Annotated in this window: 44 protein-coding genes and 1 pseudogene; 29 read left to right on the forward strand and 16 right to left on the reverse strand. The window is 71.1% G+C overall.

Translation table 11 applies throughout. The features are described from left to right. From ND747_RS07825 to ND747_RS07880, 12 genes are all read left to right on the forward strand, one after another. On the forward strand, window positions 1-709 hold a 709-nt coding region (locus ND747_RS07825; RefSeq protein ID WP_285900169.1), incomplete at its 5' end, for a nitrogenase component 1. Continuing rightward, on the forward strand, window positions 703-1137 hold the full coding sequence (gene nifX / locus ND747_RS07830; RefSeq protein WP_251732811.1) for a nitrogen fixation protein NifX: 435 nt from the start codon (window positions 703-705) through the stop codon (window positions 1135-1137). The genes ND747_RS07825 and nifX, both read left to right, overlap by 7 nt. After that, entirely contained in the window at window positions 1134-1577 is a 444-nt protein-coding gene (locus tag ND747_RS07835) for a NifX-associated nitrogen fixation protein (RefSeq protein ID WP_251732812.1), read from the forward strand. Before nifX ends, ND747_RS07835 begins: the two co-directional genes overlap by 4 nt. Then, window positions 1567-1785 carry a CCE_0567 family metalloprotein gene (locus ND747_RS07840; RefSeq protein ID WP_251732813.1) on the forward strand — a complete coding sequence of 73 codons (219 nt, stop codon included), beginning with the start codon at window positions 1567-1569 and terminating at the stop codon, window positions 1783-1785. Before ND747_RS07835 ends, ND747_RS07840 begins: the two co-directional genes overlap by 11 nt. Next, on the forward strand, window positions 1782-2192 hold the full coding sequence (nifW, locus tag ND747_RS07845; RefSeq protein ID WP_251732814.1) for a nitrogenase-stabilizing/protective protein NifW: 411 nt from the start codon (window positions 1782-1784) through the stop codon (window positions 2190-2192). The genes ND747_RS07840 and nifW overlap by 4 nt, the downstream gene beginning before the upstream one ends. After that, a complete protein-coding gene (locus ND747_RS07850) occupies window positions 2189-2734 on the forward strand; it encodes a nitrogen fixation protein NifZ (RefSeq protein WP_251732815.1) in 546 nt (181 codons plus the stop codon). Before nifW ends, ND747_RS07850 begins: the two co-directional genes overlap by 4 nt. Next, the gene (gene nifB / locus ND747_RS07855) at window positions 2731-4260 is read left to right on the forward strand and encodes a nitrogenase cofactor biosynthesis protein NifB (protein ID WP_251732816.1); all 1530 of its coding nucleotides are present in this window, start codon (window positions 2731-2733) and stop codon (window positions 4258-4260) included. The genes ND747_RS07850 and nifB overlap by 4 nt, the downstream gene beginning before the upstream one ends. Further along, window positions 4257-4877 (forward strand): iron-sulfur cluster assembly accessory protein, encoded by a 621-nt coding sequence (locus ND747_RS07860; RefSeq protein WP_251732817.1) that lies wholly within the window; start codon window positions 4257-4259, stop codon window positions 4875-4877. Before nifB ends, ND747_RS07860 begins: the two co-directional genes overlap by 4 nt. A gap of 172 nt (window positions 4878-5049) precedes the next feature. Next, window positions 5050-5880 carry a HesA/MoeB/ThiF family protein gene (locus tag ND747_RS07865; protein WP_251732818.1) on the forward strand — a complete coding sequence of 277 codons (831 nt, stop codon included), beginning with the start codon at window positions 5050-5052 and terminating at the stop codon, window positions 5878-5880. Beyond that, window positions 5877-7412, forward strand: a complete 1536-nt coding sequence (locus tag ND747_RS07870) for an aminotransferase class V-fold PLP-dependent enzyme (RefSeq protein ID WP_308204583.1) — start codon at window positions 5877-5879, stop codon at window positions 7410-7412. The genes ND747_RS07865 and ND747_RS07870 overlap by 4 nt, the downstream gene beginning before the upstream one ends. Window positions 7413-7521: 109 nt before the next feature. Next, complete coding sequence (locus ND747_RS07875) at window positions 7522-9537, forward strand: 2-oxoacid:acceptor oxidoreductase subunit alpha (RefSeq protein ID WP_251732819.1); 2016 nt, start codon at window positions 7522-7524, stop codon at window positions 9535-9537. Continuing rightward, window positions 9534-10628 (forward strand): 2-oxoacid:ferredoxin oxidoreductase subunit beta, encoded by a 1095-nt coding sequence (locus ND747_RS07880; RefSeq protein ID WP_251732820.1) that lies wholly within the window; start codon window positions 9534-9536, stop codon window positions 10626-10628. Before ND747_RS07875 ends, ND747_RS07880 begins: the two co-directional genes overlap by 4 nt. 859 nt (window positions 10629-11487) lie before the next feature. Here ND747_RS07880 and fdxA read toward each other — a convergent pair. Together fdxA and ND747_RS07890 are read right to left on the reverse strand one after the other, a co-directional pair. After that, window positions 11488-11823 (reverse strand): ferredoxin, encoded by a 336-nt coding sequence (gene fdxA, locus ND747_RS07885; RefSeq protein ID WP_251732821.1) that lies wholly within the window; start codon window positions 11821-11823, stop codon window positions 11488-11490. Between the two features lie 233 nt (window positions 11824-12056). After that, window positions 12057-12194: a hypothetical protein gene (locus ND747_RS07890; protein ID WP_251732822.1), complete on the reverse strand. Its 138-nt coding sequence runs from the start codon at window positions 12192-12194 to the stop codon at window positions 12057-12059. A gap of 542 nt (window positions 12195-12736) precedes the next feature. Here ND747_RS07890 and ND747_RS07895 point away from each other — a divergent pair. Continuing rightward, the gene (locus ND747_RS07895; RefSeq protein WP_251732823.1) at window positions 12737-13183 is read left to right on the forward strand and encodes a response regulator; all 447 of its coding nucleotides are present in this window, start codon (window positions 12737-12739) and stop codon (window positions 13181-13183) included. Between the two features lie 534 nt (window positions 13184-13717). On the opposite strand, the gene ND747_RS07900 is transcribed toward ND747_RS07895, so the two are convergent. The 5 genes from ND747_RS07900 to ND747_RS07920 all read right to left on the reverse strand — a co-directional run bounded on the left by ND747_RS07900 (window position 13718) and on the right by ND747_RS07920 (window position 16673). Beyond that, the gene (locus ND747_RS07900) at window positions 13718-14161 is read right to left on the reverse strand and encodes an SRPBCC domain-containing protein (RefSeq protein WP_251732824.1); all 444 of its coding nucleotides are present in this window, start codon (window positions 14159-14161) and stop codon (window positions 13718-13720) included. A 70-nt stretch (window positions 14162-14231) separates the two neighbouring features. Further along, window positions 14232-14609 (reverse strand): ArsR/SmtB family transcription factor, encoded by a 378-nt coding sequence (locus ND747_RS07905; protein WP_374216179.1) that lies wholly within the window; start codon window positions 14607-14609, stop codon window positions 14232-14234. Continuing rightward, window positions 14603-15064 carry an SRPBCC family protein gene (locus ND747_RS07910; protein WP_374216180.1) on the reverse strand — a complete coding sequence of 154 codons (462 nt, stop codon included), beginning with the start codon at window positions 15062-15064 and terminating at the stop codon, window positions 14603-14605. The genes ND747_RS07905 and ND747_RS07910 overlap by 7 nt, the downstream gene beginning before the upstream one ends. A gap of 245 nt (window positions 15065-15309) precedes the next feature. After that, window positions 15310-15513, reverse strand: coding sequence for a cold-shock protein (locus ND747_RS07915; protein WP_163547935.1), 204 nt, complete (start codon window positions 15511-15513; stop codon window positions 15310-15312). Between the two features lie 209 nt (window positions 15514-15722). Then, a complete protein-coding gene (locus ND747_RS07920) occupies window positions 15723-16673 on the reverse strand; it encodes a LysR family transcriptional regulator (RefSeq protein WP_251732827.1) in 951 nt (316 codons plus the stop codon). A gap of 47 nt (window positions 16674-16720) precedes the next feature. On the opposite strand from ND747_RS07920, the gene ND747_RS07925 reads away from it, so the two are divergent. From ND747_RS07925 to ND747_RS07940, 4 genes are all read left to right on the forward strand, one after another. Further along, entirely contained in the window at window positions 16721-17698 is a 978-nt protein-coding gene (locus ND747_RS07925) for a hypothetical protein (RefSeq protein ID WP_251732828.1), read from the forward strand. A gap of 156 nt (window positions 17699-17854) precedes the next feature. Beyond that, on the forward strand, window positions 17855-18625 hold the full coding sequence (locus tag ND747_RS07930) for an SRPBCC family protein (protein WP_251732829.1): 771 nt from the start codon (window positions 17855-17857) through the stop codon (window positions 18623-18625). Window positions 18626-18899: 274 nt separating this feature from the next. Further along, on the forward strand, window positions 18900-19952 hold the full coding sequence (add, locus tag ND747_RS07935; RefSeq protein WP_251732830.1) for an adenosine deaminase: 1053 nt from the start codon (window positions 18900-18902) through the stop codon (window positions 19950-19952). A gap of 60 nt (window positions 19953-20012) precedes the next feature. Then, window positions 20013-21125 (forward strand): glycerate kinase, encoded by a 1113-nt coding sequence (locus ND747_RS07940; protein WP_374216178.1) that lies wholly within the window; start codon window positions 20013-20015, stop codon window positions 21123-21125. A 67-nt stretch (window positions 21126-21192) separates the two neighbouring features. Here the strand turns inward: ND747_RS07940 and ND747_RS07945 are convergent, their stop codons facing one another. Further along, the gene (locus tag ND747_RS07945) at window positions 21193-21990 is read right to left on the reverse strand and encodes an N-acetylmuramoyl-L-alanine amidase (RefSeq protein WP_251732832.1); all 798 of its coding nucleotides are present in this window, start codon (window positions 21988-21990) and stop codon (window positions 21193-21195) included. A 403-nt stretch (window positions 21991-22393) separates the two neighbouring features. Here ND747_RS07945 and ND747_RS07950 point away from each other — a divergent pair, with 403 nt between their 5' ends. Together ND747_RS07950 and ND747_RS07955 are read left to right on the forward strand one after the other, a co-directional pair. After that, the gene (locus tag ND747_RS07950; RefSeq protein ID WP_251732833.1) at window positions 22394-23611 is read left to right on the forward strand and encodes a GNAT family N-acetyltransferase; all 1218 of its coding nucleotides are present in this window, start codon (window positions 22394-22396) and stop codon (window positions 23609-23611) included. A 332-nt stretch (window positions 23612-23943) separates the two neighbouring features. Then, window positions 23944-24681: a hypothetical protein gene (locus ND747_RS07955; protein WP_251732834.1), complete on the forward strand. Its 738-nt coding sequence runs from the start codon at window positions 23944-23946 to the stop codon at window positions 24679-24681. 236 nt (window positions 24682-24917) lie between these two features. Here the strand turns inward: ND747_RS07955 and ahcY are convergent, their stop codons facing one another. Together ahcY and ND747_RS07965 are read right to left on the reverse strand one after the other, a co-directional pair. Then, window positions 24918-26354 (reverse strand): adenosylhomocysteinase, encoded by a 1437-nt coding sequence (ahcY, locus tag ND747_RS07960; RefSeq protein WP_251732835.1) that lies wholly within the window; start codon window positions 26352-26354, stop codon window positions 24918-24920. A 166-nt stretch (window positions 26355-26520) separates the two neighbouring features. Then, a complete protein-coding gene (locus ND747_RS07965) occupies window positions 26521-28950 on the reverse strand; it encodes an MMPL family transporter (protein ID WP_251732836.1) in 2430 nt (809 codons plus the stop codon). Here ND747_RS07965 and ND747_RS29735 point away from each other — a divergent pair. Continuing rightward, the gene (locus ND747_RS29735) at window positions 28943-29101 is read left to right on the forward strand and encodes a hypothetical protein (protein ID WP_251732837.1); all 159 of its coding nucleotides are present in this window, start codon (window positions 28943-28945) and stop codon (window positions 29099-29101) included. The genes ND747_RS07965 and ND747_RS29735 overlap by 8 nt on opposite strands. Before the next feature lie 846 nt (window positions 29102-29947). Beyond that, the gene (locus ND747_RS07975) at window positions 29948-30991 is read left to right on the forward strand and encodes a phosphatase PAP2 family protein (RefSeq protein WP_251732838.1); all 1044 of its coding nucleotides are present in this window, start codon (window positions 29948-29950) and stop codon (window positions 30989-30991) included. 34 nt (window positions 30992-31025) lie between these two features. On the opposite strand, the gene ND747_RS07980 is transcribed toward ND747_RS07975, so the two are convergent. Next, window positions 31026-32246, reverse strand: a complete 1221-nt coding sequence (locus ND747_RS07980; protein ID WP_251732839.1) for an acetyl-CoA C-acetyltransferase — start codon at window positions 32244-32246, stop codon at window positions 31026-31028. 288 nt (window positions 32247-32534) lie between these two features. Here ND747_RS07980 and ND747_RS07985 point away from each other — a divergent pair, with 288 nt between their 5' ends. Beyond that, the gene (locus tag ND747_RS07985; RefSeq protein WP_251732840.1) at window positions 32535-34502 is read left to right on the forward strand and encodes a C2 family cysteine protease; all 1968 of its coding nucleotides are present in this window, start codon (window positions 32535-32537) and stop codon (window positions 34500-34502) included. Window positions 34503-34553: 51 nt separating this feature from the next. Here the strand turns inward: ND747_RS07985 and ND747_RS07990 are convergent, their stop codons facing one another. Further along, entirely contained in the window at window positions 34554-35417 is an 864-nt protein-coding gene (locus tag ND747_RS07990) for a universal stress protein (RefSeq protein ID WP_251732841.1), read from the reverse strand. A gap of 1596 nt (window positions 35418-37013) precedes the next feature. Here ND747_RS07990 and ND747_RS07995 point away from each other — a divergent pair. Next, window positions 37014-38894 carry a hypothetical protein gene (locus ND747_RS07995; protein WP_251732842.1) on the forward strand — a complete coding sequence of 627 codons (1881 nt, stop codon included), beginning with the start codon at window positions 37014-37016 and terminating at the stop codon, window positions 38892-38894. A 171-nt stretch (window positions 38895-39065) separates the two neighbouring features. Continuing rightward, a complete protein-coding gene (locus tag ND747_RS08000) occupies window positions 39066-40925 on the forward strand; it encodes a GMC family oxidoreductase N-terminal domain-containing protein (RefSeq protein WP_251732843.1) in 1860 nt (619 codons plus the stop codon). Between the two features lie 72 nt (window positions 40926-40997). On the opposite strand, the gene ND747_RS08005 is transcribed toward ND747_RS08000, so the two are convergent. Next, on the reverse strand, window positions 40998-41804 hold the full coding sequence (locus ND747_RS08005) for a hypothetical protein (RefSeq protein WP_251732844.1): 807 nt from the start codon (window positions 41802-41804) through the stop codon (window positions 40998-41000). Between the two features lie 474 nt (window positions 41805-42278). Between ND747_RS08005 and ND747_RS08010 the strand changes: the two genes are divergently transcribed. Both ND747_RS08010 and ND747_RS08015 read left to right on the forward strand, forming a co-directional pair. Then, window positions 42279-42806: a peptidylprolyl isomerase gene (locus ND747_RS08010; RefSeq protein WP_251732845.1), complete on the forward strand. Its 528-nt coding sequence runs from the start codon at window positions 42279-42281 to the stop codon at window positions 42804-42806. A gap of 38 nt (window positions 42807-42844) precedes the next feature. Further along, window positions 42845-43882 carry a rhomboid family intramembrane serine protease gene (locus tag ND747_RS08015; protein ID WP_251732846.1) on the forward strand — a complete coding sequence of 346 codons (1038 nt, stop codon included), beginning with the start codon at window positions 42845-42847 and terminating at the stop codon, window positions 43880-43882. Window positions 43883-43909: 27 nt separating this feature from the next. Here ND747_RS08015 and ND747_RS08020 read toward each other — a convergent pair whose 3' ends face one another. Next, a complete protein-coding gene (locus tag ND747_RS08020) occupies window positions 43910-44440 on the reverse strand; it encodes a PH domain-containing protein (protein ID WP_251732847.1) in 531 nt (176 codons plus the stop codon). A 195-nt stretch (window positions 44441-44635) separates the two neighbouring features. Between ND747_RS08020 and ND747_RS08025 the strand changes: the two genes are divergently transcribed. Next, window positions 44636-46540, forward strand: a complete 1905-nt coding sequence (locus ND747_RS08025) for a glycoside hydrolase family 15 protein (RefSeq protein ID WP_251732848.1) — start codon at window positions 44636-44638, stop codon at window positions 46538-46540. 66 nt (window positions 46541-46606) lie between these two features. Beyond that, complete coding sequence (locus ND747_RS08030) at window positions 46607-46966, forward strand: hypothetical protein (protein ID WP_251732849.1); 360 nt, start codon at window positions 46607-46609, stop codon at window positions 46964-46966. An 84-nt stretch (window positions 46967-47050) separates the two neighbouring features. On the opposite strand, the gene ND747_RS08035 is transcribed toward ND747_RS08030, so the two are convergent. Next, complete coding sequence (locus tag ND747_RS08035; protein WP_251732850.1) at window positions 47051-47449, reverse strand: RidA family protein; 399 nt, start codon at window positions 47447-47449, stop codon at window positions 47051-47053. A gap of 183 nt (window positions 47450-47632) precedes the next feature. Continuing rightward, window positions 47633-47890: a cell division protein CrgA gene (locus ND747_RS08040; protein ID WP_251732851.1), complete on the reverse strand. Its 258-nt coding sequence runs from the start codon at window positions 47888-47890 to the stop codon at window positions 47633-47635. Window positions 47891-48229: 339 nt separating this feature from the next. On the opposite strand from ND747_RS08040, the pseudogene ND747_RS08045 reads away from it, so the two are divergent. Continuing rightward, window positions 48230-48503: pseudogene (locus tag ND747_RS08045) on the forward strand (hypothetical protein); the annotation flags it as partial.

Below are 48503 nucleotides of genomic sequence, written 5' to 3' on the forward strand. Positions count from 1 at the left end.
CGCCGCTCCCGCCGGCAGCCTGCTGGCCGCCCGCACCGGCGCCCGGCTGTTCACTCACCCGCACCTGTCCGGCCTCGCCGAGATGGACGCGCTGGTGTGCGAGCTGATGTCGTTGAGCGGGCGGACCGCGCCGCGCACGGCGCGCCGGGCCCGCGAACGCCTGGCCGACGGTCTGCTCGACGCGCACTTCGTCCTCGGTGGCCTGCGGGTGGCGATCGCCGCCGAGCCGGACACCCTGGTCGCCGCGGGGTCACTGCTGCGCGACGTCGGCGCCGAGATCGTCACCGCGATGGCGCCGACCTACGCGCCGATCCTCGACGACGCCCCCTTCGACGAGGTCGTCCTCGGTGACCTGACCGAGTTCGCCACCCGGGCCCGCGCCGCCGGCGCCCAGCTGGTGGTCGGCTCCAGCCACCTGCGCGAGATCGCCCATCGGCTCGGTGCGGCGTACCTGCCGCTCGGCTTCCCGATCGTCGACCGCCTGGGGACGGCGCTGGCCGGCACCGCCGGCTACACCGGCAGCCTGCGCCTGCTCGTCGACGCGGCCAACCGCGTCCTCGACCACGGCCATGCCGGCGCCACCGGTCACGGTCCGGCCGACCGCGGCCGGGCCGATCACGACCACGGTCACACCGGCAACGCAGCGGTCGGCCACGCAGATGCCGGCGCTGACGAACTCGACGACCTGCTCCAGGAGTCACCGTGTTGAAGATCGCTTTCGCGACCGGCGACGGCACCGCCGTGGACAGCCACTTCGGCTGGTGCCGACGGTTCGACGTGTACGAGGTCGACCCCAAGGGGTCCCGTCTGCTGGAGAGCCGCCTGCTCGACGAGGCCTCCGACGACGAGGAAAACAAGATCGAGACGAGGCTCTCCGCGGTGCTGGACTGCGCGATCCTCAACATCTGCGACATCGGTGGCACGGCCGCCGCGCGGGTGATCAAGGCGAAGATCTACCCGGTGAAGGTGCTCAAGGGCACCCCGGTCGCCGAGCTGCTCGACCGCTACGTCACCACGCTCGCCGGCACCCCGCCGCCCTGGCTGCGCAAGGTGATGAAGGCCCGCGACGAACAGCCACAACCCGCTCAGAACTGGACCCGCAGCGTCGCCGCGGTGCTCAAGGGGGATGCCGCATGACCACGATGACCGGATTCCTGCGCGACCTGGTCGCGCAGACCCGCGCGGGGGACACCTACGGCCAGCTCAGCCGGTTCAGCGACGAGCAGATGCTCGCGCCCTTCGTCCTGACCAAGGAGCAGCGCCGGGCCATCCCGACGGCCTGCGACCTGGACGCCTCCACCGAGGCCCGGCTGCGGTCGTTCTACCAGGCGGTCGCCGCCGCCACCGAGAAGGCGACCGGTGCGTTCACCACCGCCATCCTCGACCTGAACCACGAGGGCTTCGGCCGAGTGATCATCTTCGCCGGGCGTCTCGTCGTGGTGGACGAGGCCCTGCGCGACGTCCAGCGCTTCGGGTTCGACTCGCTGGACAAGCTCGCCGCCCGGGGCGAGTCCCTGGTCATCGGCGCGACGAAGGTCATCGACCAGTACCGCGAGGTGACCCGCGATGACGCCTGAGACCCCCGACGAGGCGCTGAAGCGGCTGCGCAAGCTCAACTCGAAGGCCTCGCAGCTCAAGCTCGACCTGCACGACCTGTCCGAGGAACTGCCGCTGGGCTGGGAGAACATCCTCGACGTCGCGCAGCGCACCTACGACGCCTATGCCGAGATCGCCGTGCTGCAGCGCGAGGTCGACGACCAGGTGAACAAGGGGGCGTCGGCATGACCGCCACCGCGACCCCGGCCGAACGGCTCGCCGACTTCCACCGGTGCACCACGGCCGAGCAGTACCTCGACCTGCTGGAGGTCGACTACGACCCCCGGGTCGTCGCCGTCAACCGGCTGCACATCCTGCGGGTGTTCGGCGGCGAGCGGGTGAAGGCGCTCGAGGCCGCCGGCGGCGACCAGGCCGACCCGGGGACGGTGCTGGCCGCGTACCGCGCCGCGCTCATCCGCTCGTACGAGTCGTTCCTCACCGCGACCGCACTCGATCACCGCGTCTTCAAGGTGCTCAAGGACCGCGCCCCCGAGGGGTCCTTCGTGCCGTCATCCGAGATCACCGTGCAGCGGCCGGGCGATGCCCCGGCAGCGGCACCGTCAGCACCGAACGAGCAGCCGGAGGAGGCCCGATGACCAGCAACGTCTACAACGTCGGAGACGTCGTCTGCACCGTCAAGGATCTGCGCAACGACGGGACCTACCCGGATCCCGAAGTCGCCATCGGCGATGTGCTCGTCGAGGCCGGCACCATCGGCGAGGTCATCAACGTCGGCCTCTACCTGCAGGAGCACATCGTCTACGCGGTGGCGTTCCGCACCGGCAAGATCGTCGGTGCCCTGGAGCGCGAGCTTGCCGTGCCCGTGGACGACGAGGGGGCCCCGCTCGACCTCCCGACCTCGACCCCGTCCACCCCGTCCGGCTCGTCGACCCCGGCCGGCTCGACCAGCCGCCCGGCCGCGGCTGGGCCGGCCGAGCCGGCGGCCCCGGCCGCCGTCGAGCTCGCCACCGTCCAGAGCACCGGCCACGAGGGTGGCCACGGCGGCGGACATGGTGACGGTCACGGCGGACATGGCGGCGGCTGCAAGCACGGCTCGTCCAGCTGCAAGAAGGGCGACGGCGCGGCGGACGCGGTCGGCGCGTCGGCGGTGACCGGCCTGGATGAGGGGTTGGTATGAGCACCCACGACCTCGCGGTCGCCGACCCGGCCACCGGTTGTAAGAGCACGACCAGCTGCGGCACCAGCCGGCCGGCGGCCGACCCGGAGATCGCCGAGAAGATCGCGAACCACCCGTGCTACAGCGCGGAGGCCCACCAGTACTACGCCCGCATGCACGTCGCGGTCGCGCCGGGCTGCAACATCCAGTGCAACTACTGCAACCGCAAGTTCGACTGCGCCAACGAGAGCCGGCCGGGGGTCACCAGCGCGCTGCTGACCCCCGAGGACGCCTTGGCCAAGGTCAAGCTGGTCGCCACCGAGATCAAGCAGATGAGCGTGCTGGGCATCGCCGGTCCCGGCGACCCGCTGGCCAACCCGAAGCCGACGTTTCGCACGATGGAGCTGGTGGCCCGGGACTGCCCGGACATCAAGCTGTGCCTGTCGACGAACGGGCTGCGCCTGCCCGAGTTCGCCGACCGGATCGCCGACCTCGGCGTCGACCACGTCACGATCACGATCAACATGACCGACCCCGAGGTCGGCGAGCGGATCTACCCGTGGGTCGTCTACAAGGGCAGGCGGTACACCGGCCGGGAGGCCTCGAAGATCCTCAGTGAGCAGCAGCTCGAGGGGCTCGCGGCGCTCACCGAGCGCAAGGTGCTCTGCAAGGTCAACTCGGTGTTGATCCCCGGGATCAACGACGAGCACCTGGTCGAGGTCTCCAAGACCGTCAAGGACCTCGGTGCCTTCCTGCACAACGTGATGCCGCTGGTCTCGGCGCCCGAGCACGGCACCCACTTCGGGCTCACCGGCCAGCGCGGGCCGTCCCCGCAGGAGCTCAAGCTGCTGCAGGACCGGTGCGAGGAGCACGACGGCGCCGAGATGAACATGATGCGCCACTGCCGGCAGTGCCGCTCCGATGCGGTCGGCCTGCTCGGTGAGGACCGCGGCGACGAGTTCTCGCCGGAGACCTACCAGGGCCGCGAGATCGTTTACGACCTGGCCGGCCGGCAGGCGGCGCACGAGGAGATCGAGCGCTGGCGCTCCGAGGTGGCCGCGACCCGCGACACCCTCAACATTTCCACCGGCGCGCCGGTGCCGGGCAGTCGCACCCTGCCGACCGGTCCCGGTGCCGGGCTGGTGCAGGTGGAGGTGGCGGCCGCCCGGCCGGCCGAGACGGTGCTCGTCGCCGTCGCCACCAAGGGCAGCGGGGTGGTCAACCAGCACTTCGGCCACGCCGGTGAGTTCTGGATCTACGAGGCGGGCCCGGGCTGGGCGCGCCTGGTGCAGACCCGCGACGTTGATCGCTACTGCACGGGGCCGTCCGAGTGCGACGAGGAGGAGTCGAAGCTCGATCGCACCCTGGAGATGCTCGCCGACTGCGCGGCCGTGCTCTGCAGCAAGATCGGGCCGGCGCCGAAGGAGGCGCTGGCCGAAGCCGGGATCGAACCGGTGGAGATCTACGACCTGATTGACAAGGCGGTGGCCGAGGTCGGCGGCCGCATCATCGCAAACCGTGCACCTGCGGAGGTTGGCACCCCATGACCACGACCGCGACCATCGTCGAGCTGACGGACCGGGCCCGCAGGCAGGTCCAGCACCTGCTCGGCTCCACCGCCGGCACCGAGAACTTCGCCCTGCGCATCGGCGTCGACCCGGGCGGCTGCTCCGGCTACACCTACAAGCTCGCCCTGGTCCCGGGCCCCGAGGCCGACGACCTCGTCTTCGCCCAGGACGGCTTCGACGTCGTCGTGCACACCTCCATGATCGACCTGCTGCGGGGGATGCGGGTCGACTACGCGGAGACCCTCACCTCGTCCGGGTTCACCTTCACCAACCCGAACGCGAAGAGCTCCTGCGGCTGCGGTTCGTCGTTCGGCTCCTCGGAATCCCCCGAGCGGACCGAGGCCGACGCGCTGCTGCGGGCCCAGGTCGAGGACGTGATGTCGGAGATCCGCCCGTTCCTGCAGGGCGACGGCGGGGATGCGGAAATCGTCGCCGTCCTCGCCGGCGGTGGCCAGCCGGGATCGGCCGAGGTGCACCTGCGCCTGACCGGTGCCTGCGGTGGCTGCTCCAGTGCGGGGGCGACGCTGTCCGGGGTGATCGAGGCCCGGCTCAAGGAGGCCCTGCCCGAGATCGGCCGGGTCGCGCTCGTCCCCTGAGCCGGCCGGCGGCCGGCGAGTACCGAGTACCGGCGGGTGGACCAGTCCGCGGATCAGTCCACCCGCCGCCCCGGCCCGCACCATCGCCGGTCCGCGCCCTGCCCGTCAGCTGTTCCCCGTCCCCTGTCACCCGCCACCTGTCACCCGTCCTGCCGAATCCGCGGAGCGCACGATGGTCACAGCCCGGTCCCACCCCCACCCGCTGCTACGCACGATCTGCACCGGTTCGCCGACCGGGATCCTGCCTGTGCAGACGGCCCCGCCCGGGTCGGAGGCCACCCACCGGTACGACCGGCAGCTGAGCATTCCCGGGTTCGGGGTCGCCGCCCAGCGGCGGCTGAGCCAGGCCACGGTGCTGGTGGCCGGGGTGGGCGGGGTCGGCGGGGCGGTCGCCACCTACCTGGCCGCGGCCGGCGTCGGTCGGCTCATCCTGGTCCACCCCGGTGACCTGGAGGAGCCCGATCTCAACCGGCAGACGCTGATGCGCCCGGAGCGGGTGGGGCAGCCGCGGGTGTTCAACGCGGCGGACACGCTGCGGGCGCACCATCCGGCGGTCGAGATCGTCGCGCTCGACCGGCCGCTCGACGACGCCGCCGTGCCCGGGCTCATCGCCCAGGCCGACGTCGTGGTCGACGCCCGGCACAACTTCCCCGAGCGGTACCTGATCAACCGGCTGTGTGTGCGCTCCGCGGTGCCGCTGGTCGTCGCGGCGATGAACGCCACCGAGGCCAGTCTGCTGGTGGTCACGCCGGGACAGCCGTGCCTGCGCTGCGTGTTTCCCCAGGGCGATCCGTCCTGGCAGCCTTTGGGTTTTCCGGTGCTCGGTTCGGTCGCCGGCACGGTGGGGTGCCTGGCGGCGACCGAGGCGCTCAAGATCGCCGGCGGGTTCGCCGAGCCCGCCGTCGGCCGGCTCATCCACCTGGACCTGTGGGACGTCGACCTGCGCGCGCTGCGCACCCGGCGGGACCCGCACTGCCCCGACTGCGGACCGGCCCCGAAATGATCTATCTGGACCACAACGCGACGACCCCGGTCGACCCGGAGGTCCTCACCGCGATGCTGCCGCTGCTGCGCGAGCACTACGCGAACCCGGCGAGCAGACATCCGGCGGGGGAGGCCGTCGCCCGGCTGGTCGAGGCGGCCCGCCGGGACATCGCCACCCTCGCCGGCGCCCGGCCCCGCGACATCGTGTTCACCAGCGGGGCGACGGAGGCGGCGAACCTGGCCATCCACGGGGTGCTCGCCACTGCCCCGCCGGATGCCCGACGGGTGCTGGTCGGGGCGACCGAGCATCCGGCGGTGCTGGGGGCCGCGCATGCCGCCGCGGAACGCTTCGGTGGCAGCGTGCAGACCATCCGGGTGCATCCCGACGGCAGCCTGGACCTCGCCCACCTGCGGGCGCTGCTGCGTCCGATGCCGGTCGGGGGGCCGGCGTCGGCACGCGGTCCGATGCCGGCGGGCGGCCAGGTGGCGCTGGTCGCGGTGATGGCGGCCAACAACGAGACGGGCGCGCTCACCGACCCCCGGCCGGTGGCCGCGTTCGCCCAGGAGGCCGGCGCGCTGTTCCTGTGCGACGTCACGCAGGCGTTCGGGCGGATCCCGGTGGCCGTCGCCGAGGCGGGCATCGACCTCGCCGTGGCCTCCGCGCACAAGGTGTACGGGCCCAAGGGGGTCGGTGTGCTGATCGCGTCGCGGTCGGCGCGGGGACGGCTCACCCCGCTGCTGCACGGCGGCGGCCAGGAACACGGCCTGCGTTCCGGCACCCTGAACACCGCCGGGATCGTCGGGTTCGGTGCGGCGGCCCGGATCGCCGCGACGGTGTTCGCCGACGAGGGGGTCCGGACCCGGGCGCTGACCGACCTGCTCTACGACCAGCTGGTCGGCTGGCTCGGCGCGGATGTCGTCGAGGTCAACGGCCCCTGCGAGGAGGGCACCGGGCGCCCCGGGCCCGTCCGGCTGCCGAACACGCTGAGCCTGCGCTTCGCCGGCGCCGACGCCGACGCCGTGCAGGCCTGCCTGCCTGATGTGGCGGTGTCGGCGGGGTCGGCCTGCCACGGCGGCACCGACGAACCGTCGCCGGTGCTGCTGGCGATGGGCCGCTCGGCCGCGACCGCCCGGGAAAGCCTGCGTTTCAGCGTCGGCCGGTTCACCACGGTCGACCAGATCCACGCCGCCGCCGCGGCGGTGGCCCGCGCGGTGCTGCGCGTGCACTCGCTGCGGGCCACCACCGCCGGGGAGCTGTCCGCGGCCGGCACGGTGGGCACGTCAGAACAGCCGGGCCCACCCGGAACAGCAGGCTCCTCCGGTGCCTCCGGTGCCTCCGAACAACCGGGCGCGTCCGGAACACCAGGCCCGTCCGGAACACCAGGCCCGTCCGGAACACCAGGCCCGTCCGGGAACCCGGGCACGTCCGGGGAGCTGGCCGTGCCCGGCGAGGTTCCGGGACGGGCGCTCCCCCCAGATCCGCGCCGCCTGGCAGCTCCGGGCGGCGGGCTCATCCCGGAGCTGCCCGTCCCACGATCTGCCCTGCCCTGATCCACCGATCCACGCCGCCGGGCTCCCCGTCACGTCCGCGGTCTGACCCGCGGGCCTTCGAGCCCGGACGAACGACGTGCCGATCGCGACGCCAGAGATGAGGTCTCCCATGCCCACCGACCAGTTGCCCGAGCGGCCCGACGGGGTCAGACGACTGGAAAACGTGGTGATCCGCTTCGCCGGCGACTCCGGCGACGGGATGCAGCTCACCGGTGACCGGTTCGGCGCCCAGGCTGCCGCCATCGGTAACGACGTGGCGACCCTGCCGAACTATCCGGCGGAGATCCGGGCCCCATCGGGGACCGTGGCCGGCGTGTCCAGCTACCAGCTGCACATCGCCGACCACGACATCACCACACCCGGCGACCAGCCGGACGTCCTCGTCGCGATGAACCCGGCGGCGCTGCGGGCCAACGTCACCGAACTGCGTCCCGGCGGCGTCATCATCCTGGACACCGACGCGTTCACCGAGCTGGGGCTGGACAAGGCCGGTTACGAGGTCGACCCGCTGACCGACGGTTCGCTGGAGGCCTACCAGCTGTTCGCGATCAACCTGACCGCGCTCGCCTCCGCCGCCGTCGCCGACCACAACCTCAAGCGCAAGGACGCGGCGCGCACCAAGAACATGTACGCCCTCGGCCTGGTGTCCTGGATGTTCTCCCAGCCGATCGAGGACACGGTCGAATACCTGCGCAAGCGCTTCGCGTCCAAGCCGGACGTGCAGGCCGCGAACATCGCGGCGCTGCGGGCCGGGTGGATCTACGGCGAGACCACCGAAGCCTTCGCGAGCGTGTACGAGGTGAAGCCGGCCGCGCTCCCGCCGGGCACCTACCGGCACATGAAGGGCAACAAGGGCATCGCGTACGGCCTGGTCGCCGCGGCCCACCAGGCGGGGATGCCGCTGTTCCTCGGCGCCTACCCGATCACCCCGGCCTCCGAGGTGCTGCACGAGCTGTCCGCGCTCACGTCCTACGACGTCCGGTCGTTCCAGGCCGAGGACGAGATCGCCGCGATCGGTGCGGCGATCGGCGGGTCGTTCGCCGGGATGCTCGGCGTCACCGTCACCTCCGGGCCCGGCATGGCGCTGAAGTCCGAGGCCATCGGCCTTGCCGTGATCATGGAACTGCCGCTGGTCATCGTCAACGTGCAGCGCGGTGGCCCGTCCACCGGCCTGCCGACCAAGACCGAGCAGTCCGACCTGCTGCAGGCGCTCTACGGCCGTCACGGCGAGGCGCCGCTGCCGGTGATCGCGGCCCGGTCGCCCGCGGACGGCTTCGACTCGGCGCTCGAGGCGGCCCGGATCGCGCTGGCCTACCGCACCCCGGTGATCCTGCTGTCGGACTCCTACATCGCCAACGGCAGTGAGCCGTGGCGGGTGCCCGAGCTCGACGAGCTGCCGAACATCGGCATCGAGCTCGCCACCGAGCCGAACGCGGTCGACGAGGTCGGCAACCCGGTGTTCCTGCCCTACGCCCGTGACCCCGCGACCCTCGCCCGGCCGCTGGCGATCCCCGGCACCCCGGGCCTGGCCCACCGGATCGGTGGCCTGGAGAAGCAGGACCTCACCGGCGCGGTGTCCTATGACCCGGACAACCACGACCTGATGATCCGCACCCGCCAGTCCAAGATCGACGGCGTGGACGTCCCGCCGCTCGAGGTGGACGACCCCGCCGGTCCGCCCGGATCCGGCGCGGACGTGCTCGTGATCGGCTGGGGTTCCACCTGGGGCCCCATCGGCGAGGCCTGCCGCCAGGTGCGCGCGGAGGGGCTGAAGGTCGCCCAGGCGCACCTGCGCCACATCGCGCCGCTGCCGGCGAACCTGACGTCGGTGCTCTCCGAGTACCACACCGTGCTCGTCCCCGAGATGAACCTGGGGCAGCTCGCCGGTCACCTGCGCCGGGAGACCCTGATCGACACCGTCGGCTACAACCAGACCCGCGGCATGCCGTTCCGGGTGGCGGAGCTCGCCTCCGTGATCACCCGGGTGATCCAGGGCATCGACGACGCCGACACCCCCGAGAAGGCCGTCGGCGACGTGACCTCGCGCCTGGCCGGCGCGAAGGCCGGCGCCGGCACTGGCTCCACCGTTACCCACAGCGACGCGATCCGGGAGGCAGGACGATGAGCCCCACAGGCGAGACCGACGGCGCGGCGCGCGCCGAGGAGCCGGCGGGCACCGCCGGCCGGCGGGCCCCGACCGTCGCCGACTTCACCACCGCCAACGAGGTTCGCTGGTGCCCCGGCTGCGGTGACCACGCGATCCTCTCGACGATGCGCGGGCTGCTGCCGGCGCTCGGCGTCGCCCCGGAGAACACCGTCGTGGTGTCGGGAATCGGCTGCTCCTCGCGGCTGCCCTACTACCTCGACACCTACGGCATGCACTCCATCCACGGGCGGGCCCCGACGTTCGCGACCGGCGTCTCGATCAACCGGCCGGACCTGTCGGTCTGGGTGGTCACCGGGGACGGTGACGCGCTGTCCATCGGCGGCAACCACCTGATCCACGCGCTGCGCCGTAACGTGAACCTCAAGATCCTGTTGTTCAACAACCACATCTACGGCCTGACCAAGGGGCAGTTCTCGCCCGCCTCCAAGGTCGGCACGGTCAGCCCGTCGAGCCCGCACGGCTCGCTGGACTACCCGTTCAACCCGATCGCGCTCGCCCTCGGCGCCGGCGCCACCTTCGTCGCCCGCACGATCGACACCGACCGTCGGCACCTGACCGCGACCCTGACCGCCGCGGCCGCCCACAAGGGCGCTGCCCTGGTCGAGATCCGCCAGGGCTGCCCGACGTTCAACGCGATCCCCCGCCAGCCGCGCGGCTCCGGCGACGCGGCCGCCTCCGTCGAGGCCGACCCGGCCTCGCCCGAGCTGGGCCCCGTCCGGCTCTCGCCCGGCCTGCCGATCGTCTTCGGCCCGAACGACCAGTGGGGCATCGTCCGCGACCCGAACACCGGGGAGCTCGCCGTCGGTAACGGTGGCGACGCCCGGGTGGTCGTGCACGACCCCGGCACCCAGAACTCGACCTACGCCTACGCGCTGGCCCGACTCGCGGAGACGGCCCTCGGTGAACCGCCGATCGGCATCTACCGTTCGGTGTCCCAACCCAGTTTTGACCAACTCTTCCAGGAGCGGCTGGCCACAGCCCGACCGGGCGGCCGCGGTGAGCTGCGCACTCTGCTCACCGGCTCCGACTCCTGGGTAGTCGCCGGTTAGGGACCTGCGTCCCTGACCGGAGCGTGACGGGCGGCCGGGCGGACCGCCCGTCGGGCACAGCGAGGGGATCAGGCGATGTCCATCAGCCTGGTCCCCTCCGCTGTCCGTTCCCTCCGCTGTCCGTCCCCTCCGCCACCTCGGTGGACCGCCCTAGCCACCCTGATCGCATCCTGCCGAGGCCCTGATCGCATCCTGCCGAGGCTTGGTGAAGACATGGGGCCCTGGATCCTTCACCAGGCCTCGGCAGGATCGGCGATGGCGTCGAACTCCTCGGCGATGTGGTTGTCCGGGGGTCATACGTTCGCGTCCATGCAGGCGACAGACCCCGCTCGATCATCTGGGATCTTCGTGCGGAGGGTTGTTCGAGGGCCGAGGGCCTGATTTCCTGAACAGAACTCCACCTGGCCGGCCGGGACGATGTTCCTCGAGGTCCGTGTCACGGGTGGTCCGATGTCGGGTCGACGCCGGTCCGACGGCGATCGTTATGGTGATGACGGCGACAGCGCCGGTGGAATAGTTCCGCCGTTCGGGATGGGCTCCCGCACGGGCATCGGCCAGCGGCTCTGGGATGCTCTTTTTCGGGACTTTTTTCCGGCGCCCCTGGCCGTTTTCTTTGGACGTTCGAAAAACTGCCCGAAAGGGGGATGCTGCCTACCGGGGCGGCGCTGTCTGGAACAGCGGCTTCCGCTGCCGTGGTGAGACGGCACGACATGGCGGCGTGGCCCCGAGACGGGGATGTTGCCCGAAGGGCGACGATTGAAAGGCCGGTGCCCGGACGGGGGTGGTCCTGGGCACCGGCCGTAGCCGGCGGTCCCGCTGACGCCGTGGCCGCGTCAGCCTTCGCCGGCGGTCTGTGCCGTCAGCGCGTGTATCCGGCGACGAAAGGGGTGTCGACCCTGATCGGGCCGATCTTCCCCGCGCCGCCCGGAGCGCCGACGGGTGTGTTCCGCCCCGGTAGAACGGTGTGAAAGAAGCGGGCCTCGTCCGCGATGAACTCGGCCTCCCCCTCCGGTACCAGCTTTGCGCTCATGATTGCATCGATGGGGCAGGCGGCCGCGCAGGCCCCGCAGTCGATGCACTCGTCCGGATGGATGTACAGCTTCCGGTCACCCTCGTAGATACAGTCCACAGGGCACTCGTCCACACAACCGGTGTCCTTCACGTCGATACAGGCTGACGTGACGACGAACGTCATGAGTGCCTTCTCCACGGTGTGCCGGAACTTGCGGCTTCCAGGAAACAGTAACAGCCCGGCCGCCCAATGGGACGATACGGCTGTAAAGGAAGAGTAAACATGGCGGCGGCGCCCCGACGGATTTGTTCTGGACGCCGACGGGCGGGGAAAAACCCATGGATGGGCGTATGGGCCGGCCTTGTTCCTGGTGGGTGGGCGGGGCTACCCAGTCTCGGTCGCCGTCCGGGTCCTGGTCAGGGAGCTGGCCTCCGGCCGCTGGGGCCGCTGGGGTGTGGGCGCAGGTGCAGGAGGCTGACGGCGAGCACCATGACGGCGAAGCCCGGGGCCCACCCGACGTCCGGCACGATCAGCAGCAGCCCACAGCCGATCATGCACAGGGAGATCCCGAGGGCGTAGCCGTGGGCGGTGCGGGCTCCGTCCCGTCCGTCGACGCCTGGACGACCGCGACCGTGAAACAGAGATCGAACAGCAGCTCCAGCGGCGTTGCCACCCGGTGATCCTCGGTCACAGAATATGGACGCATCGGCTGGTACCAGGATCGATGGTCGTTCTGGCCCGTCCGTGGCGTCATGCCCGCGAAGCGATCGGGTGCTCCGGCGAAGGCAATGGACCAAGGGGGCGACAAGCGGCGCCAGGGGGCGTAGCGTCAGGTCATCTTGGTCCGAGCACGTCGTGAGGCACACCGGCCCCACGCCACACCTGCCCGGTAGCACACCTGCCCGGCAGCACACCCTGCCCGGCAGTACATCCCCGTGGCAGCAGATCCGCTCGGCAGTGCCGCCACCTGCTTCCGACCGCCACTTCCGTTTGCTGCTCCGCAGCTCTGTTCCCCGCAGCTCTGCTCTCCACCACCCTGTTCTCCGCCACGTCGTTTCTCCGCTCCGACGTGGCTCCGAACCCCGAGGTGCACCCGATGACCAGGAGTCTGATGCCCCAATCGTTCGATGTTCTGCTCGTCGAGGACGATCCGGGCGACGTCCTGATGACCCAGGAGGCGTTCGCCGATCAGCGGATCGGCGGCAACCTGCACGTGGTGAACGACGGGGTGGAGGCGATGGCCTTCCTGCGCCACGAGGCCCCGTTCTCCGACGCGCCCGACGCCGACCTGGTCCTGCTCGACCTGAACCTGCCCCGCCGTAACGGCATCGAGGTGCTCGCCGAGATCAAGGCGGACGAGCGGTTGCGTCGGATCCCGGTCGTGATGCTCACCACGTCCGATGCGGCGGAGGACATCGAACGCAGCTACCAGCTGCACGCCAACGCCTACGTCACCAAGGCGGTCGACTTCGACCGGTTCGTCGATGACGTCCGCTCCATCGACGACTTCTTCGTCACCGTCGTCCGCCTTCCGCGGCGTTAGTACGCAGTCCATGAACGTGCCGGGGTGCCGGGGTGACTGCGGGCGCATCCTCCGGGGCTGGAGGCAGCCACCCGGCACCGGCGGCCTGTACCCGGCGACCGGTGTGACGCACCGTGACTAGGTTGACTCGGCAGGTCGAGACAATCCCGAGCGTGTCGATCAACGTGGTCCTTCTGTAGGGGTCAAACCGAAATTTTGTCCGTTTCGTCCCTACAGGAGGACCCATCCGCCCCACCAGGCCCGCCGACGCCGACAACAGCCCGTGACGGCGGCGAGGTCGGCCGTCGAAACCAGCCTCGCGGGGCCATGGGACGTCGGAGGGTGCCCGGTCAACACCGGAGAGTGTCGACGGACGGCAGTGGACGCCAGCCAGCCAGCCACAGCCCCGACCAGCCCGAGCCCGACCAGCCCGAGCCCGACCAGCCCGAGCCACAGCCACAGCCACAGCCACAGCTCAGACAGCTACCAGTGCGCTGCCCGTGAACATTCGCGGACAGCGCACTGGCTGCGACGTGGGGCGCCCGTCCGTCGGGGTCAGTGCCAGTCGCTGATCTGGACGTCTCGGGGTGAGGGCGCGCCCGTCCCCGTCTCCACCAGGTCCTTCAGACTGAGCAGAAAGGTCGCCCACTTGGTGCTGCAGTGGTGCATGAACTCGTTCTGCTCCCGCCAGCCCCGATGGGCGAACAGGACGATCGTGTACTCACCGTCCTGACGCAGACGCCAGTCGATGGTCGTTCCGACCCACTCGTCGGGACCGGCGGTTACCCGCCAGGTCACCCGCTTGGCCGGCTGGACGTCAACGACCTGCATGTCGAAGCCGCCGGGCGGGAACCGGAACTCGAGCACGCCACCGAGCTCACCGTTGCCCCGGGTGTCGTCGGTCCACCAACCGGCGAGCCCCGGCACCGTGGTCAGCGCCTTGTGCACCTCCGCTGGCGTTGCGGTCCGGACTCCGACGCGGTGCAGGATGTCGGCCATCTCGTCATCCTTCTTCCTGGTTGTCTTCCTGGTCGTGGTCAGTTCGTGTTGTGGTCAGTCCGTGTCGTTGTCAGTCCGTGTCGTGTTCGGTCGGTGTGGGCTGGTGCCGCGAGCGCTGGATCGCCTCGGCGAGCCGTCCGATCCGCCGCAGACGGGCGTCCCAGGCCGAACCGACCGAGGCGAGCTGGCTCACTGCTCGGGCCAGTTGGGCCTCGTCCACCTGATAACGCCGTTCCCGACCGGTCGGGACGGCTCGGACCAGGCCGGCCCGGTCGAGGACGCCGAGGTGCTTCGCGACCGCCTGCCGGGTCACCGGTAGCTGTTGGCTGAGCGTGGTCGCGGTGCCGCCGGCCTGGGACAGCAGAAGGTCGAGCATCCGCCGTCGCGTCGGGTCCCCGATCGCCGACCAGAGGGTGTCGTCGATCATGTCCGCGGATGGCATCATGATCGTGTCGTGAGCGAGGCGACGTAGGGCGCGATTCTCGGCAGGTAGAAGTCCCACCCGATGCTGTGCTCCCGGTACTGCTCCTCGAGGACGGCGATCTCCCAGCCCTGCTCGCGGAAGCCGGTCTCGGTCATCCGCAGGAGCGTTCCGTGGCCCGACGGCCTCAGCTCGAAGTTGACCAGCAGCGAGTTTCCCGGCACCGCGGGCGCATCGGCTGGATGTGTCCACCGGAACGAGAACAACCGCGGTGGTTGGACGTCGACGACGGACAGGCTTACGACCCTCCCACCAGCGGCCGGATCGCCGAAGACGACCTCTCCCGCCGATCCGGGCACCGGGTCGTAGCGGGCCTCGTCCGGCCACCACTGCCTGAGATGATCCGGGCTGCTCACGACCTCGAAGACGATCTCAGGTGACGCTTCGATGTAGATCTCGCGTTCGAGGGTGCCGAACTCCATCGCCATGCCAGCCTCCTGCAACCTTTTGTTGCACATGACTGTACTGTCCGCCGGGGCAGTATGCAACCATCGGTTGCGCATGAGGTCCGGAGATGGGCTGGGACTCGGGCCGCAGGCCAGGTCAGGGCGCCGCGGCCCGGTGCCAGACGAGGCCGTCGCCGCAGGTCGCTGTGCCCTTAACGCACTTTCGGCGCGTGACCCGGGGTCGGGTCACGCGCCGAAAGGAAGATCAGATGGTGCGACGGTCAGGCGGGGCTCACGTTGTCCGCCTGCGGTCCCTTCTGGCCCTGCACGATCTCGAACTGGACGCTCTGGCCCTCATCCAGGGACTTGTAGCCGTCGGCCACGATCGAGGAGTAGTGGACGAACACGTCCGGGCCGCCACCGTCGACGGAGATGAATCCGAAGCCCTTCTCCGCGTTGAACCACTTGACGGTACCCTGCGCCACGATGCTTTCTCCTTGCCGCGCTCCCGGTGTGCGTCCTTCGCATACCGGCTTCGCACCAGGCCACGATCCGTTCCGTGCCCTGGTCGTGCCGTTCTCTGCGTAGGTCACGCACCGAGAAACCAGCAACACCTCAAGCCTACCCCGTGGCAGGTGCGCCGCGCCGGACCAGCGCTTGTCCGCTTCTGGTCCACTCGCGCCACTGTGCCCCGCTATATTCCCCCGAGAGCGGTCGCCACGGCCAGCGCCGCCGGGCCGGGCCGGGCCGTGCTCAGCAGTTCCTGGCGGAATGTCACAGCCGCGCCCCCGGCCGCCAGCCCACCGGCGCGTGACCGCATCCGCGCACCGCGGGTCGCCGGCGCCGCGGCGCGGATCGGCACGGCGACCAGCGACGTCCGCTCCGGTGGCAGCATCCGCGGTGGTAGCAGTGTCAGCCCGTGGCCGGCGGCGACCAGCGCCAGCAGGCCTTGGACATCCGGGCCGTTCATGCGCAGCCGGGCCCGTAACCGTTGCTCGCTGGTCAGCATGCGCAGCAGGACCAGCTCGCACCCTGCCTCGGGCGCGTCGATCCAGGCGGCGTCGACCAGATCAGCGAGGCGCACGTCGGGTCGTCCGGCGAGGGGATGGTCGGCGGGCAGGACCACGGCAGGCGGCTCCTCGGCTATCCCCACCGCCCTGATGGGCCCCACCTCGGGTAGTCGCAGTGGATCGCCGCTGGTGGCGAGTCCGACAGCCACGCCGAGGTCGACGTCGCCGCGGGCGACGGCGGTGGCCACCGCGGCGGTGCCCGCGACGACCACACGCACCTCAAGGCGGGGAAGGTCGAGTCGGACCTGCCCGAGCATGGTGGCCAGCCGGTCGACGGCGAGCGGATGGACGGCGATGGTCAGCAGTTCGCGCGGCATGCCTGCGGCCCGGGTGACGTCGGCACGTGCCGCGGACAGACGTAGCAGCAGCGGTGTGGCGTGTTCCAGCAGTCGGGCGCCCGCCTCGGTCACCGCTACCGAGGGCCGGCGATGCAGCAGGACGACACCGAGGTCGGACTCCAGAGCCGCGATCTGCTGTGACACCGCCGACTGGGTGTAGCCGAGGGTGCGGGCGGCAGCGGAGAAGGAGCCTGCCGTCACGACTTCGACGAAGGTGCGCAGCTGCTGAGGATCCACATCATCAGTATTACTGATTGCGAATGCTGGAATTATCGTTGGATCTGATGTCCGATGACCCGGACCATCAGGGCATGCCGCTGTCTTCATCGCCCGCCGCTGAGCCCGTCATCTCCGCCGGGAAGTCCGCCACCCCGCCTCGAACCGCCGCGCCCTACGCACGGGTGGCACTGGTCGGGGACCGCAGCGCCGAGGTCGCCGCACATGCCCGCATCCCGGAGCTGCTCGAGGCGCTGCGCCTGCGGGATGGCCTGCCGCTGGACGCCTACTGGATCCCGACCGACGAGATTTTCCCCGCCGCACCGGGCGGACCTGCGGCAGGCCACGGCCCGGCTGACCCGGCTGTGTCCGCCGTAGCCGTGTCCGACCCGGCCGGGTCCGCCGGATTCCTGGCCGGATTCGACGGCATCTGGCTGGTGCCGGGCAGTCCGTACGCCAGCGAGGCGGGTGCGCTCGCGGCGGTCCGGATCGCCCGTGAGCAGGGCATCCCGCTGCTCGGAACCTGCGGTGGGCTGCAGCATGTGGCCCTGGAGTTCGCCCGGTCGGTGTGCGGTCGCCCGGATGCGGCCCACGCCGAGAACGATCCGGGCGCCCCCGAACCCCTGATCGTCCCGATCGAATGTGCACTGGACGGTCACGAGGGCGTTGTCCTGGTCACCCCGAACTCGCTCGCCGAACGGCTGATCGGCGCGGACCGCACCGTTGGGCGTTACTACTGTTCCTACGGCATCAACCCGTCCGAGGCCGGCCTGCTGCTGGCGCACGGGCTGCGCTTCAGCGGGGTCGACGAGACCGGCGAGGTGCGGGTGCTGGAACTCCCCGATCATCCGTTCTTCCTGGCCACGCTGTTTCAGCCGGAACTCGGTTCGGATGCGGGACGGGTGCATCCGGTCATCCGCGGCTTCGCCGAGGCTGCGGTCGCCCGCGCGGCCGCCCAGCGGGTGACTGCTCGCGGTGTCCTCACCCACCAGGGCCCGGATCGGCCTGGCACGCAGGGCGGCGGGTCCGTGGCGCTCACCGCCTGAGCCCGGCGTGCCTGCCTGTGCCCGCCGTGTTCCGCCGCGGGACGACGCGGCGCCTCGCGTCCGGCATCGATCCGGCCACCTGGCTCGGAGGTGTGTTAGTCGAACGGGGACGGGGATGAGCGCCATGTCTGCAACTCGCGATGAACGGGAGGAAGCATGGCGAGCACGGTCCAGGAAACGATCGAGGTCCACGTCCCGATTCGCACCGCCTACAACCAGTGGACCCAGTTCGAGTCCTTCCCGAACTTCATGGACGGGGTCGAGTCGATCGCGCAGCTCGACGACACCCACACCCATTGGAAGATCAAGGTCGCGGGCCAGGAGCGCGAGTTCGACGCGACCATCACCGAGCAGCTCCCCGACGAGCGGGTGGCCTGGAAGAGCACCGGCGGCACGCAGCATGCCGGCGTCGTGACCTTCCACCGGCTCACCGACGACGACACCCGGGTGACAGTGCAGCTGGACTGGCAGCCCGACGGCTTCGCCGAGAAGGCGGGCGCGGTCCTCGGCGCTGACGACCGCAAGGTCAAGGCAGACCTGCGCCGGTTCAAGTCGTTCATCGAGGAGCGCCAGTCCGAGACCGGTGCCTGGCGCGGCGAGGTCCCGCGGCCGGACGCCGCCGGTACGCATCAGGCTGGTGCAGCTGGCGGGTACGAGGCCGGCAACGCAGACCGTGGTTACTCCGACCGGGCCGGGGATGCGAGCTATGGCGACCCCGTGGGCGGAGCGGGCTACGCCGACCCGACGGGCGGCGCCGGCTCCGACTCCGGCTACAACAACCCGGCCGGCGGCTCGGGTGCCGGCTATGGCGACACCCCGGCGAGTGGTCCGAGGTATGGCACCGGCGGCCCCGCCGGTGGCACGGACTACGGCACGCCTGGCCCGAGCGGGCAGGCCACGCCGGGTAGCCCGGCCGGCGGGTGGTGAACTGACGCCCAGTGGCGGATTGATTCCGAGGGCGCGGCAGGACGGTGACCGTCCTGCCGCGCCCTCGCTCTTTGCTGCCGTCAGCAGCGCCCCCACCGCCAGCGCCCCCCACCGCCAGTGGCCCACCGCCATGGGCGTCGCTCCTGCGACGGCGGACGATGACGTGGTTTCGCCGGGCCTGGTCCGCGTACCCTCCAACTGGGCGAGCCAGCGGCGGGCGGCGACCGCCGTGGGAGGCTGTCGAGGCGTCGAGGCACGAGGAGGAAGGGCATCCATGCGCGAGCTGCGGACGTTGCCCAAAGGCCACCTGCATCTGCACTTCGAACTTGGCATGCGTCCGTCCACGCTGGCGGACCTGGCCACGGCCGCCGGGCTGCCCACGCCGCGGACCTCCGGCTTCGCCGAGTTCGGCGGCTTCAGCGAGGTGATCGGCGGGATTCTGCCGCTGTTTCGCAGCCCGGCGGACTTCGAGCGGCTCGTTGACGAGATGGTCAGCGATGCCGCGGCCGAGGGCATCGTCTACCTTGAGCCGAGTTTCTGGCCCTACGCGCATGCCGAGGCGTTCCGCAGCGCCGACGAGGCCTGGGAGACCGTCCTGGCCCGTTCGGAGCAGGCCGGTGCGCGGCACGGGGTCACCGTCCGCTGGATGGCCGCGGTTGACCGGGTGTTCGACAGTCCCGAGCGGGCGGTGGAGGTGGCCCGTACGGCCGTGCGCTATGCCGATCGCGGTGTCGTCGCCCTCGGTCTGCACAACGACGAGTTCGGCTGGCCGCCCGAGCCGTTCGAGGCGGCGTTCCGGCTGGCCGCCGACGCCGGGTTGCTCTCGACGCCGCATGCCGGCGAGCTCGACGGGCCGGCCTCCGTGCGCGGCGCGATCACGACCCTTGCCGCCCACCGCCTCCAGCACGGCATCCGGGCGATCGAGGACCCGGCGCTCGTCGACGAACTGCGGGAACGCGGCATCTGCCTGGACGTCTGTCCGACCTCCAACCTGCTGCTGTCGGTCGTCCCCTCGCTCGCCGAGCATCCGCTGCCGGCCCTGCTGCGCGCCGGCGTGCGTTGTTCGATCAACGCCGACGACCCGCTGCTGTTCGGCCCCAGCTGCCTTGAGGAATACGAGCTGTGCCGGCGTGAGCTGGGCCTGACAGACGACGAGCTGGCCGAATGCGCTCGTAGCTCGGTGCGTTCCGGCGCCGCTCCCGCCGCGGTGCGTGATGCTGCGCTCGCCGGCATCGATGCCTGGCTCGCCGCGCCCGCAGAGGTCCCCGCGCAGGCCGCCGGCCCGGAGTCCACCTCGACACCGGCGTCCGGCCCGGCCGTCGCCTAGGCGCGGGCCCCGACCGTGGTCCGGCCATCGCGTGGGCAGTCCGCTCGCCGGCCGTGGCGGGTGGTGATCGCGCCGGATTCGTTCAAGGGATCCGCGAGCGCCACGCAGGTGGCGGCCTCGCTGGCGCAGGGATGGCACTCGCGGCGACCGCAGGATGAGATCGTCTCCGTGCCGATCGCCGACGGTGGCGAGGGCACGCTGGATGTCTTCGCGGCGACCGTACCCGGGGCGCGGCGACGACCGGTGCGGGTCACTGGCCCGGACGGGCGACCTCGGGACGGCGAGTGGCTGGCCCTGCCGGGCCAGGTGGCGGTGGTCGAACTCGCCGGGGTGAGTGGCCTGCCGCTGATGCGCACCCCGGATCCGCTCGGCGCGCACACTCTCGGCGTCGGGCAGGCCCTGGCGGCGGCGCTGCGCGACGGGGCCAGACAGGTTCTGGTCACGTTGGGCGGGTCGGCCTCCACCGACGGGGGCACCGCGGCGCTGACCGCACTCGGCGCCCGCTTCGCCGATGTGAACGGCGTGGTGCTGCCTCTCGGCGGGGGGTCTCTGATCACCCTGGGTCAGGTCGACCTCGCCCGGCTGCTCCCCCCGCCGCCCGGGGGAGTGCGCTGCCTGGTCGACGTCGATGCCCCCCTGCTGGGGGACGCCGGCGCCGCGGCGGTCTTCGGTCCGCAGAAGGGCGCGACCCCGGCCGACGTCGGCCACCTGACCGCGGGACTCGCCCGGCTCGCCGGCCTGCTCGGCGGTGATCCGGCGGCGCCGGGTGCGGGAGCCGCCGGTGGGACCGCCTACGGGCTCGCCGCGGCCTGGGGCGCCGACCTGGTCTCGGGCGTGCAGACGATCATCGAGGTGGCTGGGTTGCCCGATGCACTGACCGGCTCGGACTGGCTGGTCACCGGGGAGGGTCGGTTCGACCGGACGTCCCTGGGTGGGAAGGTCGTCGGGGGTGTGCTGGGGCTCGCCCGGCAGCAGGCGGTACCGGTGCTGGTCGCCGCGGGTCAGCTCGACGCCCCCTGGCCGGAGGGCGTCGCCGGTGCGGTCGCGCTGGCCCGTCTCGCGGGTGGGATCCCGGCGGCTCTGGCCGATCCGCACCGATGGCTGCACGCTGCCGGCGCGGAACTGGCCGATCGCGCCGAACAGGTCGGGCGCGCGGAGAGAGCCGACACCTGAGCCCGTCGTTCGGCCCGTCCGGTGCCGGCAGGACCTGCCGAGGGCTGGTACCCCGGCTGGTGACTGGTCAGATGGTGCGGTTGAGGCCGGTGAGGATCCAGCCGAGCTTGCGCCAGGTGGTGGATCCGCAGATGCCGTCATCGGGAATGCGGCCGAACCACGGCGAGGCGTACCGCTGCAGGGAGGCCACTCGGGCGGTGGTACGTGGCCCGTAGGTGCCATCGGGGGTGAGCCGGTTGGGATCGCCGGTCGGGGCCTCGTGGCCGAAGACGATGTTCAGGGCGTTCTGGAGTTCGGTGACGTCCGGACCGGTCGAGCCCTCCCGCACAGTGGGGCGACCGGCATAGCGGTCGCGCGGGTCGGCGGCGAAGGTTCGTTGGCTGGTGGCCAGGGAAAGGATGTCGCCGCGGCGGTTCGCGCGAATGTCGCCGGGGCAGTCGTGGCCGCCCCAGGAGGCTCCGCCCATCCGATGGGTGCCGATACCGTAGCCGTTCGGAGAGTCGGTGATCTCCGCCTTCCAGCCGAACTCCTGCATTCCCCAACGGAAGAGTTCCGCCAACCGGGTGACCTGGATCGGGGTGTAGTCCTCGGCGGGGTATCCCTCGCATTCGCAGGAGATCCAGTACGGATTTCCGGCCGCCTGCGCCCAGGCTCGTTGGTCACATGGCACGTACTGCTCGAGTTCTCCGGTGCGAGACAGCCAGAGATGGGAGCTGACCTGGCTGGCCGAGTTGTCGAACCAGCCGAACAACGAACCGGTCCCGACCTGGACGTGGGGGATGAGGCCACGGGTGGGCTGGACCATCGGACCGGAGGTGTTGCGCACCGGCCGGTATCGGGCCGGGGGATACAGGGTCGCCGCCATCGTCAGCGGCCCTTTCGCGCGCGGACGTCGTCACGCCGGGTTGTCAGCCAGAAACTCACGATGCCGGTTGCTTCCTCTTCGTACGGATGTGGTCGCATCGGCCGATGCCGTCCCGTTTCTATCTGGTTCGCCGTGCCGCCCGGGATACCCGGGGTCCGTAGTTGTCATTCCGTATCCGTCCAGATTCACAGCGAGACGTTCGGCCTGGGCCGACTGGAGGACGGATCCGTTCGGACTGGATCGGTGGATCTGGGGCAGGATGCCCGGATCGTGTGGTGGGGGAAACCTGTCCGTGGTGCGAACGTGGACCGCGGCCCGGCCGGGTCGCCTACACTGCCGCCCTGTGCCCGGTAAGCGACCCACCAGCAGGACCGCCGGAATACCGGACGCCCTCCGGTCGGGGGTGGTCATCGTCGCGGGAACGCCGCCGAGGACGGTGCTGGATCTGCGCGCGGCCGTGTTCGTCGACGAGCAGGGAGTTCCGGCCGAACTCGAGCAGGACGGTCGTGACGCCGGTGCCGACCATGCCGTCCTGTTCGACGTCGCCGGACGGGCCCTGGCCACCGGTCGGTTGCTGGATCCGGGCCCGCGCAGTCCTGGCGCGCAGCCGGTGGGAGTCATCGGACGCGTGGCTGTCGACGCGGGTTGGCGTGGCCGAGGTCTGGGCCTCACCATCACCGAGGCGTTGACGGAGCGCGCCCGTGAGCGCGGTCTGCCCGCGGTGGAACTGCACGCCCAGCTCCAGGTCGCCGACTTCTATGTCCGGCAGGGCTATCGGGTCATCGCCGAACCCGATGTCGAGGCCGGTATCGAACACGTGTGGATGCGCCGCGACCTTGCCCCCGGGCTGCGGGAGGCCCGGGCCACGGATGTCGCCGCACTCCGCGCACTGATCGGAACAGACCTGCCGTCGACGATGGGCACCGCCCATGCGGTGGCACCCGGTGGGTTGCCCCGAACGGATCCCGTCGGGCTGCCCCGGGTGGCGACACCCGGGGGAGCGCCCCACGTGATGTGGGTGGTCCCGGGAGAGGCGGACGATCCCGACCCGGCCCGACGTCTGCTGGCCTGTGTGGCGGTGCGACTGTGCCCCGGCGGGGAGCGGTCCGACGCGGACTGGCCGGGTGCGGGCGTGGAAGCAGACGGGCCTGACGGGGGCGAGTACGGGCGCGGTGCGGGCAGGAAGGCGACGAGTCCAGCGGGGCCGCAGCCGACGCTGGTGGCCGAGGTGACAAGCCTGTGGGTGGCCCGACCGGCACGCCGGTCGGGCCTTGGAACGACTCTGGTCCGACGGTGCGAGCGAGCCGTCCGGCACTGGCGCAGCGTCCAGATCGCCGAGTCCGCTCCGGCTGTTTCCCAGGTCCCGCAGGGTGAGCCGACACAGGCGACACTGCCGACGCAGCCGGCGCCGACAGCGCAGGTGGTGCTGTGGTGCGACCTGCGGTTCGCCGACGCGCACCGGCTCTGGCGACGGTTGGGGTATGTCCCCACCGGCCGGTCCCGACCTCGGCCGGCGGCTGCCACGGCGGCGGAGCACGCCTCGACGTCGGCCGGGACGGACTCCACGGCGACCGAGATCGAGTTTCGCCGGTCGCTGCCGCACCGGATCCCCGGCCGGTAGGTCCGTCGGCATCCTGACGGTGCACCCGGCGGAAAGCCGGATCCCACCGTCGCGGAACCGGGCCGGACACGGACCGCCGCTCGCCGACCGTGGTGCGCCATGGTCGGCCATCGACTCTCCTGGCCGACCAATTGCGTGGCCCCGTCCGGGGGCGCGGCCGGGACGAATCCCCCCGCCGGGACCCAACACATCACCAACTACCGCTATCCTTGCGACCGATTGCTGTTGTATTTACGGGAATCCCGCTCCAAGGAGCGGAAACAGGCGCTTGGTCCATGTGGGCCATCACGCCGACGGGCGTTGGGTGCCCGGGTTCAACAAGGAGGCATTCAATGCCGTATGCCGTATCGTCGCGTCTGCGCCGCAGGCCTGACCAGCCTGCCGCGGGCGGGGCACCGCAGGATCCCGTCGACCTTGACGCCCCCGGCCAGGGGTTCCGGGCGCAGCCGCGGCCCGAAGCCGAAGCGGCAGGCTCGTTCGCGCGTGGACGGGCTCGGTCCGGTCCGCGCCCCGCCGGGTCCCGTCGCCGGGTCCGCTCCGTGCTGGCCGCGACGGGCACCGCGCTCACCCTCACCGGGCTGGTCGCGGTCGGCGGTGCCGCGCCGGCCCAGGCCGGCGGTGCGACCTGGGCCGAGTGTCCGAGTGGCCAGGTGATCAGCATTACCGCACCGCCCGAGCCAGGGCAGCCGTCGTCCGGGATGACGCGGCTGGCCGCCGGCTTCTACGCGCACATCGCGCAGGCCTGGCCGCCCGCCACGTCCCTGCTGTGTCGCACGGAGCGCGGGGGAGGTGCGCAGGTGGGGCAGCCACCGATCAGGATCGAGCGGATGAGCTGCCCGAACGGCCAGGTGACCTTCGGTGTGCCACGGCCGCAGCTCCCCGGCGGCAACGGGGTGGACGGCCCGCCCGTCCGCTGGGGGACCTACCTGCCGGATGGCTGGTACGACCTGTCGGCAACGGCCAACGACCCCGGATGGACGCCGGTGTGCTGGTCGCAGACCAACCGCACGGCGACCGGGCCGGCCGCCGGTAGTGGTGTCGCCGCCGCCGCACCGATCCACACCAGCTGATCCGTCCCTCGACATCGGCCGGGTCGATCAGGTCGGCCGGGCTGATCGGGCCGGCCGGGCTGGCCGGGCTGGCCGGAAGTACCCGCGACGACAGACGGCCGCGGAACCGTGGTGTCGCACCATGGCTCCGCGGCCGTCCGGGTTCGACGATCAACCGTATGGCGACCTGCTGGCGGCCGTCCGGGGCAGGCGATCAGCCACGGACGGCCGGCAGCGGGTGGATCAGCGGCAGATGATCAGTAGCGGTAGTGGTCCGCCTTGTACGGGCCCTCGACCGGCACGCCGATGTAGTCGGCCTGCTGCTTGGTGAGGGTGGTGAGCTTGACGCCCAGCGCCGACAGGTGCAGGCGGGCGACCTTCTCGTCCAGGTGCTTGGGCAGCACGTAGACCCCGACCGGGTAGCTCTCGGTCTTGGTGAACAGCTCGATCTGCGCGATGACCTGGTTGGTGAAGCTGTTCGACATGACGAAGCTCGGGTGCCCGGTGGCGCAGCCGAGGTTCATCAGCCGGCCCTCGGCGAGCACGATGATCGAGTGCCCGTCCGGGAACACCCACTCGTCGACCTGCGGCTTGATGTTGATCTTCTCGATGCCGGCGGTCTTCGCGAGGCCGGCCATGTCGATCTCGTTGTCGAAGTGGCCGATGTTGGACACGATCGCCTGGTGCTTCATCGCGGCCATGTGCTCGGCCCGGATGATGTCGTAGTTGCCGGTGGTGGTGACGAAGATGTCGGCAATGCCGACCACGTCCTCGAGGACGTCCACCTGGAACCCGTCCATGGCCGCCTGCAGGGCGCAGATCGGGTCGATCTCGGTGACGATGACCCGGGCACCCTGGCCGCGCAGCGCGTCCGCACAGCCCTTGCCGACGTCGCCGTAGCCGGCGACCACGGCGACCTTTCCGCCGATCAGGACGTCGGTGGCCCGGTTGAGGCCGTCGATGACCGAGTGGCGGCAGCCGTACTTGTTGTCAAACTTCGACTTCGTCACCGAGTCGTTGACGTTGATCGCCGGGAACGCGAGCGTGCCGGCCTTCGCCATCTCGTAGAGACGGTGGACGCCGGTCGTCGTCTCCTCGGTGACGCCCTTGATGGTCCGCGCCGCCTCGGTCCACCGGCCGGGACGCTCGGCGATCGTGCGCCGCAGCGTCTCGAGGATGATCGCGTACTCCTCGTTGTCCGACGGGTCGGTCGCGGGCACCGCACCGGCCGCCTCGAACTGCGCCCCCTTGTGGACGAGCAGGGTCGCGTCCCCACCATCGTCGAGGATCATGTTCGGGGCGCTGCCGTCCGGCCAGACCAGCGCCTGGTCGGTGCACCACCAGTACTCGTCGAGGGTCTCGCCCTTCCAGGCGAAGACCGGCACGCCCTGCGGGTCGTCCTTGGTGCCGTTCGGCCCGACGACGACCGCGGCGGCGGCGTGGTCCTGGGTGGAGAAGATGTTGCAGGAGACCCAGCGGACGTCCGCGCCGAGCGCCACCAGGGTCTCGATGAGCACCGCGGTCTGGATCGTCATGTGCAGCGATCCCATGATCCGCGCGCCCGCGAGCGGCTGGCTGGCCGCGTACTCGGCGCGCGTGGCCATCAGCCCGGGCATCTCGTGCTCGGCAAGCCGGATCTCCTTGCGGCCGAACTCGGCCAGCGCGAGATCCGCGACCTTGAAGTCGAAACTCATGCCCTCTCCTTCGACGCTCGGATGGCTGCCGAGCCTGGGGAATCGGCGTCTCGTCGCCGAGAACACCTGCCCTGAGCGTGCCACATGCTGGCGGAGGAGCGAAGACCCGGGCGGCGCCACGTGGCGCACCGTGAAACTACCGCCAGGTCACAGCATTTCGGCCGGGTTAGGTCTGAGGGGCTGCGGTGGAGGGCGCGGCGGAGGTGACGTCGCGATGGGTGTTGTCGTGGTCGCTTTCGGTGTGGTGAGGGTGGAGGTGACGTCCGCCAGGGCGGCGGTCGCGGTGGACGAGGTGGTGCTCGTCCGCCCAGACCAGCAGGGGCGGCAGGACGATCAGGGCGGACAGCAGCGCGACGGCGACGTTGAGGGCGACCAGCAGGCCGAAGTCACGCAGCAGCGGCAGGGAACTGAAGGCGAGCACGCCGACGCCGATGACGGCGGCCAGGGCGGAGACGGCGAAGGCCCGTCCGGTGCGCCCGGCGCTGGTCTCCACCGCTTCGCGCGGGCCGCGACCGCGGGCGCGTTCCTCCAGATGGCGGTAGACGAGCAGAGTGGTGAACTCGCTGCACAGGGCGACGATCAACGGCCCGCTGACGGCCGTCAGGGGACTGAGGTCGACGCCGACCGCGAGCGCGATCAGTGAGCTCAGCCCGACCGCGATCAGCACCGGGATCAGGGAGAGCGCAGCCCGGACCAGACTGAGGTGGCACAGCAACAACAGCACGAACACGGCGATGAGTGCGTAGTAGGTGAGTTCGGTGCGGTTGCTCTGGAAGGACTCGACCAGGCCGGTGCCGATCACGGCGAGACCGGACGGGATCGCGGTGATGCCGGCGGGGGGCCGGGTGTTGGCCCGGATGTCGTCGACGACGGCGGCACGGCGTTCCAGCGAGCCGGAGCCGGTCCGCAGGATGATGTTCATGGCGCCCCGGTCGAGGTTGACCGTGCTGCGCTGGATGTCGGGCGGGGCGACGGCGTAGGCGGCGCGGATGTCCTGGCCGGTGGGCATGACGATGGTGGTGTTCGGCACCTCCAGCAGGTAGCTGACGGTGGTCACCAGGCTGCTGGCGTCGACGAGATCGGCCGGGTGGGCGGACAGCTGCCGGTTCGCGAACCGGCCGACGAAGGACGCGGTCGCGTCGTCGAAGACGTTCGAGGAGCGGACGAACACCCCAAGCTCGCTGGCCGAGCCGGCGCGGGCCCGCAGGGTGTCGATGTCCTTGATCACCTGACTGTCCTGGTTGACCCACTTCTCCGGGTCGGTCTGCACGGTCAGTCTGCCGTCCGCGACGATGCCACCGGCGAAGACGGCCACCGAGGCGAGGACCAGCGGAATCGCGGTGATCTGCGGCAGCCCGCCGAGGCGGATGACCGTCCGTCCGAGCGGGCCGTGGGTGTAGTCGCGGGCCGCGGCGGGCCGACGGCGCTGACCCGCGTCCAGCGCGAGGACGAGGAGCAGGGTCGTGGCGATCACGATGACCGGCAGCCCGATAGCGAGCAGCGTGCCGAAGTCCCGGATCATCGGAACCTCGCTGAACTGCAGTGCGCAGAACGACAGCACTGCGGCGAGGGTCGCCACCGCCAGGGCGCGGCGCAGCCCCCGCCAGGCCGCGGCGACCGGATGACCGCTGTGGTCGAGCTGTGACTCCTCCTCGATCCGGCTGTGCAGCTGGACGGCGAAGTCGATGCCGACGCCGAGCAGCACCGGCAGGCCGGCGATGGTCACCACCGACAGGGGCACCCCGATGTACCCGGCCAGGCCGAACGCCCAGATCAGGCCGACCGCGACCACGGCGAGCGGGAGCAGCCGGAAGCGGACGGCGAACGCGGCGAGCAGCAGGCCGGCCATGAGCGCCAGCGAGATCGCGCCGAGGGTGAGGAAACCGCCCCGCAGGTAGTTGTTGATGTTGCGGAGCAGGACCGGCGAGCCGGTGGTCAGCACCGACGCGTGGTCGAAGGTCTCGCCGGCGATGGCCCGTTCGACGACGTGGGCACCGTCACCCTGCTCACGCAGGGAGGCGTTACCGCTCAGCCTAGTGATCATCTGGGCGGTCGAGCCGGACGGGAAGAAGGGGCGCAGCGACTTGCGTATCGCGCCGGTGTTGTCATGCAGCAGAACATCGACCCACGCCGGGTTGTCCAGCGTGCGGGCGGCCTCCGGTACCGCCTGGACGCGTGCCAGGGTGTGTAGCGAGTCGGCCAGCCGCCGGTCGGCCGAGGCCTTGACGGGGTCCCGCTGCTGCGCGCCGAGCAGCATCGCCGCCGCCGGGCTGCTGATCGGGTCGCCGTTCTTGCCGCGAACCAGATTGGCGGTGAACTCCAGCGCCGTCAACGGGGTGATGACCGACGAGATGTGCGGGTCGGCATCAAGGTCACGTTGTAGCGTGCGGAACTGGGCGATGTTACGCGGGGTGAACAGATCTACCGTGCGGCTGCCCGGCGTCACGGTGAACAGAGTGATCATCGCCTCGCCGCCGAACGCCGACTGGTACTGGACGTTGTCCCGGGCGATGCGGGAGTCACTGTTGAGGTAGTTGTCCTGGCTGGTCGTGAACTCCAGTCGGGTCAGGCCGAAACCGAGGATCACTGTGACCACGAGGGTGGCCACCGCCACGATGCCGGTACGCCGCCCGGGGGCGATCCGCCCCGGCCTCGACTGCCCGGCGGGTGCCGGCTGCCCCGTGGGGACGGGCGGGGCCGGCGCGGCCGGTCGGGCCGGCGGCTCGTCAGCCGAGCTGGTGTTCTGAGACATCGGGCACGCTCCGGAGTCAACAGTGGCCCCCGGAACAGCGCGCACTGCGACGGCCTGTCCGACGGTGTACCTCAGGATGTATAGCGTAGGTCACATCGCGGACGGGAGTCCCGGGCCTTGATCTTTTTTGGCTTCTTTGTGTCGTTATCTGATTACAATTTGTAGTGTCGCGAGAAGAGTCTCCATCATCTGTATACGCGGAGCATCAGATTGCGTCCCCATTCGGCCTGAAGGTGCCCCTCCCGGCTGGAGTTCTTGCTTTTCGTCGTCGGCTGAATCAGTTGAGTGATGGTGGGTCGCGACTCGGTCCTTGGCCCGGTGCGGGCCGGCTGCGGGCAAGCCCTCGGGCCGAGACCGTAAGGCCTGAGGGGCGGGAGGCATGCGTTCCGGGGCGCTTTCGGGCCGCCGCGGATCGTGGGTGGGGTTCGGCGGCCGGCCACCAGTGGGGCGGGGCGCCGCCGGCTCGCGGCGTGACGATCGCCCGTCGCGCGGCCGGGACCCCGCCCCCACCTAGGTGGGGGCGGGGTCCGTCTGGAGCCCGCGGATCGGAGTCGGGAATCCGACAGGATGAACAGACCGGTCCGTGTCGTGCCGGAATCGAGGTTCTCTGGTTCCTTGTTGTTAATCTGCGGGTCGGCGGGGAAAAGAGATCCTGGACAGTTCGCCCTGTGTCGGACGCATCAGGTATGCGGCGGTGGGCGGGAAGTCGAGGAAAGATCCCGAACTGAGCCGTATCTCACACGCGGTTCGCTGTCGCACTTACCGATCGGTCGGTAGGAACAAAGGGGCAGGTGAACGGGACATGTCCTGATGGGGAGGCGCGGATGCTGCGGTGCTGCGCATGGTGAGCGCAACGGGCCAGGTGTTTTCGAGCGACCGACACCAGAGTGGGCGGGTCGCCGACCTGTTGCGGTCGAGCGCCTTCGTGATCAGCCAGATCGTCCTGCTCGGGTCGCTGTACGTGCTGTACGACCTCGGGCGGCATCTCGCCACCGGCCGTGAGCTGGAGGCGTTGCGGCACTCCGTCCGCGTCTGGCATCTCGAGCGGCTCTTCGATCTTCCGGACGAGGCTTCGGTGCAGGCCCTGGCGCTGCGGTCCACCCGGTTGCTGGAGCTGGCGAACCGGTTCTACGTGACCGTGCATTTTCCCGCGGCCATCGTGTTTCTGCTCTGGGTACTGCTTTTCCAGCGGCACGCCTGGCGCCGGGTACGGACCGTCATCGCCGTCTCCACCGGCGTGGCCCTGATGATTCACATCGTTTATCCGCTCGCGCCGCCGCGGTATCTGCCTCGGGTCCTACCCCAGGTCAACCTGGTCGACACCGGCGCCGTGATCGGACCTTCGCCGTACGGGCCGCATGACACCGTCGCCAACCAGTACGCGGCGATGCCGAGTCTGCACATCGGCTGGGCGATCCTCGAGGCCTGGGGTGTGATCACCATTCTGCGGGTCCGTGCCCGCTGGCTCGCGATCCTGCATCCGATCATCACGACGATCGTGGTGGTCATCACCGCGAACCACTACTGGCTCGACGGCATCATCGGTGGTGGTCTGGTCGTCGCGGCGGTCCAGCTCACCCGGCCGGAGGTGCAGACCCGGCTCCGACTGTGGGCGATCATGTGCCATCTGCCGGTCGGCGCGCCGGCGGGCGCCGATGCTCCCGGTGGGCCGGTCGAGGTGGCAGCACCCCGACGACCCGTCCGGCAGCCGTCAGGCCCGGCTGCGTTGTCCGCCTCGGCTGCCGCCGCGGTGGCAACCGCAACGGCCGCGGCGTCGTCACCACCACCACCGTCGTCGCCACCGTCGTCATCGTCACCGTTGTTGTCACGGCCGTCGGCGCCCGCCCAGGCCAGACGGGTGGAGTCCGCGGATCCGGCCGGCTGACCGGGCAGGTCCGACACTGCCCGTGCCGTTACCGTCAGGACAGCCGTTCGAGGATGAGGGCCATGCCCTGGCCGCCGCCGATGCAGGTGGTCTCCAGACCGATCGTGGTGTCGGTGGTGCGCAGCCCGTTGACCAGGGTGGTCAGCAGTCGGGCGCCGGTCATGCCGAACGGATGGCCCAGCGCGATCGCGCCGCCGTGCACGTTCAGCCGGTCGAGGCCGATGCCGAGTTGCTGGTAGGACGGGACGACCTGGGCGGCGAACGCCTCGTTGATCTCCACGAGATCCACGTCGTCGATGGTCATGCCGGCTCGGGCGAGGGCCCGGCGGGACGCCTCGACCGGTCCGAGGCCCATGATTTCCGGGGACAGCCCGCTCAGCCCGGTGGATACCAGCCGGGCGATCGGGGTGATGCCGAGCTCCCGGGCCCGGGAGTCGCTCATGACCACGACGGCTGCGGCTCCGTCGTTGAGTGGGCAGGCGTTGCCCGCGGTCACGGTGCCATCCGGACGGAACACCGGGGGCAAGGTGGCGAGCACCTCAAGGGTCGTGCCGGGTCGGGGACCGTCGTCGGCGTCGACGATCGTGCCGTCCGGCAGTTGCACCGGAGTGATCTCCCGCTTGAAGAAGCCGGCGCTGATCGCCTTCTCGGCGAGGTTCTGCGACCGGCAGGCGAACGCGTCCTGCTCGGCCCGGCCGACCCCGGTGAGCTGGGCGACGTTCTCGGCTGTCTGCCCCATCGCGATGTAGACGTCCGGGAGGTCGCCGCGGCTGCGCGGATCGGTCCACGGTGGGGCGCCACCGATGGCCCGCAGGGACGTCCGGGCCTGCGCACCCGCATAGCCGGGATTCTGGGTACCGGGCAGGTTGTCGCTGTTGCCGCGGAGATAGCCGCTGACCACCTCCACCCCGGCGGCGACGAAGACGTCTCCCTCGCCGGCCCGCACCGCGTGCATCGCCATCTGGATGGCCTGCATCGACGAGGCGCAGTAGCGGGCGACGGTCGTGCCCGGCACGTTGTCGAGACCCAGGGTGACCGCGATCACCCGACCGAGGTTGTGGCCCTGGTCGCCGCCGGGCAGACCACACCCGACGATCAGATCGTCGATCTCGTTCGGGTCCAGCATCGGGATCTGGTCGAGGACGGCACGCACGATCGTGGCAGCCAGATCGTCGGCCCGTAGGCCCCGCAGCGAGCCCTTGAAGGCTCGTCCGATCGGCGAACGGGCGGTGGCGACGACGACTGCGTCGGGCATGACCGGCCTCCCATCCTGTGTTGGCCCATCCTCGGTCGTCCGTGCCAGGCGCCCACCCTCGGCGCCGTGGTCGCGCGATTGCGGACGGACGGGGAAAATGATCAAAACTGTAGCGCGATGACCACCGCTGAGTCGCCCGACGCGTGCCCCAGATGGCCTGTCTGTCCCGTTCGCGATCTACCCTCAACCGACCGGATTCGAACGAATCAGCCGCGCGTCGGACCACGAAGAGACCATCGGCAGGACCAGTCCGAGACAGGCCGTTGCGCGGGTGGGAGGGCGGGAGTGATGGTCATCGGGTTCGGACCGGGCGCGGATGCCGGTGCCGAGGCAGGTCGTGGTGCCGCGACGAGGCCGGCGACCCGGTGCGCGGACGAGCTCGCGACCGGCGCGGACCAGTTCCGCCGGCAGGCGGCTGAGGCGTCGGCGGTGTCAGCGGTGTTGGCGAGCGCGATGCCGGGGTGGGTTGACGGGCCGAACCGGCCTGGTCGGCCGGGTGATGGTCCCGCCCTGGAGTCGGACTCCCCACTTGCGGGCCGGCTACGCGGCGCGATGGTGGCGTGGCATCGCCAGCTGGCCGCGGGAGCCGAGGTGTTGCGCGCCGTGGCGGGTTGGCTCGACCGGGTGGCGCTGGTCTTGCCGCCGGCGGGGGCCTCGTCCGAGCTGGCGACCTCGTCCGAGCTGGCGAACCTGCCGGGGCCGCTGGCGATGCCGGCGACGGGGGCGCTGGGGGCGTCCTGGCCGGCGGTGGCAGCGGTGCGGACGGGCCCGGCGGTGGTGATCCGGTTGGCGCCGGACGAGCTTCGGGACTGCGCCGGGCGGTTGCATTCCGTCGGCGGACGTGCCGCGGGGCTCGGGTGGGTGGTGGCCCGCTCGGTGGTCGGGGTCGAACCCGCGCTGCAGCACGCGATGATGCTGTCGTCGGCGTCACTGTCGTCGGCGTCACTGTCGTCGGTGTCACTGTCGGCGTCGGTGGTGGGCGCGCTGCGGGAGGTCGAGCGGGCGTTGCGGGCCGTCTCGGCGGGAGCCCTGGCGGCTGCGGTCGATCTGGAGTGCAGGCTGGCCCGACTGGTCGAGGGTGTGCCCGTGCTCGCGTCCGGGCCGACCCCGGCCCGGCTCGCCTCGTCCGGACCGGGGTCGGCCGGTCAGCCGTCGGCGCTGGCGATCGCGGCGGGGGTGCTCGAGGCGATCCATCTGACCACGTCGGGGAGCCCGCGCGGTGGATTGGCGGTGGACACGCTGCGAGCTGCCCGGTCCGCCCTTGCGCGGTTGCCGGCAGCAGCCCGGGCCGCGGTGGTCGCTCAGGTGCCGGGAGAAGATCTTGCCGCCCTGGGCGCGCGGGCCGCCTGGCTGGCGGCTTCGCCCAGCCGGTTGGCGGACCCGTCCGCCCGAGGCCTGGTGCGGTACGCGGCGGAACTCGCCGGACTGGCCGATGAGCTGCTTGCCGCCGCGCCGGCGGAGATGATCCACGACCTCGTCCGGGAACTGCCCTGGCTCGAGCCCGCGCCGCCGGCCAGGCCGGCCGGACAGCTGCCGCTGTGGGCGGATCGCTCGTCCGAGCCGTTGGTGCGCGACGGGGTCGAACCGGATGACGTCGGCCAGGGAACGGTGCCCGACTGCTACCTGGCCGCGGCCCTGGTCGGCATCGCGGCCCAGGATCCGGATCAGCTGGTTCGCGGCATCCGCCGCAATCCGAACGGCACGGCCACCGTCACACTGCATCCGGGCGTCAACCGGGACCGTGGTGCCGGGCCGCTATCCGTCACGGTCACCGCAACCCTGGCCCAGTGGCTCGTGCGTACGTCGGACGACGGCCCGCCCGTCCGCCAGGAGCTGGCGGCGGATGCGGACAACGCGGGTGGTCGCGGTGAACTGTGGCCGGCGCTGTACGAGAAGGCGTTCGCCCGGCTGCGGGGCGGGTACCCGGCCCTCGGCTACGGCAGCACCACCGACGCGCTCGCCACGCTCACCGGGCATCGCGCGACCGGGCGAGACGCCCGCCATCTCCATCCGGACGACCTTGCCGCCGCGCTGGGACGGGGAGAGGTCGTCCTGATCACCACCCGTCAACGGACCAGACCCGCGGGCCTGGTCGCGGCGCACGCCTATGCCGTCCTGGCGGTGGACACCGGGCGGGGGCAGGTGCTGTTGCGTAACCCATGGGATCCGCCGGCGACCGGGAGCAACGAGCAGTGGTACGACTGGGCGGCGGTCAGCCCGGACGTCCACACCGTCGTCTGTGGCGCCACCAGGTAGCCGGCCGGGCCGCACCACCGGCCAGCAGGCGGATCGGGGTGGGCGGGCGCTTCAGTGCGAGCGAATGATCGCCACCGGCACCGCGGAGTGAATCATGCACTGGTGACTGACCGAGCCCAGCAGCAGTTCTGCGAACCCACCGTGACCGCGGGCGCCGACGACCACCAGGTCGCCCTCACGGCCAGCGGCCAGCAGTGCCTGGCTCGCGGAACACGGGATGGTTCGCCGCTGTGGCTCGACAGCTGCCGGCAGGTCGTCGCGGACGGCGGCGATGGCGTCGTCGAGGACCGTTGCGGCCTGGTCGCCGAGCGCCTGGGTGATATCCACGGGGGTCGCGGCGAAGGGCATCGGGAGAGCCGCGAGCCAGGCATGCACGGCGATCAGCTCCACCCCGCGGCGGTCGGCCTCGGCTGCGGACCACACCAGGGCGGCCAGCGAGTTCGGTGATCCGTCCACGCCGACCACGACGGGACGCGGCTGCCGGTCGAAGCCGTGCCCCGGTTGGTCGTCGCCACCCCGGGCGATCACCACGGGTACCGATGCATGCACGGCCACCGAGGTGCTGACCGACCCGACCCGGAGGCGGTGCAGCAGACCCCGCCCGCGTGCCCCCACCACGATCATGCGCGCGTCGTGGCCCACGGTGAGCAGTGCCTGCGCACCCGGCTGGTCGACGACCTCCTCGACTACCGGGACCGTGCCGCCGGCCTCGACCACCGTGCGATGCAGCAGACGGCCGGCCTGCTCGGCGAGTTCGTCGGCGGAGTGCGGCCAGATCGGCTCCGGGGTGCCCGAACCGATGCCGACAACGGCGCGCACCGGGCAGCCGTACCGCCGGGCCTCGGCCAGGGCCCAGTCCAGAGCCACCCGGGAGCCGGCCGAACCGTCGACCCCGACCACGATGTCGTCGTTCACGCGCGGCCTCCTCGCCAGTCGCCGGTGGTCTCGCCGGTCGCCGGTGGCCGGTGGTCCCGCCTCCCCGCTCGATACCCGGGGGCGGTCGTCGGGAACCCGGCCCCCCGACCTGGGGTATGCACCTGGCCGGGGCCGACAGCGCGGTGCGGTCGGCCGTCTTTCGGCCGGCTGTGGCGGGTCGGCCGGGATGGGCTGTCGTGGCGACCGGGTGGGGGTGGCGGGTCCACGGTGGTGGATGTCCGGCGTCCGGATGTCGACCGATGGGTTGGGCGCGGGTCGACGGTCACCCGGAGAGCTGGCGGCGGTGTTGGGCCAGCTGGGGACGAAACTGATGGGTGAGCATGGTTTTGACGCATCCCGGAGCCTACGCACAACATCCCCGCCACACCGTTCGACGTGATCGCCGCAGGTTGATGGTGTTCGGTTGGGTCGGGCGGGCTGGGATACGCCCGATCAAGGGAAATGTCCAGGATCTGTCCGCAATCGGCGGCGCTTGCACCGGGAACATTTCGGACAGCGAGGGAATCATCGGGACCTCGCCGCGGATGGTTACCGATCTTCGACGCACCGTACTCGGTCTGCTTGCTTCGGGCGGTTCCTGGACGCCGTGTGCGGATCCCGCTCTCGGTGTCCGTCGCTTGGTTGTTGGTGTTCGTTTCCCGGCCGGACCGCAGCGGTCGATCGATGGTGCGTGGTGGTCCGCAAAAGGCCTGCGCACACTGTCCCGGCGCCTCGTCGTTGAATTTCGGGCTGAATTTGGACTTAACACCTTTCGGACTTGGTGAACAGGTTTTTCGGTCTACGCCGTTATGTCCTGGCCGGGTTGTGGGTCCCGCCTGGATGCCTGTTTCCGCTGCTTCCTCGGCGGCGGCCCGGGCCTGATCCGGGGCCCGGGTGCCGGTCGGGGCGGCGCCTCTCGGCTGACGGCCGGACCTCTTGCCATGTCCTGCCGTGGTCTGGCGTCGGGCCGCGGCGGTCGGGGTCGGGCCCGGCGAGCGCGAGCCGGTCGCCCATCGGGGGTGTGGCCCCGGGGATCCGAGGAGGGGGTGCGGCCCTCCATCGGAGCCCTCCGGCCTTTCCGTCTGATCATGTCACCACGTTTGTTCGGCAGGCGAAGGAGTGATCGTCATCTGGGTGCTCCCAGGTGTCAGAACAGTTTCTGCTGATCATCTGTCCGGGGTGGTCAAAATTTCTTCTTGTACTGGAGGTGCCAGGTGATGATCGGATGCCGCTCTGCTTGAAACGCCGGAATCTCAGTGGCATTCGTGTGGCCTCATCGCAATCTTTTTGCTGCGAAGCAGCTGCCGGATGTTTGATGTTTCCGTCACACCACGACCACCCAACGGCGGTGATGGAGTCATGTCCTCTTCATGTGAGCGTGGTGGCTCCCCGCAGGAGCCCCTTGATGCGGTGCGGAGTACGGTGCCTGAACACACATCGACTCGCCCTCCCCCCATCGATCCCGTCCCGGCGGGCGCGATCCCCGGACATCCGGTCCCGTCCGAGGCGGGCCCGGGCGGTCCGGCAGCTTTGCGTAACGGTGCAGCTTCACGTGGCAGTGCGGCTCCGAGTGACAGCGTCGAGGGAAGGAGGCTCGTGCCGCCGGACACCATCCAGCTCGCCATCCCCGGTGCTCTGGTCTCGGTCCGCGCGGCGCAGGACTGCGGGACGCTGATCGGCGATCGCATCGGGTGGCAGCGGGCCATCCTGCGGGCGGGGCTTCCCTCGGCGGCGAAGCTTGTCGCCTGCACAATGGCGAGCCACCTCGCCGAGGCCCTGCCGAGCGTCCCCGAGGGCGTCGCCGTGAGTGGCCCCGGCCTGCTCACTCTCATGGATCAGACCGGGTACAGCCGGACCCACGTGCAGCGGCAGGTGTCACGCCTGCGCCAGGAGGGCTGGCTGGCGACAGTGGCTCGCGCCTCCGCCGGACGGACCACCCGGTTCGCCCTGATGATCCCCGATTCGGCGGTGGAGTCAGGTCTCGTCCGCCTGGTCGAGAGCTCAGCCGCAGCCGGAATGGGAGCCGGTGGCGCCGGTGCGGGTGGCGCCGATGGCTTCGGTACCGATCCCGCTGGGGCCGGTACCGCTGGCGCCGAGGGTTCCAGCGCTGACGACGGCGGCGCTGACGACGGCGGCGCTGGCTCGGGGACTGGTGGAGCCTGGGTGGGCCGTGGCGGTCGCACCCGTAGCAGTGGCGCGGCAGCCGCCGGTGGACCGACCCGGCGGCATGGCCGTCGGGCCCGGCTGGGCTCGCGCAGCTGGAGCGGCGCGCGCCGCCGTTCCCGCGCGATGGCCACGGTCGGTTCGACCTCCGCCCTCGTTGCGGATGCCACGGTGGGTGCGGATGCCACGGTGGGTTCCGATGCCACGGTGGGTTCCGATGCCACGGTGGGTTCCGATGCCACGGTGGGTTCCGATGTCGCTGTCGGTTCCGACGCCTCGACAGTCCCCGCCGCACCGGTGGGTGCCGAGCCGCCGGTGAGCGCCGTAACTCCGGTCGCCGCCCCCGGTTTCGGCCCGGACGCAGCGTCCTCGGTCGCGCCGGCACCGATCGTCGACGAGAACGTCGACGAGTGCTCGACGCAGTTGGTTGTCGAGGCTGGGCTGGCCAGGACGGACGTCCCGGACGACGTCGTGACGGCCGAGCCGGACGATGTCGTGACGGCCGAGCCGGCCGCGAGCGCACCGGCCGAAGGCGAGGCGGTCGACCCGTCGGTGCCGAGCATCCCGCTGCCGCCTCCACCGCCGTCACCGAAGACGCTGGCCGCCACCCAGGTGATCAATGTTCTGGCGAACACCATGCGACGGTCGACTTCGGACTATCTTGCGATCTTCGGCAAGCTGGAGGTCATCTTCGACGAGGACAACTGGGACCCGGTCACGCTGGCGCTGCACCTTGTCCACATCATCAGCACCGGCGTGCTGGTCGGTGACGGCGACGAGATCGACAATCTGTCCTGGCGACTGGACCGGCTTGCGCGCTCCTCGGCGGAGTGCGGGTGCCGATCCTGCGTCGAGCAGCGGGCTGAGTTGCTCCGGGCGGCATCCGCACGGGCGTCGGAGACGAGCGTGGCCCAACCGTCGGTCGACCGCGAGCCGGACGCCGGTGGTGCGGGCACGGCCAGCACTCGGCTGGCGACAATCACGCCCGGCGAGCTGCGCATCGGTAATGCCAGGGGCGGTAGCTCGCGGTACGCGAACGTCGGCGCCACGCGGACCGCAGGGTTCCCTGGCGCACCGTCCGGCGCCGCGTCGGCCAGCGCCGCGGCGCCGTCGAACGGAACCGGATCGGCCGAGATCCCACTGCCCCCGCTGGAGGAGATCGAGCGGGCCGCCCAGGTCGGCCTGGAGGCGCGGGTGCGTGACCAGGCCGTCGCCAGGGCAGCCCTGACCGAAGCGGTGCTCAACGGCACCGATCCCGTGTCCCAACGGACCGCACGGATCATGGGTCGCGGTCGTCCGGGCAGCGCGGCCTGACCAACGCGGCCTGACCAACGCGGTCTGAGCGGCGATGGTGGTCGGGGAACGTAGCCGGCCGGCGCATCGTTGACGTCATCGCGGGTCGGCCGGTATTGCGTATCGGTCCGGTCGGCACAGGTCCGGTCGGCACATCAGGGTGACCAGCGGCGAGCGCGGCAGGTGGCGAGCATGGCGATTGGTCGGTCCCGGAAACGTCCCAGCATCTCCGGCCGGCCTGAGCCCGCCGCCAGCAGCGCCGAGACCAGCGCCGATGTGATCGTGATCGGCAGTGGTTTCGGGGGCAGCGTCAGCGCGCTGCGGCTGGCGGAGAAGGGATACCGGGTCCTCGTCGTCGAGGCAGGGCGCCGCTTCACCCCGCAGACGTTGCCGCGCACCAACTGGGACCTGCGGCGATACCTGTGGCTGCCGCGCATCGGCTGCCGCGGGATCCAGAAGATCACCTGGCTCGGCCGGGCGCTCGTGCTGTCTGGCACGGCGGTCGGCGGCGGCTCGGTGGTCTACGCGAACACCCTGTACCGACCGCTCGACGCGTTCTACACCGATCCACAGTGGCACGACATCACCGACTGGCGGGCGGAACTCGCCCCCTTCTACGACCAGGCCGAACGAATGCTGGGCGTAGTGGTCAACCCGTCGACGACCTACGCCGACGAAGTGTTCCGCGAGGTCGCCGAGGAGATCGGCGTCGGCGCCAGCTGTGGGCCGTCCCGCGTCGGGGTGTTCTTCGGACGGGACGGGAAGCAGGAGCCGGGTGTCACCGTGGCCGACCCGTACTTCGGCGGGGCCGGCCCGAGCCGCACCGGCTGTGTCGAATGCGGCGAGTGCATGACCGGGTGCCGCCGCAACGCCAAGAACTCGCTGGACCGTAACTACCTGTGGCTCGCCGAGCAGGCCGGTGCCCGCATCCTCGCCGACACCACCGTGACCGGGATACGTCCCCGTCCGGGTGGCGGCTACGAGATCGACACCATCACCGCGCCCGTCCGGGACGCGCGCTCTCGAACCCCGGACCCAGCCAGCCCGGATGCGGAGCGCCAGGATGCAGGATCTGGCCGGGCGCGCCGGCAGCGACGGACGCTGACCGCGGACCAGGTCGTGCTCGCCGCCGGCACCCTCGGTACCCAGCGGCTGCTGCACCTCGGGCGCGAACGGGGGGACCTGCCCGGCCTGTCCGATCGGCTGGGGGAACTCACCCGCACGAACTCCGAGTCGATCCTCGGGGCGAGCCGGCACCACGCTGACCAGCGGGTCACGCAGGGGGTCGCGATCACATCGTCGTTCTACCCGGACGACCACACTCATGTGGAACCCGTCCGTTACGGGCGGGGCAGCAACCTGATGGCGCTGTTCAGCCTGCCCATGACCGAGGGCGGCGGGCGGTGGCCCCGCTGGGTGAAGGTGCTGCGGGAGCTGGCCGTCCATCCCCGCCGGGCGCTGGCCGGGCTGCCCTGGCGCTGGTCCGAACGGACGGTGATCCTGCTGGTCATGCAGGCGCAGAACAACTCGCTGACGGTCCGGCTACGGCGGGGCCCGCTCGGGCTGCGCTGGCTGACCAGCCGGCAGGGCCATGGCGAGCCGAACCCGTCCTGGATTCCGGCGGGCAACGACGCCGCCCGCCGGGTCGCCGCCCGCATCGGCGGGCATCCCCGGGGCTTCGTCGGTGAGCTCGCCGACGTTCCGCTCACGGCGCACATCCTCGGCGGCGCCGTCATCGGAACCGATCCCGCCCACGGCGTGATCGATCCCTACCACCGGGTGTTCGGTCATCCGGGGCTGCACGTGGTCGACGGCGCGGCCGTCTCGGCGAACATCGGGGCGAACCCGTCGCTGACGATCACCGCCCAGGCCGAGCGGGCCATGGCATTCTGGCCCAACCGGGGGGAGCCGGATCCGCGTCCTGCGCTCGGCGCGCCCTACCGGCGGGTCGAACCACCCCCGCCGGCCCATCCGGCCGTACCGCAGTCGGCACCCGGCGCGTACCGGCGCCTGCCACTGTTCGCCGGCACCGACACGCCAAGGCACCGCTGAGTGCTCCAGCGGTGCCCCGGCGAGCGCCGGACCTGCGGATCTATCCGGTCACCGGCAGGACGCCGAGACGGGTCAGCGCGGGCCCGGACGGCTGATCTCGCTGCGCGAGGTGTCCACCCCCGGCATCTCCTCGAGGCTGCTTGACGAGGCACGCAGGCGATCGTCGAAGGTGCCGGCGGTCAGCGGGCTGGTGCCGCTGGTGCTCGTGCCGCTGGTGCCGCTGGTGCTGGACGACGTGGCGGGCGTGGCGAGCGGGGCCGGGATCGGCTCCGCCTCGGTGCCGAGCGCCTCGCTGCCCCGCTGCGCCAGGTACCGGCGCGCGGCGACGGTCCCCGCGGCACCCGCACCGAGCAGGGCCAGGGTCAGCACGCCACGACGGCGGTGCCTGTGCACCCTGGCGAGCTTCGTCTCGACCTTCGCCAGTCGCTTTTCGAGGATCTGCTGGGCCTTGTCCGCCTCGACGCGTGCCTTGGTCTCGGCCGCGACGGCCCGACGGGAACGCTGCCGCTCGGCGCGGATCTCGGCGGTCGCCCGGGCCCGTTCGGCGGTGAGCTCGGCCCGGGAGCGGGCCTTTTCCACCTTGCGTCCGGCCCGACCGGAGGCCTTCACGGCCTTGCCGGCGGCCTTGCCCGCGGTCCGCCCGGCTGCGGCGCCGCTGCGTGCCGCGGAACCGGACGCATCGGAGACGAGGTGGGCGACGCTGAGCCCGGCGTCCCGGGTGGCCGAGGCGGCGGTGCTGGCCGTGCCGCCGGTGATGCTCGCCGCCCGGTGTGCGGCGGTCCCCGCGGTGTCGGCGGCGTGGCGTGCGGCGTCCGAGATCCCGCTGACCGGCGCGGTGTCGGTGACGTGCGAGATACGGTCCTTCAGCGTCGTACTCATGGCGTCCTTCCCTGTCTGCCGTTCATGGTGAGCTGGGAGCTGGGCGGGTCAAGATCTGTGCAGTGTGCCGTACCCCGACACCCGGCCTCTCCAACCCGAAGTCGTCTGCCAGGCGTGTCACGCCGTCCTGACCGACGTGGCGGCGGTGCGTCCCGGGGCGTGCGGTGGCGTCCCGTCGAGTCCGGGCGTCTGCCGGTAGCGGGCGTCTGCCGGTAGCGTGCGCCGGCGGCGACCGGTCGGACCGCCATGTCGCCGTGCCTGGATGGCCGGCGTCGGCGTATCCGGACTACCGGCAACCGTGGACTCGCGGAACGTGGACGCGCCAGGCGCATACGATCGGTACCGGCCCGGGTGCCGTCCGGGCGGACCCGAACCGGGCGGACACAAACCGGGCGAACCCGAACCGGGCGGACGTCGAACCCGACCCGAACAGACCTGAACCGAACAGACCCGACCTGAAGAGAAGAGAGACCCATGGCCGAGGAGCTGTACGCGACGCTGCGGACGACTCAGGGGGACATCGAGATCCGACTGTTCCCCGACCACGCTCCCAAGACCGTCCGTAACTTCGTCGGGCTCGCGACCGGCGAGCAGGAGTGGGTCGACCCGTCGACCGGTGAGCGCAGGTCGGGCACCCCGCTCTACAACGGGACGATCTTCCACCGGGTCATCCCGGACTTCATGATCCAGGGCGGTGACCCGCTGGGTTCCGGTCGGGGCGGCCCGGGCTACAAGTTCGCCGACGAGTTCCACCCGGACCTCGCGTTCACCCGGCCGTACCTGCTCGCCATGGCGAACTCCGGCCCGGCGACGAACGGTTCGCAGTTCTTCGTCACGGTGGCGCCGACGGCGTGGCTCACCGGCAAGCACACCATCTTCGGCGAGGTCGTCCGCGGCACCGAGATCGTGGACGCGATCGCCAAGGCGCCGACCGGCGCGCAGGACCGTCCGAAGACGGACATTGTGATTTCCGAGATCGTCGTCGATCGCCGCCAGGCCTGACGGACTGCCGGCTCGGGCTTTATACAGGGGTAGTGACGATGGGCGCACCGCCGGAGTCGGCCAGCGAGCCGGGCCCGGACCCGGGCGGCCCGAGCGGCTCCGGGGGATCGTCGCCGGGCTGGCGGCCGAGTGTCGGGCCGCCGCCCGGCCGGCAGGGCTGGACACCGCCGCCCCAACCCGCCGGTCCGGACGGTCAGTCTGGTCCGGCCGGCCAGGTCGTGCCGCACTGCTACCGGCATACCGACCGGGAGACCTACGTCACCTGCCAGCGGTGCGGCCGACCGATCTGCCCGGACTGCATGCGCCCGGCCGCCGTCGGGTTCCACTGCCCGGAGGAAGGGCAGGGCCGGGCGTCCGCCGGTCAGGCCGGTGGCGGTGGGCGGACCGGCCAGCGGGACCCGCGGACCGTGCTCGGCGGTCGGGTGGGCCAGGCCCGGCAGGCGCTGGTCACCCAGAGCCTCATCGCGATCTGCGTCGTCGCCTACTTCCTGCAGGGCGCGCCCGGGCTCGGCAACAGCGACCGGTACAACGGCTTCACCGAGCGGTTCGCGATGGACGGATATCGCATCGCGGCCGACGACCAGTACTATCGGCTGCTGAGCGCGGCCTTCCTGCACGCGAGTGTGCTGCACATCCTGTTCAACATGTATGCGCTGTTCCTGCTGGGCTTCCAGCTGGAGGCGCTGCTCGGCCGAGCCCGGTATTTGGGACTGTTCGTGGCCGGCGCGGTCGGCGGCAACACGTTGAGCTATCTGCTCGGCGGCCTGTCCACGTTCTCGGTCGGCGCCTCCACCGCCATCTTCGCGTTCTTCGCCGCCTACTACGTGATCGCTCGCCGGCTGCGGATCGACTCGACCCAGATCCTCGTCGTCATCGGCATCAACCTCGCGATCACCTTCACTCTCAGTGGCATCGACAAGTGGGGCCATCTGGGTGGGCTTGCCGTCGGCGTCCTGGTCGGCCTGCTCTACGCCCACGTCCCGCCGCGGCACGCCCGGCTGCAGGCCGGCGGCGTGGTGGGCATCATCGTGGTGCTGCTGCTGGCCGCGGTCGCCAAATCGTCCGCGCTGACCTGAGCGCTGACCTGAGGCCAGGTCGAGAGGTCAGTGCGAGCGCAGGCGGATCCGTTCGATGCGCTCGGCGATCGGGCCCGGGTCGGCGCCGAGCTGGCGGCGGGTGAGCAGGATCGGCCCGTCGATCGTCTCCACTTCGAGGGTGCGCAGATGCACCGCGCGCCGGTTGTGGGTGACGGTGCCGGCGCGGACCCGCAGCACGGCCGCCCACGGCAGCTGACGGCGCCGTAGACCGTCGACCAGGTCGAGGCCGCCCGGGTCGACCCGCAGCGTCGGACGGGCCAGCAGATCCCGCACCGCCAGAACGCCGAGCCCGGCGGCGACCACGCCGAGTAGCAGCCGGCCGGCGCCATCGAGCTGCTCGAGCCGGGCGGCGAGCGAGCCGATCGCCGCGACCAACGCCACCAGCGCGCAGCCGGCGGCGTAGAGCGCCACCCGCCACAGCGGCGGCGACCACGATGCCGAGTCCGCCCCCGAATCCGAAGCCGCCCCCGAAGCCGGGTCCGGGCCCGATGCCGCGTCGGCACCGGAGGTCGGGGAGGGCGGGTCAGCTGGAGTCATCCCATCACGCAACCACACCCCCGTCCGGTCGTCGTGGTCCGCTCCGCCCGTCGTGGCCTGGTCCTTGCGCCACCCGCCACATCGGCTACGATTCGCAATCTCGCCATCACGCAATGTGTCTAATCTGGGTGGCGGGGTGGAGTGGATGTTGTGGCTGTTCATGATCAGGAACTCCGGGGTGGGCAGGAGGACCGGATGGCGCAGGCTCCGGTGCGGCGCAGTGGGGGCAGTCCGTTCCCGCCGATCGCCGAGTATGGATTCCTGTCGGACTGTGAGACGTCCTGCCTGGTGGCGCCCAGCGGAAACGTCGAATGGATGTGCGTGCCGCGCCCGGACGCACCGAGTGTGTTCGGCGCGGTGCTGGACCGTTCGGCCGGCGGGTTCCGGTTCGGCCCGGACCGCACCCAGATCCCGGCCGGACGGCGCTACCTGCCGGGGACGAACATCCTCGAGACGACCTGGCAGACCCCGAACGGCTGGCTGATCGTCACCGACTGTCTGGTCGTCGGCCCCTGGCACCGCACCCATCGGCGGTCCAACACCCATCGGCGCACGCCGAGCGACTGGGATGCCGACCACGTGCTGCTGCGGCTGGCCCGCTGCGAGCACGGATCGGTCGACCTGAGCCTGGTCTGCGAGCCGAACTTCGACTACGGCCGGCACGCCGAGTCGTGGGAGTACGAGGCCGAGGACTACTCCGCCGGCGTCATCGGGCATGCCGGCACCGGTGTCACGCTACGGCTGCGCACCGACCTGCGGCTCGGTTTCGACGGCCGCCGGGCGCTGGCCCGCACCACCCTGCGTGAGGGCGACACGGCGTTCGTCGCGCTGACCTGGCGGGCCGAGGATCCCCTGCTGCCAGACACCTACGCGCAGGCCTGCGACGCGGTGGAACGCACCACCCAGTTCTGGCGCCAGTGGCTGTCGCGCGGCATGTTCCCGGACCATCCGTGGCGGCGTCACCTGCAGCGCAGCGCCCTCGCCCTGAAGGGCCTGACCTATGCGCCGACCGGTGCGCTGCTGGCGGCGGCCACCACGTCCCTGCCGGAGACCCCGCACGGCGAACGCAACTGGGACTACCGGTACAGCTGGCTGCGCGACTCGACCTTCGCCCTGTGGGGCCTCTACACCCTGGGCCTGGACTACGAGGCAAACGACTTCTTCTCGTTCATCGCCGACGTCGCCGAACACGACGACGAGATCCAGGTGATGTACCGGGTCGGCGGCGAGCCGCGGATCGACGAGGAGATCCTCGGCCATCTGTCCGGCTACGAGGGCGCGTCTCCGGTGCGGGTCGGCAACGCTGCCGCCCTGCAACGTCAGCATGACGTGTGGGGAGTCGTGCTGGACTCGGTGTACCTGCACACCCGGTCCCGGGACTACCTGTCGGAACGGCTGTGGCCGGTGCTGGTGCGCCTGGTCGAGGCCGCCGCCGCGCACTGGCGCGAACCGGACTGCGGGATGTGGGAGGTCCGCGGCGCGCTGCAGCACTTCACCGCCTCGAAGATGATGTGCTGGGTGGCGCTGGACCGTGGCCGCCGCCTCGCCCAGATGCGCGGTGACCTGCCGACCGCGGCCCGCTGGAAGGCCATCGCCGAGGAGATCCACGCCGACGTCTGCGAGCACGGCGTCGACCACCGCGGCGTGTTCACCCAGTTCTACGGCTCGACGGCGCTGGACGCGTCGCTGCTGCTGATGCCGCTGCTGGGCTTCCTGCCCGCCGCGGACGAGCGGGTGAAAACCACCGTGCTCGCCATCGCCGAGGAACTCACCGAGGACGGCCTGGTGCTGCGCTACCGCACCGAGGAGACCGACGACGGGGTTACCGGCGCGGAGGGTGCGTTCCTGATCTGCTCGTTCTGGCTGGTGTCCGCACTGGTGGAGATCGGTGAGCTGGCCCGGGCCCGGCAGCTGTGCGAGCGGCTGCTGAGCCTCGCGAGTCCGCTCGACCTCTACGCCGAGGAGATCGACCCGCACAGTGGTCGCCACCTCGGCAACATCCCCCAGGCGTTCACCCACCTCGCTCTGATCAACGCGGTGATGTACGTCATCCGGGCCGAGGACGCCGAAGCCTACGCCCGCCCGTCCCCCTCCACCTGACGTTTCCGCCGTGGGCGTCGTCGCCTTTGGGCTCGGGGTGCGGGTACGGACGGCTAACGTGAACGAATGGCCAGCCTGGAGATTAGGGACAAGCGGGTCGAGGTTGTGCTCAGCGGCCTGGAACGGCTCGGTGCACTGCGCGGCGACGTCTCCGTCGCACTTGACGAGGTGCTCGACGTGCGCACGTCGCATGAGCCGTTCCGCGAACTGCGGGGGTGGCGGCTGCCCGGCACCGGCCTGCCCGGGGTGATCGCGCTGGGCACCTGGCGGTCCCGGGACGGCAGGGATTTCGCGGCGGTGTACCGCGGCCGGCCCGCCGTCGTCGTCGAGGTACGCCCGGGGGCCGAGTTCCGCCGTCTGCTGGTCGGCGACGACCAGGCCGAGGACACCGTCTCTCGGTTGCGTGCCGCCGTCCTGGCCCGCTGACCGGGCCAGCGTGCACCAGGTCGGCCCGGTCCACCAGGTCGGCCCGGTCCACCAGGTTGGCCTGATCCACCAGGTTGGCCTGAGCTACTTCCCGCCACCTCGACGGAATGCCTCTGCCTCAACTTCGACGACCCAACGGTCGTCCAGCAGTCCGGCGACGATCACCATCGTCGCCGCCGGGCGGGCGCCCTCGAACAGGTCGCGGTGCACCGAGCCCACGGCAGCCGCATGGGCACCCGAGGTGATGTACATCCGGGTGCGCACCACGTCTTCGAGGCTGGCGCCGGCCTGCGCCAGGGCCGCCCCGATCAGCTCGAAGCACCGCCGGGCCTGCGCTGCCGCATCCGGCGGGACACCACCGTCCGGCTGGACCGGACCGGTGCCGCTGACCAGGATCCGATCGTCGATCCGCACCGCCCGGGAGAAGCCGATGATCTCCTCGTAGGGCGAGATCCCCGCAATGAGATCACGATTAGTGGTCATAACATCACTATCCATTGATCTCACCCTCAAGGGTGATATCCACACTTGTGGACAACGGTTGTGGATAGATGACAGCCGTGCAAGTCGCCACAGCATCGCTTGCCCCGCGGACCTGCCTGTGAATGCGGATCGATCCGCCCACACCCGGCACTGTGGCCACTACGGGTAGCCACCGGCGCGCAGTCAGCGCCACTGGGTGGAGACGGCCAGCCCGATGACGACGAACCCGAAGCCGATGAGGATGTTCCACCCCCCCAGGCTTTCCATGCCCAGCACGCCGCCGTTGGAGAAGTAGTAGACGAGCAGGTAGGCGATGCCGAGCAGGAACAGCGCGAGGATCAGCCCGCCGAACCACGGCGGCGACGGCGGCTTGCGCCGGGTCTGACTTCCGCTGGCGTTCGACGTCTGCTTCTTCGGCTTGCGGCGTCGTGACTCGGGCACGGCGGTACTCCTCGACTGGCCAGGCATGGACGGCGCAGCGACCGCCCTGCGCTTCGCCCCGTTCAGGGGTGGCGATCCCACGTTGGGCACCAGCGTAGACAGTGGATCTGTGCGTGTGCCGATTGCCTACCGAACTCGACGGCCCGTGGTCCGTTGTTCGCCGACGCCATCGCCGACGAGATCGCCGACGAGATCGCGCCCGCGTCGGCCAACGTGCCCGCCGGGGTGCCACTGCCCGCGTACCGTGCGGCGCGACGACGACAACTGCGATGGTCGAAGACCTGCCGGAATCGCCGAAAATGGTCTTGATCCATGGGAGACGGGAGGATTCTGCGGGACATGGTTGGCGAGGTAACAGCCGTACCGCCACGCTCGGACGCGCGACTGGTGGCTGGTCGGCCACGGTTCACCGGGCGTGCGCCACGCGCCGCCACGGTCGTGGTGCTGGTGTGTCTGGGCGTGCTGATGGGAGTCGCCTCCCGGCATGCCGGGCCGTTTGCCGGAGCGGATCGGCTCGCCGCCGCCCGCCTCGGTCCTGGCGGGGTCGCGCAGGCCGTCGCCGACGAGTCCCAGCGCTCAGCGCGCCGCGCCGCACTCGCCGGCTCCGCGGGCC

Origin of the sequence: Frankia sp. R82 (assembly GCF_023716925.1) — a bacterium.
In the GTDB taxonomy this organism is placed as follows: Bacteria; Actinomycetota; Actinomycetes; order Frankiales; family Frankiaceae; genus Frankia.

Coding starts and splice junctions, on each gene's coding strand:
- ND747_RS07945 (WP_251732832.1), bottom strand. CDS start 21,990: ATGGCGGCGACCCTGTATCCCCCGGCCCGATACCGGCCGGTGCGCAAC.
- add (WP_251732830.1), top strand. CDS start 18,900: ATGCGCGAGCTGCGGACGTTGCCCAAAGGCCACCTGCATCTGCACTTC.
- ND747_RS08010 (WP_251732845.1), top strand. CDS start 42,279: ATGGCCGAGGAGCTGTACGCGACGCTGCGGACGACTCAGGGGGACATC.
- ND747_RS08005 (WP_251732844.1), bottom strand. CDS start 41,804: ATGAGTACGACGCTGAAGGACCGTATCTCGCACGTCACCGACACCGCG.
- ND747_RS07910 (WP_374216180.1), bottom strand. CDS start 15,064: ATGGAGTTCGGCACCCTCGAACGCGAGATCTACATCGAAGCGTCACCT.
- ND747_RS07850 (WP_251732815.1), top strand. CDS start 2,189: ATGACCAGCAACGTCTACAACGTCGGAGACGTCGTCTGCACCGTCAAG.
- ND747_RS07985 (WP_251732840.1), top strand. CDS start 32,535: ATGGTCATCGGGTTCGGACCGGGCGCGGATGCCGGTGCCGAGGCAGGT.
- ND747_RS08000 (WP_251732843.1), top strand. CDS start 39,066: ATGGCGATTGGTCGGTCCCGGAAACGTCCCAGCATCTCCGGCCGGCCT.
- ND747_RS07880 (WP_251732820.1), top strand. CDS start 9,534: ATGAGCCCCACAGGCGAGACCGACGGCGCGGCGCGCGCCGAGGAGCCG.
- ND747_RS08025 (WP_251732848.1), top strand. CDS start 44,636: ATGGCGCAGGCTCCGGTGCGGCGCAGTGGGGGCAGTCCGTTCCCGCCG.
- ND747_RS07895 (WP_251732823.1), top strand. CDS start 12,737: ATGACCAGGAGTCTGATGCCCCAATCGTTCGATGTTCTGCTCGTCGAG.
- nifW (WP_251732814.1), top strand. CDS start 1,782: ATGACCGCCACCGCGACCCCGGCCGAACGGCTCGCCGACTTCCACCGG.
- ND747_RS08015 (WP_251732846.1), top strand. CDS start 42,845: ATGGGCGCACCGCCGGAGTCGGCCAGCGAGCCGGGCCCGGACCCGGGC.
- ND747_RS07955 (WP_251732834.1), top strand. CDS start 23,944: ATGCCGTATGCCGTATCGTCGCGTCTGCGCCGCAGGCCTGACCAGCCT.
- ND747_RS07925 (WP_251732828.1), top strand. CDS start 16,721: ATGTCCGATGACCCGGACCATCAGGGCATGCCGCTGTCTTCATCGCCC.
- ND747_RS07875 (WP_251732819.1), top strand. CDS start 7,522: ATGCCCACCGACCAGTTGCCCGAGCGGCCCGACGGGGTCAGACGACTG.
- ND747_RS07865 (WP_251732818.1), top strand. CDS start 5,050: ATGGTCACAGCCCGGTCCCACCCCCACCCGCTGCTACGCACGATCTGC.
- ahcY (WP_251732835.1), bottom strand. CDS start 26,354: ATGAGTTTCGACTTCAAGGTCGCGGATCTCGCGCTGGCCGAGTTCGGC.
- ND747_RS08030 (WP_251732849.1), top strand. CDS start 46,607: ATGGCCAGCCTGGAGATTAGGGACAAGCGGGTCGAGGTTGTGCTCAGC.
- nifB (WP_251732816.1), top strand. CDS start 2,731: ATGAGCACCCACGACCTCGCGGTCGCCGACCCGGCCACCGGTTGTAAG.
- ND747_RS07975 (WP_251732838.1), top strand. CDS start 29,948: ATGGTGAGCGCAACGGGCCAGGTGTTTTCGAGCGACCGACACCAGAGT.
- ND747_RS07890 (WP_251732822.1), bottom strand. CDS start 12,194: ATGATCGGCTGTGGGCTGCTGCTGATCGTGCCGGACGTCGGGTGGGCC.
- fdxA (WP_251732821.1), bottom strand. CDS start 11,823: ATGACGTTCGTCGTCACGTCAGCCTGTATCGACGTGAAGGACACCGGT.
- ND747_RS07835 (WP_251732812.1), top strand. CDS start 1,134: ATGACCACGATGACCGGATTCCTGCGCGACCTGGTCGCGCAGACCCGC.
- ND747_RS07840 (WP_251732813.1), top strand. CDS start 1,567: ATGACGCCTGAGACCCCCGACGAGGCGCTGAAGCGGCTGCGCAAGCTC.
- ND747_RS07980 (WP_251732839.1), bottom strand. CDS start 32,246: ATGCCCGACGCAGTCGTCGTCGCCACCGCCCGTTCGCCGATCGGACGA.
- ND747_RS07930 (WP_251732829.1), top strand. CDS start 17,855: ATGGCGAGCACGGTCCAGGAAACGATCGAGGTCCACGTCCCGATTCGC.
- ND747_RS07860 (WP_251732817.1), top strand. CDS start 4,257: ATGACCACGACCGCGACCATCGTCGAGCTGACGGACCGGGCCCGCAGG.
- ND747_RS07870 (WP_308204583.1), top strand. CDS start 5,877: ATGATCTATCTGGACCACAACGCGACGACCCCGGTCGACCCGGAGGTC.
- ND747_RS07900 (WP_251732824.1), bottom strand. CDS start 14,161: ATGGCCGACATCCTGCACCGCGTCGGAGTCCGGACCGCAACGCCAGCG.
- ND747_RS08020 (WP_251732847.1), bottom strand. CDS start 44,440: ATGACTCCAGCTGACCCGCCCTCCCCGACCTCCGGTGCCGACGCGGCA.
- ND747_RS08035 (WP_251732850.1), bottom strand. CDS start 47,449: ATGACCACTAATCGTGATCTCATTGCGGGGATCTCGCCCTACGAGGAG.